We start from the raw sequence: 56,813 nt of genomic DNA on the forward strand, positions 1-56,813 counted from the left end.
AAACGCACATTTCAGCCCATTCGAGGCGAGCAGGGAGAAAATTATCCCGGTCGAGATGCAAACAACCGACGCAGGGAGAGTTTTATCCCGCAGTGGTGGCAGTGCTTCCTCTCCACAATGAGCGTGGGCCAGCCAAGGCATCACCGGTTTCATCCCACGGAAACCTGCCGAAAGCCAAAGCATCACCGGTTTCTTGCAGCATGCACCCACCCCACCGATGCCCAATGCGCACGCCTCCCACAAAATCGCATGCAATTCCCTCACCCCCCAAACGCACAACGACTCAAAACGTTGGAATACCAATGATTGAATTCCAAAGTTGGAAATACTCTTCGGCGAATTGCATGCGAAACTGCCGAGCAACCACAAAGACGGCGTACAAAACGGGGCCGGTGGTCGTCCACCGGCCCCGCCTCGTCTCGATCAGTGCCTGATATGCGTTGAAAACCCAGCGCATGAGCAGCGGCGAAGCCCGTCGGCATCCACCACCGAACGGGCCAGCGTCAAGATGCCCAGACGTCAGCGACTAACAGGCACCCCGACGCCGCCGGGTATCAGGCGCGCACGGAGCGCTCGTAGTCCTTCATCAGGTCGATGCGACGCTGGTGGCGCTCGTCGCCGCTGAAGGGGGTCTCAAGGAACGCATCGATGAGCGCAATGGCCTCTTCTTCGCTGTGCTGGCGGGCACCAACGGCGACGACATTCGCGTCGTTGTGCTCGCGGGCCAGACGCGCGGTCGCGTCGGACCACACGAGGGCGGCACGCACGCCTTCCACGCAATTGGCGGCCATCTGCTCACCATTGCCGGAGCCACCGATGACGATGCCGAGGCTGCCTGGCTCGCTGACGACGGCCTGGGCGGCCTCAATGCAGAACGGCGGGTAGTCGTCGAGCGCATCGTAGGCGTGAGCGCCATGGTCAACGACGTCGTGACCGGCCTCGCGCAGGTGGGCGACAACCTTTTCCTTGAGTTCGAAACCGGCGTGATCGGTGCCGATATGAACGCGCATGGGATCCTCCTGGAGAGTTCTCAAACAAGCAACGCCCACTAGTATGGCACACATCACCGTTCCGCGTGGATGTATGAAACCCTGCTAAACTGACCGAGCTGCCCCGATAGCTCAGCGGATAGAGCGCTTGCCTCCGGTGCAAGAGGTCGCAGGTTCGAGTCCTGTTCGGGGCGCCACGCATACCCACGCATACCCACGCATACCCACTCGCGCGCACATACACCCGTCGGCCACCAATGCCCGCGTTCAACCCAACGGAAACCCACGCGCACACGGGCCCCGGCCTCGTCGATGAGGCCACTCCCACCTGCCGGAAGGCTCCGCACCCGCCTCCCCTACCCCATAAAATGGTGAGCGTATCTATCGTCAACCAAGGACTGGCCGATGACCTACCCCTGGTGGAGCCTGCTCCCCTTCGTTGCGATGCTCGCGTGCATCGCGCTCTTGCCTATCATCCCGAAGACCTCGCACTGGTGGGAAAAGGAATGCTCCCAGCTCTCCGTCGCGCTCGCTCTCGGCGTGCCGACGACGGTCTGGATGTTCATGAGGGCGGGCACCGGCCCGCTCATCGCCACGGGCGTGGAGTACGTGCAGTTCATCGCGCTGCTCTTCGCGCTGTTCGTGGTGTCCGGCGGCATTCACTTGGCCGGCGACATTCAGGCGACTCCGCGTAACAACACGATCTTCCTGGCGATCGGCGGCCTGCTGGCCTCGTTCATCGGGACGACGGGCGCGGCCATGCTGCTGATTCGCCCGCTCCTGGAGACGAATAAGGAACGTAAGCACCGCGTGCACACGGTCCTGTTCACGATCTTCATTGTGGCGAACTGTGGCGGCATACTGACTCCGCTCGGCGACCCGCCGCTGTTCCTCGGCTACCTGCACGGCGTGCCGTTCTCGTGGACGTTCGCACTGTGGAAGGAGTGGCTGTTTACTCTGGCGCTGCTGCTCCTCACCTACTACTCGATTGACCGCGTGCGTTACGCCTCCGAGGACACCTCCTCCATTGAGGCCGACGACCGCGACGTGCAGCCCCTGCTCCTGCACGGAAAGATCAACCTGCTGTTCTTCGCGATCATCATCCTGTCTGTCGCTTTCGCTCCCTCCTGGGATGGCGAGGCTCTCGCCGAGGGCCACTTCGAGTCGTGGGTCGACCTGGTGCCGTGGCGTGAGGTCATCATGTTCGCGGTCGCGGGCCTGTCCTACAAGCTGTCGGACAAGAAGGTGCGCTTCGAGGAGAACGCGTTCACGTGGGGCCCGATCATGGAGGTTGCGACCCTGTTCATCGGCATCTTCTCGACGATGGCGCCCGCGCTGCGTTACCTGGAGCAGATTGCCCCATCTCTGCCGCTGACCCGCATGACATACTTCGTGTTCACTGGCGGCCTGTCCTCCGTCTTGGATAACGCTCCGACGTACATGACGTTCTTCGAGATGGCGAAGGCGTCCGGCGGCGAGGGCACCCTGATTGCTGGCGTGCCCGAGTACTACCTGATTCCGATTTCGCTGGGTGCCGTGTTCTGCGGCGCGATCACGTACATCGGCAACGGCCCGAACTTCATGGTCAAGTCAGTCGCCGAGTCCGACGGCGTGCCCATGCCGTCGTTTGGTCGCTACGTTGGCTACGCGTTCACGCTCCTGGTGCCCGTCCTGGCCGCCATGGCGATGATCTTCGTGGGTGAGTCCTGGCTGGTTCGAGGCCTGGGCATCGCTCTGGCGCTCGGCTTGGCGTTCCTCTCGCTCGTGCGCATCCGCCGCGCGGGCCTGGACGAGGCCGTGGCCGACTTCAGCGGCAACGAGTGAGCCAGCGGTCTTGACAGATGCGTCGAGGGGGCGGAGCCAAGCGGCTCCGCCCCCTCGTTTTCCTAGGTCAAAGCACCCACGAGCCTCGCTACTTGGCGAGCAGCTCCATCATGAACCCCCACAGGGCCGTGCGCGGCGGGGCGTCCAGGGTGGGCACGTTCCGCTCCTGCATGAGGGCGAGTGCGCGAGGGTCGAGGGGCGCGTGGATTTGCGCGTGCATGTGATCGGTGACGAAGCATTCGACGTGCTCGGTCTCCTTCCACCGGTCCCAAGTCCGTTCTTCCCGCACGCACAGCACGGCGCACCACCGCTTGTGCCAGCAGTCCTGCGAAAAGTGAGAGCCACTGGGGCCCTTGGCGGCCACATCGATCAGGGCTGACTGTGCCCTTTCCAGATCCACGTCACGCACCGCCTGCACGAAGTCAGCGGAGATCCACGGCGGTCCGTCATGGATGGTTGGCCCGGGCTCCAGGAGAGTCTCCTCGGCCAGGATGCGTGGAACATCGCAGTTATCAACCTGGGTAAAGTGCGCGCCGTCGGCCTCGGTGCGCATGACGACCGAGCGCGGCCGTGAGGGCCAGATCCTCACATTCCGCACGCCGATGCTCGGCCTCGGAGAGACGACGCGGATAACGAGGCGATAGTTAACGCTGCGCGCGGGGCCCAGGATCGCCTCAGCGTCGCCCGCGAGGCCGTTGGAGTCGGCGAGGCCAGCGCCGATCAGTCCACCGACGGGCATTGCACTCGTGAGAGCGTTGCCCCCTTCTCTCATACCCATAAGGTCAATGAGCGCATTCGCCTGTTCGAGGGAGACGACGAGTTCCTCCGGCGACGAGGCCGTGGTTCCTTCGGCGGTCATGATTCCACCTCCAGAGTCTGCGCCATCTCCATGAAGCTGGCAATAACGGTTGGGAAGTCACTACTCGCGCACGTGCATGTTGCGGCCCATAGGAATTGGCGGGACTCCTCGTCCCCGTCGTTTCTATGCCGGGTGAGCCACACGAGCTGCGAGACGGTCATTGAGATGGCATTGAGGGTGTACACGCCCGTGATGAAGCGGGTACGCGCGGTTGGATACGGCACGACGGTGTCATCTATGAGGCGACATCCAGGATGCGGCTCAGCCAGACGACGAGCACTGTCGTCAAGGATTTCCTTCTCCCCTTTGCCGCTGAATACCTCAGTTTCAGTGATGACGATGTTCGGCACGTACCCCTCTGTTGCCTCCCCGACGGCAATGAAGCGAATACTCTCATCCTCGCCGAGATCCCCGAGCTCTCCGCGTTCCTCCTCCGACAGCTGCCTCCAACCGGAAGCCACACGCATCATCACGCCTGTGCCCACAAGACGATCTACCCCATCAGAACCGCGGGTCTGAGAGGGCTTCTGACCGTTTTTCCCTTCTTCTAATAGACCATTGCGCTTGGCATATTGCCATTCCGGGTACATACAATCGGGAAATTTGATGGGCAGAAAACCAACAACGAACAGTATCGGGAAAAGAAATACTGGAATACACGCGCAGAAAAACAACCACTTCGGAGGATCATACTGACCAAACCACACGACCACCGGCCCGACGATCAACCACATGGAATATGACGGTACGATGACAGAGTCAAAGTTCTTGGGGCGCCGATATCTCCCCACGCGTCGTGGTAAATCCCAGCCTCCACTGGCGTGAAACATCTGGTAATACCAGTAGGCCATCCCCGACACCCCGAGGAGGAAGGCACCGAGCGGGTAAGAGTTAAGCTCCGAATTCACAACTGTCTCCCCGGTCCCCCTGCAATCAAAGCGGACACTTTTTCTCCTGACACCACAGCAAGCAGCAAGCAGTAACACGCCAGAATATTGCACGGCCCACAAGAAAGTCAAAGCACCAGGGGCACGAGAAAGCGGGCGCGCACCCGCCGGTGCGCGCCCGCCATTTCAAGCAATAACCTCAGTCAGTCCCTGGGGCCCGAAACAGAACCGGGGGCCGGAGGCTGAGTCCACAGGCCGCGAGTCTCCAGGAAGTCACGCAGGAAGACGGGGCGGTCGGTGATGATGCCGTCGACGCCGACCTCGAGGAGGCGCAGCACGTCGGCCACCGTGTTGATGGTCCACACGTGCACGGCCAGGCCCAGGGTGTGGGCGGTGGCAACGAAGCGCTCGTCAACGACGCGGATCGGGCCCTGGTGCATGGGCACCTGGGCGGCGATGGCGCCCTGGCGAGGGCCGGGCACGTGCCACCAGGCGGGGTTCGTGGCGCTCTTCGCGGCACCCACGAGGCGCACGACGGCCTCGGTACCGAGAGACGTGGCGACCGCGCGGGCCGGGTCCGAAGCGGCCGTGTCGCGCACGGCGCGCAGGCGCGGCTCGGAGAAGGAGGCAACCAGCACGCGGTTGGCCGCACCATGGTCGGCGATGACATCGAGGAGCGGCCCCTCAACGCCCGGCTCCTTCGCGTCGATATTGAAGTACATATCCGGGAAGGCCTCGAGAACCTGCGCGAGCAGAGGAATCTGCTCGCCGGAGTCGCGGTGGCGCAGCTTCGACAGCTCGCGCCACGTCATCTGGGCGATCGTGCCGGTCCCGTCATAGCAGCGATCCACGGTCTCATCGTGGCAGAGGACGACCTTGCCGTCGGCGGTGATGTGAGCGTCGGTCTCCACGTGGCGGATCCCGGCCTCGTACGTGTGCGCGAAGGCGCTCATCGTGTTTTCGGGTGCCTCTTCACTGCCGCCGCGGTGGGCGAAAATGATGGGTCCCTGGCGCATCGTGACGGGCATCATGAGCAAGACTCCTGTCCGAGATAAACAGCTTTGTTTGTCTCCATCCACGCCTCCGGGTCCACGGGAGTGTCCGAGGAGTCGTGGATTTCGAAGTGCAGGTGGGGGCCCGTCGACCAGCCGTTGTTGCCGACCGCGCCGATGACCTGCCCGGCGGTCACGGTGTCGCCAACCTTCACCTTAATTTTGTTCATGTACTGGTGCAGGTAGGCGGAGTGGAAGACGGTGCCGTCGGACTTCGTGTGCTTGATCTGCACGTACGCGCCCGAGCGCGAGTTCTCCGCGACCTCTTCGACGACGCCGCCGTACACGGCTGTGATGGGGGTGTCGAGCGGGGCTGCCATGTCGATACCCTCGTGGGCCAGGAGCTGGCCGGAGACGGGCGAAATACGCATCGTGAAGGGCGAGGTGATCGTGTAGGACCCCTCCGGCAGCGGCCAGTAGATCGTGTCGGCGACGACGCGCACGTTGCGGTTGCCGTCCGCGCCGTTGCCCGACGCGCAGCCGGTGATAGACACGGGGGCCTTCGCCTTGGCGCGGGAGTTCGCGGTGAGGGTGCCATCCAGGGCGGTGGCCTGGGGCAGCGCGGAGGACACGGCCCAGCTGGGTCCGCCCACCGAGGTGCCGAAGGCACGCGCGGGCACGGTCAAAGACGAGTCGGAGCCCACGCGTCCCGTCATGGGCACCGCGATCGTTGTGCCCGCCAGGCCCAGGACGAGGAGGGCACGCAGCACGTAGCCCACGGGGTGGACGTCGCGGCGTCGGCCAGCGGACGAGGCCCGGGCCTCGCTCCCGGGTTCGGCTTCACTCTCGGGTTCGGCCCGGTTTTCGGGTTCGACCACGTTCTCGGGAGCGACCACGGGCGAGGCCGGGGCGGCCTCGTCGGGTGCGGCCTCGTCAGGCGTGGCCGCAGCGCGAGGGGGCGGGGGTGCCGCGGGATCCTGATCGATGGGGATCGCCGCGGTAATCGGTGTCTCCTGTGAGTCCTCGCCATGTGTGGAGCGCGCGGCGCGCAGCTGCGACCGCTTCGGCAGCGGGCATTCGATGTCGCTCACGCTCTCCCCCTCATCTGTGTTCGTCGCTTCCGGACCTCAACCTAATGTACCTTGCTGATCGCGCCTCGTCATGGGCGCTGGAGGGCATCTCGGACTTCGCCGACTAGCAGTTCCAGGATGTCTTCGAGGAAGAGGATGCCGACGACGGTGCCCGCGTCGCGCACGAGGGCGCAGTGGACGCCGGTGCGCTGCATGTGGCGCAGCGCATCCTCGACCTGGTCGCCGGAGGACACGGCCTCGAGGCGACGGATGCGCCACGGCGTGATCGGCTGCTCGCGATCCTCCCCGGTGGCGTACAGGACATCTTTGAGGTGAACGTAGCCGACGATGGAGCCGTCGTCCCCAGCGATCGGGAAGCGCGAATAGCCCGTGTGGGCGACCTGCTCCTCGACGTCGGCGGGGGTAGCCCCTTGCGGCAGCACGACGAGCTTGTCGAGGGGAACCATCGCGGTCCCAGCGGTTTCCTCGGAGAACTCCAGGGTGCCACTGAGCAGACCCAGCTCATCTGTCAGCACGCCTTCGGCCTGCGAAGCGACGACGATCGAGGCCACCTCCTCGACCGTGTAGGTGGCCGAGATTTCCGAGCGCGGCTCGTAGCCCGCCATGCGCACAAACCAGTTCGCGAAGTGATCCATGGCCTCGATGATCGGACGCAGGACGTGGCCCAGGCGCACGAGGACGGGGGCCAGGACCAGCAGCATCCGCACGGGGGCGGCAATCGAGACGTTTTTGGGGACCATCTCGCCGAACACGACATGGCAGAAGAGGACGATGACGAGGGCCGCCGCAAATCCGACGACGTGGCTGGTCGCCTCGGGCGCGCCCAGGCGCTCAAGCGGCGACTCGACGAGGTGCGCGATCGCGGGCTCAGCGACGACGCCCAGGGTCGTGGACGCGACCGTCACACCCAGCTGGCAGATCGCCAGCATGAGGGAGACGTGCCGCAGGGCGAAGAGAGCAGCGCCGGCTCCGCGCACCCCCTCGTCCGCGAGAGGCTCGACCTGCGAGCGACGCGTCGAGGTGACGGCGAACTCGCCGGCCACGAAGAACGCGTTGACGGCCAGCAGGGCCACGGTGATAGCGAGACCAACCCCGACGCTCACAGGGACACCTCCTCATCGGTATCCTCGGAGGCCGCGGGCGTGATCGCCACCTGGGCAACGCGCCTGCCCTGCATCTGGGTGACCTCGATGCCGATACCATCGACGCTCACGCGCGAGCCGACGCAGGGGATTTCACCCAGCTCATTCATGACGAGGCCGCCGATCGTGTCGTAGGGGCCGTCCTCGGGCAGGTTGATGTCGGTGCGGCGCGCGAGCTCATCGGGGCGCAGCGTGCCGGGCACGAGGAACGTGCCGTCGGGGCGCGGGCGGATACCGAGGCGACGCTGGTCGTGCTCGTCGGAGACCTCGCCGACGATCTCTTCGACGACGTCCTCGAGGGTGACGATGCCGGACACGCCACCGTACTCGTCGACGACGACGGCCATTTGCAGGCCTTCGTCGCGCAGCTGCACCATGAGGGGGCCGATCGGCGCGGTCTCGGGAACCGAAGGCGCGTCCGTCATGAGCGACGACGACACGACGGGGACCTCGGCGCGCCGCTCGGCGGGTACGGCGACCGCGCGGCGCAGGGACACCAGGCCGAGGATGTCGTCGGAGTCATCGCCGATCACGGGGAATCGGGAGTGCCCGGTTTCGTGGGCCAGGTCGAGCACGTCCTGGGCGCTGTCGCCTTCGCTGAGGGTGTGCAGGCGGCCGCGGTCCGTCATGACGTCGGCGGCGCTCAGGGTGGACATGCGGATCGTGTTGACGAAGAGGTCGGCCGTGGACATGTCGAAGGTCCCCTCTTCGACGGAGTGCTCGACGAGGGCCGCCAGCTCGGAAGCCGAGCGCGCCGACGAGATTTCCTCCTGCGGCTCGATACCCATGCGGGAGAGCACCCAGTTTGCCGTGCCACCCAGCACCCAGATGATGGGTCGGGCGATCACCGTGAAGACCATCTGGAAGGGAACGACACGTACGGCCGTGGCCAGCGGATGGGCCAGGGCGAGGTTCTTGGGGACGAGCTCACCGAAGAGCATCGAGAAAACGTTGATGAACGCGGCAGCCACGAATGCCGCGATGCCGGTCGCCAGGCCCCACGCGAGGCCGACCGATCCGAGCAGGTCCTCCAGCAGCTCAGCCAGAGCGCTCTGCGTCGTGTAGCCGAGCAGGATCGTGGTCAGCGTAATGCCCACCTGGGCGCCCGACAGCTGAGTGGAAAGAGTCCGGGTGGCCCGCAGGACGGATGCGGTGCCGCGATCCCCCTCCTCCGCTTTCTTCTCGAGGACGGCCTGGTCGACCGCGACGAGGGAAAACTCGGCGGACACGAAGACGAAGGTGCCGGCGGTCAAGACGATGCCAAGCACAAGCATGAGCGCTGTGATCATCGCGCATCCCCCTCCACGAGGGCGGGGCTGGTCGCGGGCAGACGCGCGGGCAAGGGGTGAGAAAGAGCGGCAGTACAGCCGACAGTGTCGCAGTCCATGATGGTTCCAGTCTAGCGTCCCAGCCCCTCTCCCCCAGCGCGCATTTCCACACACCGCGGCGCATGTGCCAACAATCATTCTCCAACGGACCAAAGACCCTTGAAGTACACGCCAAAGGCATACCAGGTTTCGTGAAGACGGTCACGCGGCGGTAGAATTATTGAGGTATGGCCGCACGGGATTTTGCCCATGCGCGCGGCGCGACACTTACGGAGGAATACGTGCCCACTCCCACCGCTTCTCAGCCCGATCCCCAGTGGTACATCGCGAAGATGCGAGACCTCTACGAGCGCGATCCCCAGCTCCTGGATCCCTCCTGGCGAGCCTATTTCTCCACTGAGTCCGCTCCCCCGCAGCTGCGAGCCAAGCGTCCCGCCATCCCCGAGGGCACACCCACACTCGAGTCGGCCTCGGCCCCCACTGATCACGCGATTCCCGCATCGGTCACGCCGCCCACCCTCGACATTGAGGACGACGCCCCCGAGGCCTCGCGCCAGCCGGACGCCCATGTCGTCTCCGTGACGCGCTCGGACCTGCCGCCCGCACCGCCCGCCGCCGTCGCGGAGGCCACCAGCCCCTACACGCGCCAGCAGCACGGGCGCGCAGCCTTCACCCTTTTCCAGGGTGCCCCCTCGCAGGATGAGCTCCACATCCTCAAGTCCGCGGCGCGCGCGACCGCCAAGCACATGGAGGCCTCGCTCTCCATCCCCACGGCCACCTCCCAGCGCCAGATCCCGGCCAAGCTCCTCATCGAAAACCGTGCCCTCATCAACGCGCACCTGGCGCGCACAGTCGGCGGCAAGGTCTCATTCACCCACCTCATCGGCTACGCGCTGGTGGAAGCGCTGTGCGAGATGCCTGACCTCAACGTGCGCTACACGATCGAGGGCGGCAAGCCCGCCATCGAGCAGCTCGCGCACATCGGCTTCGGCCTGGCCATCGACGTGGCCGACGCGCAGGGCAACCACTCCCTGAAGGTCCCCGTCATCCACGACGCCGACACGCTGACCTTCGCCGAGTTCGTCGACGCCTACCAGGACCTCGTCACGCGCGCCCGCAACGCGACGCTGACGACCGCCGACTTCCAGGGCACCTCTGTCACCCTGACGAACCCGGGCACGCTGGGCACCACCACCTCCGTGCCGCGCCTCATGGTCGGCCAGGGCCTCATCATCGGCGTGGGCGCCACCGACTACCCGGCGGAATACCGCGGCGTCTCCCCCAAGCGCCTGGCCGCCCTCGGCATCGGCAAGACGATGTTCTTCTCCTCCACCTACGATCACCGCATCATCCAGGGCGCGGCGTCGGGCCGCCTCCTGGCACTCGTGGACGCCAAGCTCTCGGGCCGCGACGGCTTCTACGAGCGCGTCTTCACCTCGATGCACGTACCCGCGCGCCCCTACGCGTGGGAAGCGGACTACGACTACGACCCGAACCACGAGAAGGGCAAGCCCGCGCGCATCGCGGAGCTCATCCACGCCTACCGTTCGCGCGGACACCTCGCCGCAGACACAGACCCGCTGGCCTACCGCGTGCGTCGCCACCCCGACCTCGATATTTCCTCCTACGGCCTGAGCGTGTGGGACCTGGATCGTCCCTTCCCCACGGGCGGTTTCGGCGGCTCCGACCAGATGCTGCTGCGCGACATTCTCACGCGCCTGCACGACACCTACACGCGCACGGTCGGCATCGAATACATGCACATTCAGGACCCCGAGCAGCGCGCCTGGGTCCAAAAGCGCATCGAGCGCCCCTACGAGGCCCTCTCCCCCGACGCGCAGCGCCACATCCTGGGCACCCTCATCCGCGCCGAGGCCTTCGAGGAGTTCCTGCAGACCAAGTTCATGGGCCAAAAGCGCTTCTCGCTCGAGGGCGGCGAGTCCCTGATCCCGCTGCTCGACCACATCCTGGCCGACTCGGCGCGCACCGGCATCCACGAGGTCGCCATTGGCATGGCGCACCGCGGCCGCCTCAACGTGCTCGCCAACATCGCGGGCAAGTCCTACGCGCAGATCTTCGACGAGTTCGAAGGCAACTACATGCCTAACTCCGTCCAGGGATCGGGCGACGTCAAGTACCACCTGGGCACGTGGGGCGTCTACTCCCTTGACGACGGCCTAGCCACCAAGGTCTACATGGGCGCCAATCCCTCACACCTGGAGGCCGCCGACGGTGTCCTGGAGGGCATCGTGCGCGCCAAGCAGGAGCACCTGGGAGACCCCGACCTGCCGATCATCCCGATCCTCATCCACGGCGACGCGGCCTTCATCGGCCAGGGCGTCGTCCAGGAGACCCTCAACCTCTCCCAGCTTGAGGGCTACAAGACCGGCGGCACGATCCACATCATCGTCAACAACCAGATCGGCTTCACGACCGGCCCGACGCAGGGCCGCTCGACCGGATACGCGACTGACCTGGCCAAGGGCCTGCAGGTCCCGATCCTGCACGTGAACGCGGACGACCCCGAGGCCGTCATCCGCTGCGCACACCTGGCCTTCGAATACCGCAACGCCTTCCACAAGGACGTCATCATCGACATGGTGTGCTACCGCCGTCGCGGTCACAACGAGGGCGACGACCCGTCGATGACCCAGCCCGTCATGTACTCCCTCATCGACCGCATCCCCTCCACGCGCGCCGTGTACATCCGCGGCCTCGTGGGTCGCGGTCAGCTCACCGAGGACGAGGCCCGCCAGTCGATCACCCAGTACGAGGCGGAGCTCGGGCGCATCCTCGAGGAGACCCGCGCGGGCGGCGCCTCCTCGGTGTCCGAGATTAACCCGGGCAGCCGCACGCACGACCCGGCGCTCACCGTCGGCGTGGGCGAGGCCGGGGAGTCCCCCGACGAGGAATGGACCATGCCGGAGTCCCAGTTGCCCGGCATCGGCATGATGATCGGGTGGACGTCTGCTGCCCCCGCCGAGCAGCTGCGCCGCATCGGCCACGCGCACACGCACTTCCCGGAGTGCTTCGAACCTCACCCGAAGCTGCGTCAGCTGTGCGAGCGCCGCCTCGAAATGGCGCTGGGCAACAAGCCGATCGACTGGGGTTTCGCCGAGCTCCTGGCCTTCGGCACGCTCCTCATGGAGGGCACCGGCGTGCGCCTGTCCGGTGAGGACGTGGGCCGCGCGACCTTCGTGCAGCGTCACGCGATCCTGCACGACGCGAACGACGGCCGCGAGTTCACGCCGCTGCGCTTCCTCACCGAAAACCAGGCGCGCTTCGACGTGTGGAACTCACCGCTGAGCGAGTACGGCGTGCTGGCCTTCGACTACGGCTACTCGCTGGAGAGCCCCGAGACCCTGACGATCTGGGAGGCGCAGTTCGGCGACTTCGCGAACGGCGCGCAGACCGTCATCGACGAGTTCGTGTGCTCGGCCGAGCAGAAGTGGGGCCAGCGTTCCTCGCTCGTCATGCTCCTGCCCCACGGCTACGAGGGACAGGGACCCGACCACTCGAGTGCGCGCATTGAGCGCTACCTGCAGCTGGCCGCCCAGGACAACATGTGGATCGTTCAGCCCTCCACGCCGGCGAACCACTTCCACATGCTGCGCACGCAGGCCTACAAGCGCCCGCGCAAGCCCCTCATCGCGTTCACGCCCAAGCAGCTGCTGCGCCTCTCGGCGGCATCCTCACACCTCGAGGAGTTCACCTCGGGCGGCTTCCAGCCCGTCATCGGGGACACCACGATCACCGATCCCGCATCGGTGACGCGCGTCCTGCTGTGCTCCGGCCGCCTGTACTACGACCTCGCGAAGGAGCGCGAGCACCGCGGCGACACGTCGACGGCCATCATTCGCCTGGAGCAGCTCTACCCGCTGCCTGAGGCCGAGCTCGCCGAGGTCCTCGCCCAGTACCCGAACGCGTCGGTGACGTGGGCGCAGGACGAGCCGCGCAACCAGGGCGCGTGGCCGCACCTGGCGCTCAACCTGTTCCCGTCTCTGGGACGCCCGGTCCGCGTGGTCTCGCGCCCCGAGTCTGCGACGACCGCTGCGGGACGTGCCTCGCTTCACAAGGAGCAAGCAGCTACCCTTATTGCGCAGGCCTTCGAAGGCTAAGAGGGTCCGCGCGCACCGCCTGAGTACGCGCGGGAGGCACAGGAAAGGAACACCATGCGGATCTGCTTCATCGGAGACGAGCTCGTCGCCGGCGTCGGTGACCCCCGAGGCCTGGGCTGGGTCGGTCGCGTCAACGCTCACTCGACCTTCGATCTGCCCGCCACGTTCCTGACCCTCGCCGTCCCCTCCGAGACGACGAAGCAGATGGCTGCGCGCTGGGAGGCCGAGGTCCTGCCGCGCCTGGCCGAGGGCGAGCCCCACGGCCTCGTCATCGGTGTGGGTCCGGGCGACGTCGCGGCCGGCATTTCGACGGCCCGCTCGCGCCTGAACCTGGCCAACATCACCGACCGGGCGACCGCGCTCGGCATCCCTAGCTTCGTCGTCGGGCCCCCGCCGCTCGCGGGCGTGGACTCCGGATCCCTCAAGGCACTGTCCTCCTCGTGCTCCGAGGTGTGCGCGCGCCGAGGCATCCCCTTCGTCGACTGCTACACACCGCTGGTCGCACACGACCAGTGGTTCGAGGACATGGCTGCCTCCCTCGCGCGCGGAGGGGACGGCCAGACCCTGCCCGGCCAGGCCGGCTACGCCCTCATGGCGTGGATCGTCCAGCACCAGGGCTGGTACGAGTGGACGGGAGCGATCCCGGCGGACGTGTGAGCACAGGAGGAATGTGTGTACCCACGTCATTCACGTTTCTCCCCCGAGAGCCGTCCGATGAGTGCTCGGCAACAGCTCGGCATGGCCATATGGGCCTGTGTGATCGTCGGATCCGCGGTCGTCATGCTCGGCGCGTTTTTGCTGGCCGGGAACTTCGGCGTCCGTCAGCTGGTCTGTTCACTCATCGGCTCTGGCGCGGCCGTTGTCTTCGGTATCTGTCTCTTATCGCTCCTTCCGACGCTTGTGCGCACGATGCGCGCACAGCTGGATCAACCTGGCGACGCAGGCCCTGCGATCAAGACACTTGTCGGCATTGCTCTCATCGCGTTGGTCGCGACCGCGTGCACCGTCATGGGCGCTGGAGCCTTCAGTGAGCTATCCAGTGACGCCCGCCAAGGCCCCCAGACACGGGCCGTCACGAGCTGCGAGAACTTCCAGACGTTCACCGAACACGGGCGTCGCGGCAGCACCTACTACCGCAACGTTTTTACCCTCCATTTTGACAACGGAAAGCAGCGTCGCTTCGACATCACGACGGACACGCAAGACGAGTTCACGAAACCAACAAGCCCTTACTACGCTGTCTATCAAGCATGTGTCGTCCGCCCTTTCACGACCTCTCTCGTCGTCGACTACTACCCGCGCACTGGGATCATGAAGGCTATCCGTGAGGCGTGACGCGAACGCGCCCCGGCCTCGTCCATCCCACACACATCAGTGAGACTATGAGCAACCAGTACCCCACCTCTCCCCCGCCAGGTCCCGTCAACCGCCCCCCGGCCTCGTCGATGATCGAGCGCCTGCCGCGGGGGTTCTCAACGCGCGCAAACCTGCTCGCATTCGTCGTCATCGGCTTCTTCGGCACCATTGCCTACGCCTTCGCGACGCTCGGCAGGTACGTGCACTTCGGGTTCTGGCGGCTCGTGTGGGTGGCCGCATGGTGCGCCATCGGTCTCGTCGCTGCGATCGCATGCGCGGTTCTCTTGACCTATCTACGGAGGCGTGGGTGCCGAGCGCAGGCCGAGGGGAACGCCTCCTCCGGTACGCTCTACACCGCCGTCTCAATCGCGGTGGGCGTTGTCGGCATCGTGATCGCTGCTGTGTCAGGCGTCTACGGGATCGCCGTCGCCCGGGACTTCACGGAGGGGCCCCGCACGATCAAAGTCACGTCGTGCCAACTCACCCAGAAGGAGCACTACAAGCCGTCGGACGATCACAGCAAGGTCATCGACTACTACGACAATCACTTCGCCATGACCCTGGAGGACGGGACAACGCGCACACTCACGCTCGAGATCGAGAGCTCCGACGACCTCGCCAAGGAGGGCGGCGTCTCCGCATTCATCTACGAGACATGCAAGGCGCGTTCCGGCGCGATGTCACTGACCGTCGATGTCTACAGCCACAGCTGGATCATCGTCGACGCACGAGTGGAATGAGCGGCACATGACCAAGGAGAAAACCACCGCGCGCGACAAGCTCCTCGCCTGCGCAATCATCATCGCTATCATGTCCCTCAATATCGTCCTGGGCTCTTTCTTCTCCCCCGGCTCATGGTCGTCGGCCGTCGTCACCGCAGCGGCTTCCTATCTGATTGTCTTCATCGTGGTCGCAGCCACTGCCGGCATCCGATTCCTGTACAGGGATTGGAAGACGCCTCCTCGCCACGGCGTCGGCCACCCAGCCGCGACGCTGCCCGCACACCTCGCTGGGCCCACCACGACGCCTGCCCGCGCCCAGGCGGCCAGCCGCGAGCGCCCGGCCCCTCCCACACCGCCGAGCAATTTCGCAACCATCGACGGTGCCATCAGCTACGCGCAGCAGTCCGGCTTTTCCATCATCAACCTGTTCACTGAGCACACGCCGCTCAATGACTTCCGCGAGGCCGTGGGCGCGGAAACCATCTACCTAGTTCTCTCCCACATCGCCGAAATCGACAAGAACGCTTCGGTCACTGTCACCGGGTCCGCGATGGACGGGGCGCTGACACTGACCATCAGCGCCCTCACGCCTGAGGCATCCGTCCTGGGCGGGCGTCGCATGGGTGAGATACGCGCCCTCATCGATAGCGTGAGCGGTAGTGTGGAGACCGACGAGCAAGTCGGCGCCTGGTCGCTCACCGCGCACCTGCCCACCGCAGCGGGTGCACCCTCCTAGCTCAGGCCTCGCCCACCATCGCCCGAACACCCGCATCAGGAGATCATGACCACCCAACCCCAGAAGACGTCCCGACGCGGGCGCAAGAAAACGCGCATCTCCTTCCCAGTGGCGCTCATTCTCGCGTGCGTCTACATCTACCAGATGAGCGGGCAAGGGCGAGACGTCGGCAAAGACAGGTTCATCTGGGAACTGATCGGCGCCGGGGCAGCGCTCCTCATCCCGCTTGGCTGTCTGCTCGTCATCGCCCTGCTCACGTATGCCTTCACGCGCCCCGGAAAAAACGGAAAAGGACTCGGCGCGACGGTTACCTCCCTCTTCCTCGGTGTCGCGTTCTTCCTGTCCGCCCTCATCAGCTACGTCCCGGTCACCTACGCCCTCCCCCGCATTCGGGACGCGATCGACGGACCACAAACCGTCACCATTATCTCGTGTCGATTCGAGCAAGACACGCACACCGAAAAACGATCCCGACACAGCAGCACAACCGTGTACGACAACAAGTTCATCATGACTGCGGCCGACTACACCAGACACACAACGACATTCGAGACCGGGTCACAAACTTCAATCCAGCACGCGACCGGTGTCGGGGCTTTTCTGTACGACGCGTGCGTGACGCGATCCGGTTCCGCGACCTTCACCGTGGACGTCTATCGCCACAGCTGGGTCCTCGTCGACGTGCGAGGGGAATGAGCGGCACATGACCAAGCAGAAAGCCACCAGCCGCGAGAAGCTGCTCGCGAACCTCGCTAAGCCCACCCCGATGCCCGTCTGCGCCCAGGCATCCGTCCTGGGCGGGCGTCGCATGGGTGAGATCCGTGCCCTCATCGATAGCGTGAGCGGTAGTGTGGAGACCGACGAGCAAGTCGGTGCTTGGTCGCTCACCGCGCACCTGCCCACCGCAGCGGGTGCACCCTCCTAGCTCAGGCCTCGCCCGTCACTCCTCACTTCATAGGTCCCCGCATGAGCACCCCCAACCAGTTCAACTCCCCGTCGAACACGTCCGGCCCCGGACAGATTCCCCCCTTCGATGCCTCCCAGTACCAGTACCCCTCCTACCAGGGCACCGACTCCCAGCAGGCATCCGGATACCAGTATCCGCAGTACGGGCAGCCCTACCAGGCGTCCGGTGCCGCGTCGCCCGACGGCTACGGCAGCGAGTATCAGGGCCAGTACAACCCGCAAGCCGACTACCGGTACCCGCAGAACCAGTCACCCGCGGGCGCCGCCTCCTACGGGTACGCCCAGGCCGACTCCTCGCACGAGGAAGAGGCTGCTGCCCCCACCCAAGAGAAGAAGCGTTCCCTCGCGACGACCGTTCTCACGGTCCTGGCCGTTCTCGCAGTGGTCATCTACGCCGTGGTGGGAGGCTCATACGACTTCGGCACGGAGAGGCTCATCTGGACGGGGGCGGCCAGCGGCCTCGGGCTCATCGTCGCCATCGGGTGCCTGGTCAGCATCCCCTTGTCCTTCCGCGAATTGCGGCGAGCCAAGGCCGCCGGTGACATCGCAACCAGAAGCATGCGCGTTCGCGCCCTGTTCTTCGCCATCATCATCCTCCCCCTCAGCGGCTACTTTTCCGTCACCTACGGCGTCCCGGCCGCCCAAGACCTCGTCGAAGGCCACCACACCGTCACTGTCACCTCGTGCACCTACGAGCAGGGCTCGCATCGAAAGTCACGTCGGCGCGGCCGCGGACGCACCGTGTTCGACAACTACTTCACGATGACCCTCGCGGACGGGACGTTGCATACGACAACCATCGAGACAGACCAGCCCGCGAGCATCCAGACCATGGGCGGTACCTACGAGGTGCTCTACCAGGCGTGTAAAGTGCAATCGGGCAGCTCGTCGATGACCCTGGACGTCTACGAGCACAGCTGGATCATCGTCGACGCCCGCCTGAACTGACACACACGATCAATCTCGCCCCGGCCTCGTTCCCACCCTTCCCCTCAGGTCCACCATGAGCAATCAGTACCCTTATTCCTCCCCCTACGATCCGTCCACTGACGGCAGTCAGCCCGCTAATCAGCCGCAGGTGCCGCAGCCGCAAGCGGGCGACGCGCAGCCTTCCTTGCCGCCGCTGTCGTACCAGGGTTGGGCATATCAGGGGTCCCCATACGGGCAGGCGTATGCCGCGTCGTCCGACGCCGACGAGGCCTCTCAGAGTGTTCCTGCCCCCAACGATCCTTCCGGCGAGGGCAAGGTGCCGAAGAAGCACACGGGGTGGTGGATCCTGCTCACCCTCGTGGGCCTCCTCCTTGGCACAGTCCTCTATTTCTTCGGTGAGATGTTCGACTTCGGCACGGAACGGATCGTCTGGACCCTCATCAAGTGCGCCGTCGCACTCGTCTTCGCCCTTGCCATGATTCCCCTCTATGCTGTTACGCGGCGCAATTACCTCGCGGCGAGCGCGCGGGGAGACGAGAAAGTGGCACAACAACGCCAGCTCGGCCTGGGGATGGTCGGCGTCTTTGGCCTCGGGTTCGCCATTTACGCGCTGTCGAACGGCGTTCCCGCGGTGCTTGACGTCGCCGACGGCCCACACACTGTCACGGTCACGTCATGCAGCTTCGAGCAGTACAAGACGAGTCGGTCACGCTACCGCGGCGGCGTCTCGACCGTGTACGAGAACCAGTTCATCATGACGTTTGAGGATGGCTCGACCCACACGCAGACCGTCGAGACGGACAGCAAGGATGAGATTGCGAGGCAAGGGGACGTGACAGCCGTCCTCTACGAGGCCTGCGCCCTGCGCTCCGGCAACGCGACCATGACCATCGGTTACTACACGCATTCAAGGGTCGTCGCGAGCGCGAAGATCAACAACTGATCGGTCGGCCCGCCCACCCGGCAGGCCGGCGCACGCGCCCCGGCCTCGTCCCAACCTCTACGGCCTGAAAGGGAACCCATGTCACGCAACCCCGCTTCCTCTCCTCGTCGGGCTTCCTCGCCCGCGCAAGGCCCGACACGCACAGGTGTCCTCAAGAAGATCGCCACCGCCATCGGGGCCGTCCTCGTGGCTCTCGTCATTTCCGCCTATGGGATCTTCTTGGTCATCGGAGAGCACACAGACTTCGGCCGCGAGCGCGTCGTGTGGTATACGCAGGCCTGCGGCGTTGGGCTCGTCATCGTCGCCGGGCTCCTCATCGCGTGCGCGTTCGCCTACCTCGGCGTGTGGCGGGCCAAGCGCAACGTCGATATTGAGAAGTACAACCAGCGTTCCTTCGGCATGGCCGCCCTGTGCGTGATCGCGTTATACGTGGGATTCCGGTCGATCAGCCAGGGCCTTCCCGCCTTCCGCGACCTGAAGGAGGGCACCACCACCGTCACCGTCACCTCGTGCAGCTTCGAGCAGATGCCGCGGTCAAACCCGGGGACGCGCGCTGATCGTACGCCCGACAACGATTGGGACAACACCTTCACGATGACGCTCGCTGATGGCACCAAGCACGTCACGGTCATCGAAACATACAATGCCAACGACATCGCCTCGCGCGGCGGTCTCACGGGCGTCCTCTACGAGGCCTGCGCTCGGCGCTCCGGATCCGCCTCCATGACCATGGAGGTCTACCCCCACACGTGGTCCATCGTCGAGGCGCGCATCGACTGACAAGACACAGGAGAGAGCCATGAGTATGCCCCCACGTGATCCTTCCTTTCCGCCGTCGCGGCAGGACTACAGGGACCTCATCGACCACCACTACGTCATCCGCGGCCTCACGTTCGCCCCGCTCATCCTGTTCCCGATCGCGATGAAGACCGGCGCGCAATACGGGCCGCTCAGCCTGTGGACGGGCATCGGCATGAACCTCAGCATCCTCCTCACCTGCCTCACGATCCCGCTGGCGATTCCCGTGATGCTGCGCGACGCCCGCGAGGCGCAGGCCCGCGGCGTCGACAAGGCGATCCCCCGCCGACGCCGCTGGAAAGCCGCCGGACGAGTCGCCATCGCCATCTCTTTCGGGATACTGAGCACCGTGCGCATCGTCCCCCTCGTCCGAGACCTGGCAAGCGGGCCCAAACCCGTGACCGTCACCAGCTGCACGAGTAGCGTCGCCGACCGTGAATGGCGCAGCGGCAGACGAGGATCGCGCACAACCACCATCTATCAGGTCTACGAGATCACCATGCAGCTCGCAGACGGCTCCACCCGCGTCCAAGACATCAGCCTGCAACCGCAGGACTCCGAACCCGCCAACTCCCTCGCAATCTACGACACGCTCTACGACGCCTGTGTCACCCATCCGGGCCAGACACCCATGACGCTACAGGTCATGCCCCGCAGCTGGCGGATCATCGAGGCCCACCTCGGCTAGCGCCAGGCCCCACGGCCTCCACACACAGGACACGATCCCCATGAGTTTTTCCAGCACTCCTCCCCGACCGTCAGTCCCTGATACTCCCCCTACTCCTCCCCTGCCTCCGACGCCCGCACCCGCCGTCGCGAAGCCGGGCCGCGGCGCAGGACGCTCCCTGTTCCTGCTCCTCCTCGTCCCCCCGGCGTTGATCATCACGATCATCGTCGTCATGTACAACATGGGTTCGTATGGGACGAGCAAACTCGTCGGCACCATCATCCTGTGTTGCCTGGGCCTCCTCGTCGTCATCGGTGCCGTCGCTACCCTCCTCGCCTCCATACCAGACCTGCGCGCCGCGAAGCGCTCGGGCGACCGGCGGGCGGTACGCAAGCAGCTGGACAACCTCGCCTCGATGGCATTCGGCGTCCTCGTGATTGCCACACCGGTCTTGTACTTTCTCACGCCCGCGGTGATCGACCTGGTTCAAGGACCTCAACCGCGCGCCGTCGCCTCCTGCAGCTACGCCCAAGACACCGTCACACGATCACAGTGGTTCACCGGAGGCACCAGCTACAACAACCACTTCGTCATGCGCTTTGACGATGGCACCCAGCACACCTTCACCATCGCCACCTCTGAGCAGGATATTTCCCAGCTGTCGGGCATCATTCATCCGCTCTACGAAGGCTGCGTCCTCCACCCCGACCAGACGCCGCTGACCATCGACATGTACGTGCACAGTAAAACCCTGGTGGACGCACGCCTCGACTAGTTGCCTAGCAGCGCAGGGCGGCCTGCGGCCGTGGCTTGCGACCGTGATCCTCGATCGCCGAGGCCGTGAAACAGCGTGTGAAACGCCTCGGTTACGCCTGCGTGAGGATCCCCGAGATGAAGCGCGCGCTGTGGTCGAGGGCTTCCTCGGCCTCGGGAATGATGGGAACGCTCAGGACATACACGTGGAAACCGTCCGGCTCCACGCGCAGACGCACGTCCACTCCAGCGCGGGCGGCCTTGCGCGCGAACTCGATCGCGTCGGGGCCGAGGATGTCCGCGTCCCCCTGGAAAATACGCATCGGCGGCAGGCCCGACGGATCGCCAAACAGGGGGCTGACACGCCAGTCGGCCGGATCCAGGTCGCCAGCCCACGCGCGACCCGCCCACGTCAGCCCGGGCACGCGCAGGATCTTGTCGCGGCCCTGCACCTCCTCGATCGCCGGATTCGTCATGGTGACGTCCACCCACGGCGCATACAGGACGAGGCCGTCCACCTGTCGCTGACCCGCATCACGCCGCTGCATGGCGAGGGAGAGCGCTAGGCCGCCACCCGCCGAGTCGCCGAAGATGATGACGCGGCCAAACTCAGCCTGTGCCTCGTCGATGATGGGCTGGACGAAGTCGAAGGCTTCGGTCGCAGTGTGGTTGGGGGCGAGCGGATAGTCCGGAATAATGACGGGCAGGCCCGTGCGGTCGATGAGGCCCTCGACAATCCCCCACTGGCCATCAACCAGGGGAAAGAGGTAGGCGCCACCGTGCAGGAAGATGAGGGCACCGCCCGAGCGCAGCCCCTGCTTCGGGAACACGCGGGTTATGCCCCTGTCGCTCGTCGCCGTGAAACGTGCTCGCATCGACGCGGGCATCGGGCCCGGCTGTGGGGCGTGGGCCGCCATATCGCGCGCGGCTTCTTCGGTGTGCAGCGCGGGAGGCGTGAGCCCCTTGCGGGCGTGAACGAGACGCATCTGGAGGGACATGGAGCCTCTTTCGCTCTTTCGGATCGACAAACGGTTTCTGTTCGCATCGGGACGCGCCCGCGCGCCAGCACGTACCAGGATACGACGTGAGGAAGGCTCGCTGCTCACTGCGAGTGTTCATCGTAGCTATCGGGAGGAAACACCAGTGGTGGTAGGTGCCGGTGGCTGAAGGCCGTATCTGCTCGCCGCCGGAATCTGGCGAGAGCACATCGGACGAACCTACTACGCGGATAGGTTACGAGCATGCGGATAGGTTATTAACCTATCCAGATGCGCCGATCCTATCCAGATACGCGGTTCCTATCCGGATGTGACGCTACAAGTCCACCAACCGCCAGGCTCACGTCGTCTCGCAAGCGGACAATCAACTGGCCTCACGTCTCCTCATAGATCCCACCCATCACACGCGATCACGCGGATAGGTAACGAACACCCGGATAGGTTACGAACATCCGGATAGCTTAATAACCTATCCAGATGCGCCGTTCCTATCCAGATGCGCCGTTCCTATCCAGAAGCGCCGATCCTATCCAGATACTCGCATGCGCTTATCCACAGGGCTATCTCCAGTGTCGGGTGTATCCACAGGCCCTCGTCTAGTGCTTTCCTCGATACCGATGATGATACGAAACTTCATCTATGACGAAATCTTCCATTATTATCGCCCCGCCCGCAGACGCACCTCGCGAACAATCAGCGTCAACGCTGGCCCACATCATGCGTGGCGTCTGCGCAGTCCTACCCCTCGATTCCACAAACGCCAACCCATGGGACGTATGGGACGCCGTCGCTCGCGCACGCATACATGCCGTCGACACCTCCCACGAGCACTCTCCTGTCTTTGTCGGGCAAAGCTGCTTACGACTCCTAGGGATCCGTGGGTGGTCCCAAAACCCTCCCGTTACCATCTATCGGGAGAACCGGAGATGCACCTCGTCTCTCCCCTCTTGTAGTGTCGGCTCCACGACGGTTCCACCTACATCAGTTTCGTGTTCTCAGTTTCCACCTCTTTCGAAGGAACGTAGCAGGATCGAGGGCTTGGTCGTGGAACACCCCTACGATGCGCTCGTCCGTTGTGCGCTTCATGAGGAGCCGTTAGAGTCCTTCGTCCTTGGGTGTATGGCGCTCAACGTATGGAGTCAGTTCTCGATGTTTCATCAGGATGAGTGCCGCCCGCGAGCCGAGGAAATACGAGCTGAACTGCTCGCTCGACTCGATCGGGCAGGCCACGTGCGCGGTTACCGACGTGCTCGCGCGATCCTCAAGGCTATCGATCCGGGCTGCGCAAATCCAGCAGAAGCTGCGCTTCTGTGGCTGGTACTGTCCATCTGCCCCTTCGCGGTCAAAACACAGGTGCACATCGGGGTACACGGCCGCCACTACTACATCGACATACTGATTGAGGACTTGCACCTCATCATCGAATTCGATGGGGTTGCAAAGCTTGGTGAGACCCGAGTCGAGCTCGAACAAGCGAAGCGCGAATGGGTGTTGCGCGACGAAAACCTGCGGGATGCCGGGTGGAGGGTTATCCGAGTGAGTTGGCCCGACTACGACGATTGGGAACAACTGCGTATCAGGTTAAGCCGGGTCCTCGGGCCAATCAATCCTGCTCCCGAATGTCGTTTCCTCTGGAAGCTACCGACGCAACGTTGCGATGGCCCGTTACGGCGCTTTTACTCGCGAACCCGCGCCTAGGCCGCCGCTACACGGATAGGTTATGAACATCCGGATAGGTTACGAACATCCGGATAGGTTACGAACACGCGGATAGGTAACGAACATCCGGATAGGTTAATAACCTATCCAAATGCGCCGTTCCTATCCAGATGCGAGGGCACGAGTCCACCAACCACCAGGCCCACGTCGTCTCGCAAGCGGAAAAACAACTGGCCCTGCGTCTCCTCACGGACCCGCTCCTAGGCCGCCACAACGCGGATAGGTTACGAACATCCGGATAGGTTACGAACACGCGGATAGGTTATGAACATCCGGATAGGTTAATAACCTATCCGGATCCGCTGATCCTATCCAGATGCGCCGTTCCTATCCAGATGTGACGCCACAATCTCCCTGATTCTGGCCCTTCGGACGCCCCACGCGCTAGGTCGGGAGTGTGCACCACCGATCACCAGGTGCCCCGTGAATCGCTGCCTCGCAATGCGCCTGGCACCCAGCCCCGGCAGCACACCCCACACGTCACGCGCGCCCAGCACGCGGCGCGCACCTCGCACGGCCGCACCCGGCTCCTGTAAGCCGCGCATACAAAACGCGCCCGGACCATCCGGTCCGGGCGCGCAACGTATTCGGCTCAGGCGTTAGGACGCTTGCCGTGGTTCGCGCCGTGCTTACGACGATCGCGACGCTTACGACCCCGCTTCGACATGTCATTCTCCTTGGGTTTGTTGTCTAGACTGAAGCATTTTTGCACACATTGACCCAAACCACCAAGGCACAGGCGGTTCCCGGCGACGAAGGTCACCGAAAAACGGGGGGCTCACCGGGCCTCGTCGATGCACGAGTCGATGGACGTGCCGATACGCGGGTTGGCACGCGAATGGGCGCCGACGACGCGAGCGCGGGGAGCGAACGCGCGCGAGGCCGCGCTCAGCGCCAGGTGACGGACACGCTCGTGATGGAGGCGACGACGCGGGCGCGCAGCGCATCCGAGGCCTGTTCGGACTCGTAGCAGCCGCGCATGAGGGCGCGCACGTGGCGTTCGGCGTCCAGGGCGTCGGAGCAGTGCTCGCAGGTGGCGACGTGCTGGATCATGAGGGCGCGGGCGCGCGCGTCGGGGCCGGGCACGGACCCGGCGTCGATGAGGCCGCTGCGGCGGTCGCATTCCTCGCAGTCGATCAGTTCGTATAGGGCGTCGAGGACGTCCTGGCAGGTGACGCGCGTGTTCACTTGGCTCCTCCGATCCCGTATTCCGCGGCGACGTCGGCCAGCGCGGAGCGCAAGTTCTTGCGCGCCCGGTTCAGTCGGCTCATGACGGTCCCCATGGGAACTCCTAGTTCTTCGGCGATTTCCTTGTAGCTCATACCTTCAACGTCAGCCATGAGGACAACCATCCGGTGTTCCTCTGAGAGCGAATCGAGGGCCTCGCGCAGCTGCGTGGAGGGCAGCGCCTCGAGGGCTTCGACTTCGGCGGATTTGAGGCCGACCTCCGCGTGGGAGGCGGCGTCGGCGAGCTGCCAGTCCTCGACGGTGTCGCTGGAGGCGCGCTTGGGCGAACGCTGTTCCTTGCGGTACCCGGTGATGTAGGTGTTCGTCAGGATTCGATACAGCCAGGCTTTGATGTTGGTGCCGGGCTTGTACTGGTGGAACTTCTGGTAGGCCTTGAGGTACGTCTCCTGAACCAGATCCTCGGCGTCGGCTCGGTTGCGGGTCATACCCAGGGCCGCGCCGAAGAGTTGGTTCATGAGGGGCATCGCTTCGTCCATGAAGCGGGCCTCGAGCGCAGCACCATCCGTGGCGGACGAGGCCGGGGCGAGCTCGGGTGCCCGGAGCGTCGGTGAGGGGGTTGTCGTATCCATCGTCTCCCAGCGTAGTCGCGCGGTCGTGCGGCGCGACTGGGAGTGGGCGATGGGTGGTCATACTGAGGGCAACGCCTCAGATGCGCCTTTATTCCACAACCAACCACATCTGTGCGTTGCACCACTTTCACACCGTTGATTGGGAGCCTCAGGGCCGTTCGGCTTCCCCCAGGGACAAAGGTGTCGAACAATAGGGGTATGAATCTGCTGCGCGTTGTTGCCCGTCCCCTGCTCGCCGCCCCGTTCATCGCCGACGGGGTTGATGCCCTCATGCATCCGCGTTTCCACGTGGAGCGCGCCGCGGGCGTTCGTCCCCTCATCGATAAGGCGACCGACGCGGTTGGCCTGGAGCCGCTGACGGACCAGCAGCTGGCCGTCGCGACCCGCGTGACGGGAGCGGTCACGGTCGTCGCGGGTCTGCGTTTCGCGCTGGGGCGCAAGCCCCGCGTGGCCGCCTTGACTCTCGCCGCGATCGGTGCGCCGATGGCCCTTGTGAACGCTCCCCTGCCGGGCACGACGCGCGGCCTGTCGAAGGAGCAGATCAAGCGTCGCCGCTACCGCACGCTCAACAAGGCGGGTCTGGCCGCTGGCGTTCTTCTCGCGTCGACGGACCGCGTCGGCCAGCCTTCGGCTCTCGTTGCGCGTTCGATGCGCCGCGATCAGCGCCGCGCGATCGCCGCGGCTGAGGCCGCGGTCGTGGAGCGTCTGAGCGGCTCCGCTTCGTGAGCGCGCCCTGGCCCGCTCCCCTGGCCGCTTCTCCCGTGGATGCCACGGTCGAGGTGCCGGGGTCTAAGTCGATCACGGCGCGCGCCCTCTACCTGGCGGCCGTCGCCGACTCCCCCTCCATCATTCGGGGTGCCCTGGATGCGCGCGACACGCGCCTGTTCGCGGCCGCCCTGGAGCTGATGGGCGCTCGCGTCGAAGACGAGGGCGCGGGCACCCTGCGCGTCACCCCGATGGAGCTTCCGCCCCGAGGCGGTCGCATCGAGTGCGGGCTGGCCGGCACCGTCATGCGTTTCCTGCCGCCCCTCGCTGCCATCTCCCCCGAGGAAACGCTTTTTGATGGGGACGAGCAGGCCTACGCGCGCCCCCTCGGCCCGCTCCTGGACGCCCTGGTGCGCATGGGCGCGACCATCACCTATCACGGGGAGCGCGGGCACCTGCCTTTCACGATTCAGGGCCCGATCCACACGCCGCTGGGCGCGCAGGCGTGGGTGGACTCCTCGTCCTCCTCGCAGTTCCTCTCCGCGCTGCTTCTGGTCTCTCCCCTCGTGGGCGATCCCCTGTTCGTGTCGGCTCCGGGGCTCGTCCCGTCGATACCGCACGTGGAGATGACACTGGCGTCCCTCGCGGGTGCGGGCATCGACCTGGAGGTCGTGGACGAGGGCCGGGCCGACCTATCCACCTGGCACATCTTCCCGTCGCGCCCCCGCGGCGGCGAGATCACCGTCGAGCCCGACCTGTCCAACGCGGGCCCCTTCCTGGCCGCGGCGATGGTGACGGGTGGACGCGTGCGCATCCCGGCGTGGCCGGGGGCGACGACGCAGGCGGGCGACGCCTGGCGCGCGCTGCTGGGACACATGGGCGCGACCATCACGCTGGACGAGGAGGGCCTGACCTTGACGGGTCCGGGCACCGGAAACTACCCGGGCATCAAGGCCACGATGGCCGAGGTCGGCGAGCTCACCCCCACCCTGGCCGCGATCTGCGCCTACGCCTCGACTCCCTCGCACCTGAGCGGCATCGCCCACCTGCGCGGACACGAGACCGACCGCCTGGCGGCGCTGGTCGCCGAGATCAACCGCGCGGGCGGGCAGGCCGAAGAGACCGAGGACGGCCTGATTATCACGCCGCGCCCTCTCCACGCCGCGCAGATTCGCTCCTACGCGGATCACCGCATGGCAACCTTCGGCGCGATCCTGGGCCTCGTCACGCCCGGCATCACGGTCGACGACATCGCCTGCACCTCCAAGACGCTGCCGACCTTCGAGGCCATGTGGGCCGCGCTCGTGAGCGCTCACGGTCAGGAGAATGCTCAGGCTGGCCCGGCCTCGTCGATCGAGGAGGAGAAGTGATGGCCCGCCGCGACACCGGAACCGACGACCCGCGCGTGCGCGTGCGCGCCGGCAAGGGCTCGCGCCCCCGCACGAAGGACCGGCCCGACTGGTCCTCCAAGCCGCTGGGCCGCGTCGTCGGTATCGACCGCGGCCGCTACCAGGTGTGCCTGGAGGCGGACGGGACCCGCGTGGTCGCCGTGCGCGCCCGCGAGCTGGGGCGAGGCTCCGTCATCATGGGCGACCGCGTGCGCCTCACCGGCGACTTGTCCGGGCGCCCCGACACGCTCGCGCGCATCGTCGCCGTCGAGGAACGCTCCTCGGTACTGCGCCGTTCCCTGGAGGACGCGCCGGATCAGCGCGGTGAAAAGGCGATCGTCGCGAACGCGGACACGATGTGCATCGTCGTCGCGCTGGCGGATCCGCCCCCGCGCACCGGCATGATCGACCGCTGCCTGGTCGCCGCCTACGAGGCCGGTCTCTCTCCCGTCCTCGTGCTGACGAAGGCCGACCTGGCCAGCGCCGACGAGCTGATCGCCGCCTACGAGGACTTCGACGTGCGCGTCGTGCTCACGAGCGCCGAGGCCGGGGAGGCCGACCCGGGCGTCGCCGAGCTGCGGGCCCTCCTGACCGGCCATTGGTCGGTGCTGGTGGGGCACTCGGGGGTCGGAAAGTCCACGCTCATCAACCTCCTGGTGCCGGGCGCGGGCCGCGCGACGGGGCACGTCAACGAGGTGACGGGACGCGGGCGCCACACCTCCACGTCCTCGGAGGCCTTCGAGCTGGAGACGAGCGGCTGGATCGTGGATACGCCCGGCGTGCGTTCCTTCGGCCTGGGGCACGTGAGCGTCGCCGACGTGCTCGGCGTGTTCCCGGACGTCGCGGAGGCGGCCGCCTGGTGCCTGCCGCTGTGCTCGCACGGCGAGGAGGAGCCCTCGTGCGCACTTGACACTTACGCGCGCGCCACCGGTCCCTTCACCATCGACGAGGCCGGGGACGAGGACGCGGATCGGGTGCGGTCTGAGCGCGCGTCGCGCGTAGCGTCGGTGCGCAGGCTCCTCGAGGCCGTGGCGACGGCGGAGGCCGCCAGCAAGGCCGCACGGTAGACCGCAGACGAAGGTGGCACTCAGACACAAATGCGCGAATATGCGCCCCGAAAGTGCTTGACAGTGCCTCCACGGCGCGGATAATGAAAGTGTAGCGATGGTCGCTACACGTGATTACGAGGATGTGATTACCATGAAAATCGCCATCAAGGCTCTTGCTTCCTTCGCCTGCGCGGCACTCCTGTCGGCTGGCGCGGTTCTCCCCACACAAGCTGCCAGTCGGCTAACCGTTGCCCCGGCGGGCGAAACAGCGGTCGAGGAGACGGAATCCGCTGAGGCCGTCCCCGTTGCCGCCGTTGTCGCCGCTGCGATCGCTGCGATGAAGTTTGGATACGGTGCTGCGTCTGATGAGGGAGTCAACCAGGCCCTCACTGGCGGCCTGACATGGAGCGAGTGGCAGGGCCGTAAGGGCTGGGCCATCTTCAACGCAGCCAACGCTGTCGGTCTCCTTGGAACCGCCGGATACCTTGGTTTCCGCCAGGGGTTCACGCATGAGTGCTGGTCACACTACTACTGCTACGCGTACTAGCACCCAACCACTAACCCTATAACTCACAGGGAGGGACAAGACATGCAGCAGTCTCAACGAGCCCCGGTCGGCACAGCTGAGACCGTGCCGACCAGCGTAGACAGAGCGCTGCGCGGGGTGTTTGCCTTCGTATTCTTTGCGGTCACCATCGCATCCGTCGCGTTGTCCGTCGCCAGGTCAGGGAGGCCTTCACCCGAACTCACGACCGCCATGTGCGCGGCACTCGTCGCCTGGCAGATGCCGGTCTTGTCGCGTTCGTGCGCAAGAACAACTTCGGGGATATTCACTCGTGTCCTCGAATGGGCGGGAATCACCTTCGCGGCGATCTCGATAGTGGCGGCAACGGTGAGCGCGTTCACCGGCGATGGAGGTGGCTACGAACAGTTCGCGACACTATCGCGAATCGCGAATGGCGCCCTGCTCGGCACGCTCTGTTGCCTCATCGCGCTGCTCGTACTCAAGTACCGGAGCCAAGACACCAACAAGTAAGCAGCGACACGCCAGTAGCGCCCAGTTCTGATCTATCGTCGGAAGCTGTGCACAAAGCTAGGCGTCGCCAAGCGCGAGGGGGCCGCATCCAGCTTGCAGCATGGATGCGGCCCCCTCGCCGCGGGGTTTCCATGTCATCTTTTGCGATCGACGAGGCCGGGGACGAGGACGCAGATCAGGTGCGGTCCGAGCGCGCTTCCCGCGTGGCGTCGGTGCGCAGGCTTCTGGAGGCCGTGGCGACGGCGGAGGCTGCGAGCAAGGCAGCCCGGTAAAGAAAGTGGGCGCCGAAAGTGCTTGACAGCGCCCCCCCTGCGTGGACAATGAGAGTATAGCGATGGTCGCTATCTCTGATTCACAAGGTCGTGATCGCTATGTCCACCATTGAGCAGAACCTTATCGGCAACACTGCAGGGCTTTCGCGGGTCGACAAGGTCCTCCGCTACTTCTTCTTCGCGCTGTTGATCGGAGTGGTCGTCTATTCGATTGGCGGTACCTTCTTCGGGATAGACAATCGGCTGCGTGACTACGGGCTCGTCACTTGCTTGGCGTGCCTCGCTACTCAGGTACCAGGATATTCGCGCACGATTCCCGGCGTTCATCCTGTCCTTCGCGCCTGCGAGTGGGCGGTGATGGGTTGTTCCCTCGTATGCACCGCCGCTGTCATCGTCGGTGACGTCACGGACCACGGAGTCCGCCCCGAGCCCTACAACACGCCATCGAACGTCGCGATGGGTGCTGTGTTCGTTGCCCTCTGTTTATTCGTGGTGCTCTTCATCGCAAAGGACCGCGCTCGCAGGCGCGGGCTGATTCCCCCGGCCAGCTAAAGCCGGGGCATGGGCCGGTCGCCCGCGCGTCAAGCGCGCGGTCGCTCAGCGCTGGAAGCGGCGCACGAAGTTACGCAGGATGAGGCGCGAGGGATCCGTGTCCACGGTCGCGACCTGGGCACGGATCGCGTCGGCCTTCTCCACCGGGTAGTAGCGGCCCGCGTACTGGTCGATGCGCACGTTAACGCCGCCCAGGTCCATCTCGGGATGGAACTGAGTCGCCCACGCGGCCTCGCCGACGCGCACCATCTGGATCGGGGTGTCGTCCCCGGCCAGGAGGACCTGCATGCCGGGGGCAAGCTCGCGCACGGCCTCGTGGTGGCCGACGTAGGAGTGGAAGCGGTCGGGCGTGCCCTCCAGGAGCGGGTCGTCGCGGCCCGCGTCGGTCTTCGTCAGCGCGATACCGCTGATCTCCTCGCCGTGGTGGGTGTCGATGACGCCGCCAAGGTGCAGGGTGAGGGTGCCCAGCCCGTAGCACAGACCCAGGATCGGGAAGGATTCGCCCAGCGCCCGATCGTAGAAGGAGCGCAGCCAGGCCTCGGCGCGCACCTGGCGTTCTTCCTTCAGGTGGTCGTCGGCGTTCGCGTCCCACGGGGAGCCGCACACGAAGGCGCCCGAGTATTCGGACAGGTCGAGGTCGGGCAGTTCCCTTTCCATGCGCACCTGTCGCACCTGGTCGGGCCTCAGTCCCGAGAAGCGAGGCAGGTCGGCGCTCTCCGCGGCAAGGACGGGGCCGTCGTCGCGGGAGGTCAGCATGAGGAAGGGCTTGGTCATAGCTCCATGCTATCGACTACCTGCGCTCATGCAGAAGGTGTCCGCTCTCCAAGCGTGTGTGACGGACGCAGATGTGGGCGCCCTCTGTCACACTGGGAGCATGTTGATTCTGCACACCTCCGACTGGCACCTGGGGCGCACGCTGCACGGCGCGTCTTTGGGCGACAGCGCAGACGCGTTTATCGAGTGGCTGGTCGCCCTGGTGCGTGAGCGCGGCGTGGACGCCGTGCTCATCTCGGGCGACGTGTTTGACCGCGCGGTTCCGCCCGTGGATGCACTCGCGCGGATGCGGCGCGCACTGCGCGAGCTGACGGAGATCACGACGGTCATCCTGACGTCGGGGAACCACGATGGGGCGGCGCGCCTGGGCCTGTTCGCCGACATGCTCACCCCCTCGCTGCACGTGGTGACGGACCCCGAGGCGATCGGCACGCCCGTCGCGGCCGGGGGTGCTCTCGTGTACCCGATGCCCTACCTGGAACCCGACCTGGTGCGCCAGTCCCTGTCGGACCTGCCCCCTCAGGGGGATGCAGGGTTGCCCGCTCCCCTGCCCCGATCCCATCAGGCGGTTCTGGCGGCGGCGCTGCGCCGCGTGCGCGCGGACCTTGAGGCTCGGCGCGACGCGGGCGACGAACGCCCGGCCATCGCGATGCCGCACGCCTTCGTGACGGGGGCCCAGGCCTCGGACTCCGAGCGCGACATCCAGGTGGGCGGCGTGCCCTCCGTGTCGGCGGATCTGTTCGACACGCTCGGGGGCACCGATCCCCTGGCCCACGGCCTGGACTACGTGGCGGCCGGGCACCTGCACCGCCCGCAGAACGTCTCGGGCGCATCCGTCCCGATCCGCTACGCGGGCTCCCCCATCGCGTATTCCTTCTCCGAGGCCGGGGCCACCAAGTCGATCACCCTCGTGACCACGGACGCAACCTCGGTGACCGACATTGAGGTGGTGCCCATCCCGACGCTGCGGGGCATCGCCGTGCTCGAGGGAACCATGGAGGAGCTGCTCACGGATCCCGACGAGGCCGCCACGGCCTCGTACGTGTCGATCACGGTCACGGACGACGCGCGCCCCGAGCGCATGGTGCCCCGCATCCGCGAGGTCTACCCGCACGCCCTCGTCGTCGTGCACCGCCCCTCCCAGGCCCCCACGCTCGCACCTGCGATGACCGTGCGCGCCTCGCGGGATCCACGCGAGGTCACGGAGGAGTTTTACGAGGCCGTGAGCGGTCGGGCGCTGAGCGCGCGGGAGCGCGAGCTCGCACTGGACGTGTGGGCCGGGCTTCGAGGAAAGGACATGCAGTGAAGATTCGGTGGCTGCGCATCACGGGCATCGGCCCCTTCGCAGGGACACACACGGTCGACTTTTCGGCTTTCGAGGATTCGGGCCTGTTCCTCCTGGATGGCCCGACGGGCGCGGGAAAGTCCACGCTCATTGACGCGATCACCTTCGCCCTGTACGGGGACGTGGCGCGCACGAAGGACGCGTCGAAGGACCGCCTGCGCTCCAATCACATCTCGGATTCGGATCCGTCGGAGGCGGACCTGGTGTTCGAGGTGGCGACGGGCATCTACCGGGTGACGCGCACCCCCGCGTACACGCCGGCGGGTAAGAAGTCGCAGCGCAATTCGAAGTCGACGCTCACGCGGGTCGTGGAGGATCCGGACGCGCCGGACGGGTGGCGCACGGTGGAGCCGATCGCCTCGGGTCCGCGCGACGTGGGCTACGAGATTCCGCGTATCGTGGGCCTGGATAAGGACCAATTCCTGCAGACGATCGTGCTCCCGCAGGGCAAGTTCTCCCAGTTCCTCAACGCCACGTCGGATGCTCGCGAACAGATCCTGCGCGACATTTTCGACACGCAGATCTACGTGGACTTCACGAAGGCCCTCGTCGATGCGGCTGCCTCGTCGAAGCGCGGCATCGAGGAGCGGCGCGTGGCTGCCGTTAGCGCTTTCGAGCGCGTGCGGGCGTTGGATGACGCCCTGAGCGAAGACGCGCACACGGATGCATCCGGTGCCCAGGAGCGTGCAGCCGAGGCCGAGGAGGCCGACCAGCTGGACGCGGGTGCGGAAGATGCCAGCGCGGTGAGGCGATGGGCACAGGATGCGTGTGATCGCGCGCGAGAGGCGCACGCGCAGACCCTGCGTGTCGCCGAGGTGGCCACAGCGACCGCGCGGGAGGCTTCCCGCGCCCTGTCCGAGGGACGCGCCCTGGCTGAGGCCCAGGCCGAGCACACGCGCGTGAGCGCGAAACTCGCTGAGCTCACCGCAGCGGAGGAAGCGGTCGCATCCGACCGTCAGCGCGCGAGTCAAGCCCGCCGGGCCCTGGCCGTGGCGCCTTTCGACGCGGCCGTCACCGAGGCCTCGGCGCGCCTGGAGTCCGCCGGCGACCAGGTCGCTGCCCTCTCCCCCGCCCTCGGAGACGAGGCCTCGGTCGCCCCGGAATCCCTCACGCCCGAGGCCGTCTCTGCTCTCGGCGAGCGGGCACAGGCCCAGCGCGACGAAGCATCGCGAACGAGGGGTTCCCTGGAAGAGGCTCTCGCGGTTGAGCGCTCACTGCCTGACCTACGCGCGCAGATCGAGTCGCTGCGCTCCCGCCGCGAGCAGGCACTGGCGCGCATCGCGTCGATCGAGGCCGAGCGCGAGGCGTTGCCCGGGCGGATCGAGCAGGCCACCGAAGCCCTGCGCCTCATGCGGGCCGACGCCGACACTCTGCCCGAGGCCGCGTCCGCACTGCGCGCCATCAACGAGCGTCTGGATGCCTCCATGCAGGCGGACCTGCTGCGCTCGGCTCTCCTCGGCGCGTCGGACGAGCTGCGCGAGGCCACGGTCGCCGCGAAGCTCGCGAACGCCGCGGCGGCGGATGGCCACGACCTGTGGATCGCGCAGAGTGCCTCGGCGCTCGCGCGCGAGCTCGAGGAGGACACGCCCTGTCCCGTGTGTGGGTCGACGGAGCACCCCAGCCCGGCGCCTGCCGCCCACGGGGAGATCACGCGCGAGCAGGTCGCCGAGCTCGACCAGGCGCGCGACCGTGCGGAGAACGCGCTGCGCGACGCGCAGGCGCGCCACCAGGACCTCGTTCGCCGTATCGCCCAGCTCAACGAGGTGGCCGGCGCCCCCACTCCGACTCTCGAGACCGAGCGGGATCGGGCCGCCGATCTCGTGGCGAAGCTTGAGGCTCTCAGCCCGCAGATCACCGAGATCGAGGCGGTCCTCGCGCAGGAGCGCACCCGCCTCGACGGACTGACGGATGCTCTCGCGGGTGCCCGCGAGTCCGCCGCGTCCCTCGCGTCCACCCTTGAGGAGCGCGAATCTGCTCTGGCTGCGGCTGTGGCTCGCGTGGAGGCCGAGCGCGCCGACTTCGCCTCCCTCGACGCGCGCGCGGCGCACCTGGATCAGCACGCACACCGGGCGGCGGCTCTGGCCGGGGCCTGCGCTGAGTGGGAGAATGCGAGAGCGGCGCTGATCAAGGCGCAGAACTCCCTCGCGGAGGCGCTTGAGGAACAGGTGCTCGAATCCGATTCCTGGCGGTCCCTACTCCTCCCGCTTCCCGAGGTCGAGGTGCTTGAGGCGCGCGCGACTGCTCACGACAAGGAGCTGTTTGCGGCACGCGAGGCCCTCGCCTCCGAACGCCTGACCCACGCGGCAGCAGCGCCCGCACCGGACCTTGAGGCCCTCACCGAGGCCTCCCGCAAGGCAGATGAGGATACCGCTGCGGCCGCCCGGGCCTCGGGAATCCTCGAGCAGCACTGCGCGCAGCTGGAGGCTGCCCGTACGTCGCTCGAGGGGGCGTTGGATGCGCTCGCGCGCGCCCGCGAGCAGGCGGGTCCGATCCGGCGCCTGGCCGATATTGCGATGGCCTCCGGGCCAGAGAACCTGGCATCCACTCCCCTGTCGGCGTGGGTACTCATCGCGCGTCTGGAGGAGGTGCTGGCGGCCGCGAACCCGCGCCTGGCGGCGATCTCGTCGGGTCGCTACGAGCTCGCATCCGTCCCCGACGACGGCACGGCCTCACGCAAGTCTGGGCTGGGCCTGGCGATCATCGACCACAACACGGACGCGATGCGCAGCCCACGCACTCTGTCGGGCGGGGAAACGTTCTACACCTCCCTCGCGCTGGCTCTCGGCCTCGCGGACGTCGTCTCAGCAGAGGCCGGGGGCGTCGAGCTGCGCACGATGTTCATCGACGAGGGCTTCGGGTCGCTGGACTCGCACACGCTCAGCCTCGTGATGGCCCAGCTTCAGGCGCTGCGCAGTGCGGGGCGCACGGTCGGCGTGATCTCGCACGTCGAGGAGATGGCGACCCAGATTGCGGACCAGATCCAGGTGCGGCCGCTGCCGGAGGGAGGATCGACCCTGAGCGTGCGCGCCTAACGCTCAGCCCCTGTGCAGGGCCAGGACGGCGGGACGCTCGGAGCGGTCGAACCAGGCGAGGGAGGACTCCCACAGGGCGGCCACGGCCTCGTCGGCATCCTCCTGCGTCTCGGCGCTCAGGACGGCCTCCACGGCATGCGCGGCGTCTGGCAGGTCCGCGAGGATCGCTGCCACGTCCGACCAGGTGTATTCGAAGGCGGCGGCCTCGAAAATGTGAGGCTCGATCTGCTCGCCGGGGGTCAGCGTCGTGGAGGTCGGCGTGTCGACGGCCAGGACGACGCGCGCCGTGCCAGCGCCTTCCGTGTCTCGGGCCAGCGCGAGGGAGGACAGCGCGGCCTCGGTGATGGCGTCGTCCTCGAGGACCTCGACGTCCTCGCCGCTCATGGCAGCGTCGGGCACGCACAGCACGCCGCTGCGCACGGGCGGGAGCGGAACGGACAGGTCGGACAGGACGGCGGGAACGTAGACGCGCATGGTCACAGTGTAGGCACCCACTGGGCGACAATCGCCTCCAACTCGTCGGAGGCCTTGCAATGCGTGCCGCTTTCCCCCAGCGCCTTGCCGCGCAGGGCTGCCCGCGCGACGCCCGCATCTTCATCGACAACGTGGAAGACCTGTTCGGGCATGAAGGTGCCAATCGCGTCCTGGAGGGATGCGACGGGGTGCGCCCCGATCGCATCCGTACTGACGCGGTTAACAATCAGCGTGATCGGACAATCGCTGCCGTGCTCGTTCCACCAGCTGGCCAGGAAGGACAGTCGGTTGATGCCGACGATGTCCCCGCGCGCAACGATCACGAGCCGGTCGACGCGTTCCAGCACCCCAAGCGCGGCGTCGTCACGGCTGGCGCCTCGGCTGGATTTTTCGAGGGACGTGGAGGCGATGTCGACGACGCTGTAGCGGGCGCTTAGTCGTAGCGCTCCGATGATCGACTCAATACTGGTGCGGCTCACTTCGCGCCACCGGTGAGGAGTGACCAGGCCGGTGATGACGCGCAGTCCCTCGGATCGCTGAACGGCGGCGGACTGGACGTCCTGGGGCGTAAGCGGTCCACGGGAGGCGGTGCGCGCCAGGATGGACAGGCCCGAGGCCTGGACGGGCAATCCGAGAAGGTGCGCGATCGTCGGGTTGGCGGTGTCCGCGTCGACCAGGAGGGTCGGCGCAGTGCGCGCGAGGATCGTCGCGATACCCGCAGCGAGGGTCGTGCGCCCGGGAGCTCCGCTGGTCCCCCACACCGCGATGACCGTACCCGGAGACGAGGGCGGTGGGGGTGGCGGGGGCTGTTCATCCGCGATGGCGGGTTGGACACGAACGTTGCGTGTCGCCGCTATCAGCGAATTGACGACCTGTTCGGGACTGCCCGGAGCGGCGACCGAGGCAACGCCGATGGACACAAGCCTGGGCCTGAGCGCATGCGAGCCGAGAGCGACGACCGCCATGCCGCACGAGCGCAGCGCATCCACGGCCTCGGCAGTCAGGTCGGGGTCGGCACCATCGATGACTGCCAGATCCGCGATTCCCGCGCGGCCGGCGGCGATAACCTCAGCGAGGTCTGCGCAACGACGAACGATCGCAAGGGTCTCACCGTGGCGTTGTATTGCCTGGATGAGGGGCGCTTCGTATCGCTGCTGGGCGAGGATGACGACCCCGTGGACGGTACTCATGGCGCACCGACGGGCACGGCAGCGAGGCCATCCGTCGAGCTCTGGGCGGCGAGCAGGACGGGTAGCGAGGAGGAGTCTGCCAGGATCTCGATGCGCGCTCCCCTCCTCGTTTGGGACGAGGAGGAGGCCTCGATCGTACGCACGAACGTAAAGGACCCCTCAATTTCGTGCGCCTGCTCGGCCCCCTGGGACTGCGTGCGCGTTGGAACCGTCCACAGCTGGATCCTGGTGCCGTCGGCCACCCCGTCGGGTAGTCCGGTCGTCACCGTCACGGCGAGACGCACCGTCTGCCCCGCACCCTCCGATGCGGTCTGCGCGATATCGGAGCGCATGATGATCTGACCGGGGACGAGCTGGCGCGTCGCAACGGATCCCATGGGAGCCTCGGACGTGGGCGCATAGACGGAGCCATCCACGCGGAGGTCGGTTTCTCGCACGTTGTCGGCTGTGATGGCTTCACCGGGCGCAATCGTACTGGTCACGGTGTAGACGCGGGATCCACCCCGAAGGAAGCCGCTGAGGACGCTGAAAGCGATCACGGACGCGATGACGAGGACCACTCCGATAATGAATCGGCGGTCTATCTTGCCGGGGGCGCGCGCCGGAATCGACACTGAAGCTGAGACGCGTTTCACTCTTCTATGATGCACGTTCAACCGGAAAAGCGGTAGGTTGCCGACTATTCATCAGAATCAACCGATCTCATCGGTCATATGTCGGACAAAAAATTGCCGACTCAAACCAATCAAACGAAGCAATCTCAACTGATAACATGTTGCCATGGCAACACGATTCCTCACTCTCGCTGATGTCGCCGAGACCCTGAATCTCACGATGTCAGCTACCCGCGCCCTCGTTTCCTCCGGCGAACTCCCGGCCATCCAGGTCGGCGGTAAGCACGTATGGAGGATCGAAGAATCGGTCCTGGAGCAGTTCATCCAGGACCAATACGCCGCGACGCGCGAGCGTCAAAAGGCGGAAAACGCTCAGTAATCGGTCGACCATCGCTGGCCGAGCACGCGGAGTCGACGAAGCCCCGCAAGCGCTAGCGAGACGATCATTTCTTCCTGCTCATCGCGGCCGTCATAGCTGATGGCCGTTCCACTGAGGGCGACATCGACGTGGTCCGCATAGACCGCGTCGATGACTCCCCTGTGGTCTCCTCCATCGGATTCGATGGCGACGCCGACGCCCCGCGCACTCAGCTCGCGCAAAACGTGTCCCACGCCGACCCCACCCCTGATCGACGACTCACGCGCGACGCTTCGTCCGAGCGGCCAGGCACCGACGACGGCGGACAGCATGACGAGGCTATCGCCACCTTCGCCACGCAGGAGCACCCACGTGCGAGTCGAGTCAAGAACCTGTCCCGACACCACGTGCCCGCCACGCAGCGCGAGGGTAACGATGCCCACCGCGCCAGCGAGTCGAGCCGAGAGGGTGACGGACGCGCGCTCCGCGTCCGTCAGCTCATCGATAAGCTCTTCCAGATCACGCTCGCGTTCCTCGTCGAAGCGCGCCTCCAGCTCGGCCATGAATGCTGACATATCCATGCCCCAACGATGCCACACCCACAAAGAAAGCGCTGTGCATCACACTTTTATCTCATTTTAATAAACGTATTGACATCAACTGATAAAAAGCGGATAGTTATTCGCATCGAATCCATCTCACTCGATGAAGAGTCCACCATGATTGATGATTCACCTACCCCTCACGGGCAGGAACACCTGTCTGACGCTTGTCTCTGGTTAGTCGGCGCTCCACTCACCGTCCTCGACACCCTGTACCTGACCAGACTCGCACCGCCCATTGACGCGGAGCACCCCGAAACGCTCATCGTGTGGGCGCTGGGGGTGGCCGCACTCCTCCTGCTGTCGTGGAGCCTTCTCAGCTCCGCATGCGCCCACCTTGTCCTCCTGCGCGCTACCCCTCCCATTCTGCGCCGCATCGCACGCGCGCTCGTCTCGCGCTACGGCACCAAACTCTCGCGAACGCTGCTCGCCCGCGCCGGTGCCGGGGCACTCATTGGCTCTGCGCTGGTGACCGGCGCTCCGGTGGCGCCGACGCATGCGACGCCGCAGGACCTCACCATCCCAGGGGTCTCGCTCACGTGGGCAGATAGCCCACGCACCACACAGGAACCAACGCAGACAGACCCAGCCAGCTTGCCCACTCCCGAACCTACGCAGGACGCTCCTTCCGCGCCCACGTCCGCCGCGCCCGAATCGTTCACGGTCGCCCCCGGCGATTCCCTCTGGTCGATTGCCGCATCCCTGCGCCCCGGCGCAGACGATGCTTCCATCGATGCGGCGTGGCGCGCGATCTACGAGGCGAACGCGGGCACTCTCCCGGATCCGAACCTTATCCACCCCGGACAGAAACTCACCCTTCCCCAGGACCTACCATGAGCACGCAAATCGCACCACGGCCTCGTACGGCCGAAACACCCCGGCGTCGCGTGAGCACGAGGCCTACGCCCTCCCGCCCACTCCAGCCAGCCCCCTTCCGCTGGAGTCGGGACGAGGCACTCCCCCACGGCACTTCCCCCTCCGGCGCATCCGCGAACACCCTTCACCCAGGACCGCATGCCCTTCCCGATCCCGACCAGTGGGCTGCAACGCTCGCACGCGCGGTCGTCGAAGTCGTCACGGGAGCACGCCAGGCACCGCAGCTGCGACGCTGGCTCCTGCCCGAGCTCTATGGGGCGCTGGCATCCGTGCACCTGTCCCCCTGCGCACGCGGCACACGTCCCGTCCACGTGCGCACCTGTCCGATCGACGCGGTCACCACCGAGGCGGCCGTCATTATTGCTACCGCCGCCCGCACGTACGCTCTCGCCCTGCGCCTGGAGGAGTACCACGGACGCTGGATGATGACGGCGCTGGAGCTCGCCTAACCCACCAACGAGGCCCGCCCGCGGGTAGCGCAAACGGGTGAGAGGCTCCCGAAAGAACCCCTCACCCGTATCAGCTAGCAATCAGCGGCGGCGACGCTTCTTAGCGGCCGCGCGACGCTCGGCGCGGTTACCGCCGGACGATGGCGCACCCGACTCGATGCCTTCGGCGGAGCTGTAGTTCACGCGGCTCGGTGCCTTCTCCCGGCCCACGTTGCCCATCACCGAGCGGGCGCGAGCCACGGCCTCGCGCGCAGCCTCGGAGGACGCGGACTCGGCGGCCGCCACATCTTCGATGCTCGGCTCGGACGGCGCAGGCGAGGCGGGGGCGGACTCGGACGCGACGGACGCGACGGACGCGGAAGCGATCGAGCCGCCGGCCTGTTCCTCGGCGGAGGCCAGGGCACGCTCGAACTGCTTGGCGTAGGAGAACACCTGCTGGACGGACTCCTCGCGGATGCGCTCGACCATCGCCTGGAACATCTGAGCACCCTCGTCCTTGTACTCGACGAGCGGGTCACGCTGACCCATGGCACGCAGGCCAATGCCTTCCTTCAGGTAATCCATCTCGTAGAGGTGCTCGCGCCACAGGCGGTCCACTACGGAGATGACGACGCGGCGCTCGAGGGTGCGCATGGGCTCCTCGCCCAGCTGTGCCTGCGCCAGCGGGTTCGCGTTCAGGCGATCCTCGGTGTCCGCGTAGACGGCGTGGATGTCGCCGACCAGCTCGGTCACCAGGTCATCGCGAATGAGGGACGCGGCGCCGCCGTGTTCCTCCAGGACCTCGTCGATCGTGACCGACGGCGGGTAGTAGCCGCGCAGGTTCTCCCACAGGGAGGGCAGATCCCACTCATCCACGGCCTTGTCGGCGATCGCCTCGTCGACCAGGCCGGTGACGAGGGACTCCATGAAGGCGCGCAGCTGCGGGCCCATGTCCTCGCCCTCGAGCACCTTGCGGCGCTCACCATAAATGGTCTCGCGCTGACCCGTCATGACGTCGTCGTACTTCAGGACGTTCTTACGGATCTCGAAGTTGCGGGCCTCCACCTGGTGCTGGGCCGACGCAATCGAGCGCGACACCATGCGGTTTTCCAGCGGCATATCCTCCGGGTAGGCACCCGAGGCCATGATGCGCTGGGCCATGCCCGAGTTGAACAGGCGCATCAGGTCGTCTTCCATCGACAGGTAGAAGCGGGACTCGCCCGGGTCACCCTGACGACCGGAGCGTCCGCGCAGCTGGTTGTCGATACGACGCGACTCGTGGCGCTCCGAACCGAGCACGTACAGGCCGCCCAGCTCGCGCACCTCCTCACGCTCGGCCTCGACGGCCTCTTCCGCGGCCTCCAGGGCCTTGGGCCACGCCTCGCGATACTCCTCCGGGTTCTCCTTCGGATCGAGGCCCTCGGCGGCCAGGTTCGCCTGCGCGAGGAACTCCGAGTTGCCGCCCAGCATGATGTCGGTACCACGGCCGGCCATGTTCGTAGCCACCGTGACCGCACCCTTGCGACCGGCCATCGCGACGATGGCGGCTTCGCGGGCGTGCTGCTTGGCGTTGAGCACCTGGTGCGGAATGTGCTTCTTCTTGAGCATCTGGGAGAGCAGCTCGGACTTTTCGACCGAGGCGGTACCGATGAGGACGGGCTGGCCGGCCTCGTGACGCTCGACGACGTCCTCGATGATCGCGTTCAGCTTGCCCTTCTCCGTCGGGTAGACGAGGTCGGGCTGGTCCTTGCGGATCATCGGCTTGTTCGTGGGGATCGGGATGACGTCGATCTTGTAGGTCGACGCGAACTCGGCGGCCTCGGTCTCGGCCGTACCCGTCATGCCCGAACGCGAACCCTCGGGGTAGAGACGGAAGTAGTTCTGCAGCGTGATCGTGGCCAGTGTCTGGTTCTCGGCCTTGATTTCCACGCCTTCCTTGGCTTCGATCGCCTGGTGCATGCCGTCGTTGTAGCGGCGGCCGGGCAGGACGCGGCCCGTGTGCTCGTCGACGATGAGGACCTCGCCGCCATCCACGATGTAGTCGCGGTCCTTGAAGAACAGCTCCTTGGCGCGGATCGCGTTGTTGAGGAAGCCAATCAGCGGGGTGTTCGCGGCCTCGTAGAGGTTCTCCACGCCCAGCTGGTCCTCGACCTTGTCGATGCCCGGCTCGAGGATGCCGACGGTCTTCTTCTTCTCGTCGACCTCGTAGTCCTCGTCGCGCGTGAGCAGGCGCGCGATGCGGGCGAACTCCACGTACCAGCGGTTCAGATCGCCGTCCGCGGGGCCCGAAATGATCAGGGGGGTACGGGCCTCGTCAATAAGAATCGAGTCAACCTCGTCGACGATGACGAAGGCGTGGCCGCGCTGAACCATATCCTCGGGCACCTGCGCCATGTTGTCGCGCAGGTAGTCGAAGCCGAACTCGTTGTTCGTGCCGTAAGTGATGTCGCAGGCGTACATCTCGCGACGCTCTGCCGGCGTCTGGCCCACGAGGATACAACCGCACGTCATGCCCAGGAAGTTGTACACGCGGCTCATCAGGTCCGACTGGTACTTCGCCAGGTAGTCGTTGACCGTCACGACGTGCACGCCCTTGCCGGTCAGCGCGCGCAGGTAGGAGGGCATCGTGGCGACCAGGGTCTTACCTTCACCGGTCTTCATTTCCGCGATCTTGCCCTGGTGCAGGGCGATACCGCCCATGACCTGCACGTGGAAGGGACGCATGCGCAGGATTCGCCACGAGGCCTCACGCACCGTCGCGAACGCCTCCACCAGGATGTCGTCCAGGGTCTCGCCCTCTTCGAGGCGATCCTTGAACTCCTGGGTCTTGGCCTGCAGCTCCTCGTCGGTCAGAGCCTCAAAATCCTCCTGCAAGGCATCAACCTGCGACGCAAGCCGATCCAGCTTGCGCAGCATACGCCCTTCGCCAGCGCGAAGGATCTTGTCAATAATCGACACGAATAGCTCCTGACGTTCCTCGCCCGCCCCCTTGTAGAGCGGACAGTCAAATCCACCCATTAGTTTACGAACTAACCGCCCAAAGTGGAAACGCCCGCGCGAACATGGACGCATTTAACGCTAACAGCGCACACAGGGGCGCCCCGGGCCTCGTGCCCGGGGCACCCCGCGGTCCTTCAACCGTCAGATTGTCGTGTTCAAGCGAAGCACACCATACGTCCACCCGTGACGGTGGTAGACGACGCACGGCTGGTTCGTCTCCTTATCGACGAAGAGGAAGAATGGGTGACCGACCATCATCATCTGGTCCAGGGCCTCATCCACGCTCATCGGCGGGGCCTCATGCACCTTCTGACGGACAATGATCGGGGTGTCACCCCACTGCTCTTCGCGGGCCTCTCCAACCTTCAGATCCTCAGCGCTGCGCAGCGGCTTGGGAGCCTCGGGTTCGACGACGGCAACCTCTTCGACGACGGGAGCTTCGAGGATTTCGGCTTCGACCAGGTCACGCGGGTACCTGCGGCGGTGGTCCTTCACGCGATCGCGCAGGCGGCGCAGGCGCTCGTAGAGCTTGCCGGCGGCGATGTCGACGGCCGCGTAGCGATCGGCGGACTGAGCCTCAGCGCGGATGATCGGGCCCTTACCGTAAACGGTCAGCTCGATGCGCTCGGCAGTGTCGGCCTGGCGGGGGTTACGTTCGTGAGTCAGCTCCACGTCGACGCGCTGAGCGCGGGGGTAGAACTGAGTGATCTTCGAAACCTTCTCCTCCACGTAAGCCCGGAAATTCGGGTGAATCTCGGCATTACGTGCGACGACGGTGATGTCCATGTGTTTCCTCCATGGTGTGCGGCGGGCATCATTGCCCGCGGGTGGGGATTGTTCGGTGCTCACTGCCCGAACCGTGGTCTGAGCTATCACCTCCCGCATTGACGTGAGGAGCGTCCCTGCTGCCCACGCTATCGAAAGTCCGTAGTCACATCATACCCCAGCCGGTGACCTGCGTCATGAGATAAGCCCGGGTCGGCACAGCGCCACAACCGCGGCGAGCCCACCCAGCACACGCTCCATTTCCCGGATCGTCGCCCCCGTCGTCACCACGTCATCCACCGCCACAACAAGAACTCCGCGAGGAGGCACCGCGAGCGCCCGCATCGCCCCCATGCGCCCCACCGTGCGCTGCGCCCCCGCCTTGCCCGACTGGGACGAGGCACCCACGCGCAGTCGCACCGCATCCACCACCCGCACGCGCACTCCTGGCCGCGCGCTCGCCGCCAGAACCCGCGCAACCGCGCACGCCAGTGGCATCGCCACCTGACGACCCCGCAGGCGCCTCTTCCACGAGGAGGGCGCGGGCACCACCCACACGTCCACCGCTCCCCCGCCCACCGGCGCCCACCCCTGACGGGAACCCCCAGCGCCAGCAGGCGACCCAGCCACGCCCAGCACCCGGGCCAGGGAGGCGCCGAGGCGGGCCCCGGCCTCGTCGAGAAAACCGGTCACGTCCGTGCGCGCGGAATGCTTGGCGGTCAGGACGATGCGCCGCAGGGGACCCGCGTAATCCCCCATGGCCAGAGCGGGTATGTCGCCGCGCGCGCCCTCGATGAGCGTCGGGGTCGGCTCGACCTGGGCGAGACGCCGACATGAGGGGCACAGGACCTCGTCCCAGGCGCGACATCCCGCGCATTGCACGGGAAGGATCGCCCCGATCAATCCCCGCGCAAGAGTGCGATGACCGCGCGCACCCACCACGACACCTACCCCGCGTAGCGCGCAGACGTCAGCGGATCGGGGGCGTTTTGCCACAGCGCGCCCGAGCGGATCAGGACCTGGGGCTTGCCCGCGTCATCGGCGCCCGTAATGACGATTGACGAGGAGGACGCGCCGGCGCTCATCGTTCTCACGCGGATCGGCAGCGACACGTTCGACGGCAAACCACCCAGGGGAAGGGTGACGAGCTGGTCGTCGGAGCTTCCTGCTTCGCGCACGACGAGGGCCAGGCCCGTCGAGGTCGTCCACGAGCCATCAATGACGGTTCCCCGCTCGAGACTCACCTGGGTCAGGGATCGCACCGCCTGCGGGCGTCCCGCAGGGCCGCGTTCGACGACGCCCACCCATGCGCTGGAATCGGCTCCGCGAATCACGAGCGCGCGCGCCCCATCCGGCGAGATACGCACGGCGCGAATATCGCCCGCGCCCTCAGACTCGACGCTCACGGGGAAGACGCCATCCGCCCCACCCGCGACCGAGACAGAGGCCGCCGAGGTCGAGGCGCCCCACACCCAGCCGAAACGATCAATGGAGGGGCCCGCAGGCGCGGTGCCGGGAATAAACGCCACGGATGTACCCGCTCGCTGCGCGTACACCCCGTCGGCGCTACTCCACGCGATGAGCGACGGATCCACCGGCGACGCCGTCGGAGAGGAAGCCCCCGACACCGAGGCGAGCATCGTCATCGTCGTACCCGAGACGATCCCCACCCCGTCCGGCCCGGCGCCGACGAGAGTGTCGAGGGAATACGTGGGCTCAGCAGGAGGGGCGGACGCTTCCAAGGTCTCGCCGGACAGCGACACGCTCACCTGGGACACGTCTGTTGCCTGTGTGAGCGTGCGCGTCAGCTCCCATGCCAGGCTCTCGCGGCCGCCCTCGCTCGCGGGCATGACGGCGTTGAGTTCGACGTGCGCGACTCCATCACTGACGTCGACGCCGTGGGAGGGGATCGTCGTGCCCGCGGGGATCGCGTTCGCGGTGACGGGAGCGAGGGCCTGGCTGGGCCCGGCGACGAGGCCGGCCAGCAGATACGAGGCGAGGCGACGCGAGGGATACCACCGGGGATCCGCGACCAGGTCGGAGCCTTCCTGGGTCGGGAAGTAGAGGTTGACGAGCGAGTACGAGGCCGTAAAGGCCGCGCGACTCATGAGGACCATGTTGTCGGGCGCGTTGATGCGCCACTGTCCATCTTCACGCACCAGCGTGAACGTGTGCGAGGCCGTGGATGCATCGACGCGCGTGAGCACACCCGAGGAATCGACGCTGGCCACACCGAGCACCGAGACCGTCACATCGACCTGCGAGGCCGTCTCGGAGCCGGCGGTAATGGCGGGCGTGGTGTCGGTGTCGTAGAGAAGGATCTCCGTGTCCGGCTGCCAGGTGCGAGCGGAGGAAGCACTCAGGAAGAGGCGGGCGGTCGCAAAGTCGTCCTGCGGCCCGGCCGCGCACGCCAGGAGGAAATCATTGACGAGGGTCGCCGCATCGGAGCCGTCAGCGGGCCCCTCCGCCGAGAACTGGACGCCACTGCCGTCGCGGGAGGACACGTCGAAGGGAGCCGGAGCCGACGACCGGGGCAGGGACGTGCAGCCCGCGAGAATCAAGCACGCGAGAGCAACGAGGACGAGGGAGCGTTTCATTCGGCCTCCCACAGGACGAGGGGGCGGCTGGCGATCTCCTCGCCGACTCGCTTGGGCAGTGTCATCAGGAAGGACGCCCCCTTTCCCGGCTCGCCGTACGCCTGCAGGCGCCCGCCGTGGATGGCGACATCTTCCGTCGCGATCGCGAGGCCGAGGCCGGTGCCTCCGGTCGTGCGCGCTCGAGCGGTGTCCGCACGATAGAAGCGATCGAAAACGTGGTCGGCGACCTCCTGGGTCATTCCCACACCGCGATCGCGCACGCGGCAGGCCACGTCCGTCTCGGTGGCCGCCACGGTGATCGTCACCGTCGTGCCGTCCGCGTGCTCGATCGCGTTGACAACGAGGTTGCGGATCACGCGTTCAATGCGGCGCTCATCGATCTCTGCACCAGCTCGCACCGGAGCCACGATCTCAACCGTGACGCCCTGGCGCTGCGCGAGATCAGCGCACGCTTCGACGACGCGGGTCACGATGGGGCGCAGGTCACGTTCCTCTGCATCCAGCAGCGCGCTCGCGGCGTCGTATCGCGAGATTTCCAGCAGGTCGGCAAGCATCTGCTCCATGCGTTCGGTCTGGTCATGCAGGAGCTCCGCGGACCGGCGCGCGTGCGCGGGCAGCTCGTCGCGGTTATCCCACACGACGTCCTCGGCCATGCGGATCGTCGTCAGCGGCGTGCGCAGCTCGTGGGACACGTCGGAGACGAAGCGCTGCTGTAGCTTGGCGAGCTCGTCGTAGCGCGAGATGGTGTCCTGCAGCGAGGACGTCATCGCGTTGAATGCGCGTCCCAAGTCCGCCATCTCGTCATCGCCGTGCACGTCAACGCGCACATCCAGGTCGCCCTCGGAGGCCTTCGTCGCCGCCTGGGCGGTCACGCGAACCGGCAGGAGCAGGCGATGGAGGAGCGCAAACACGCCGATCGGCAGGGCGACGATGACCGGCAGGGAGGACAGGAGCAGAACCCGCAGAACGACATCGACCTGGGCTTGGTCGGCGGACAGCGAATACAGAATGTAGAGCTCGTGCGTGCCCGCTCGGGGCAGCTGAACCTGGGTGCCGACGAGGATCCCCGGCTCTTCCTTCTTGCCGTCGCTCGAACGGATGGCCACCGACTGCCACTGCGCCCCTCCCCCAGCAACCGCCGCGCGCATCTGCGCCGTCACGAGGCCGCGCATCTGCTCATCCTCAATCTGGTTGATGCGCAGCGAGGCCGCGGTGCCCTCGGAGCGCAGCAGCGCCACATTGGTCGCACCCGCGCCCGCAGCCGAGGCCTTGAGCGAGGCCAGCGCCCCGCGCGCGGACTCCTGCACCTGAGCGGGAGACGAAGCCGTCGACGACGAAAAAACGGACTGAGCCGAGGAGAACCGCAGGGACGCGTCGGCCAAGATCGCATCCCTGCGCGTCTCGAACATGGACGTGCGCAGTTGGGAGGCGATGATGACGCCCGAGACGAGAACAATTACGAGGACCGCGAGCGTAATCGCGACCGCGAGCCGAGCCGACAGGGAGTGACGGATGCGGCGGGCGATATGCGAGGACGCGAGAAAGCCCCACGGCCTCGACGACGTAATGACGCCCACGAGGCGCTTGAGCGCGTCCCTACGCTCCCGCGCCTGCACGGTATCCCACCCCGCGGACAGTCACAACGAGCTCGGGACGCTCCGGGTCACGCTCGATCTTCGAGCGCAGACGCTGCACGTGAACGTTCACGAGCCGGGTGTCGGCCGCGTGACGGTAGCCCCACACCTGTTCGAGGAGCTCTTCACGCGAAAAGACCTTCCAGGGCGCGCGAGCCAGCGTCACCAGGAGGTCGAATTCGAGGGGCGTCAGAGCGATGACATGCCCTCCTCGCTTCACAACGTGACCGGCCACGTCGATGGACAGGTCCTGCAACGTGAGCCCCTCGTCCACCTGGGCGTCCTCGCGTCCGCGCAAACGTGCGCGCACGCGGGCCACGAGCTCCTTGGGTTTGAAAGGCTTGGGCACGTAGTCGTCGGCTCCGGCCTCCAGTCCCGTGACGACGTCAGACGTGTCGGAACGAGCGGTCAACATAACGATCGGCGCATCCGAGATACGTCGAATCGCACGGCACACGTCAAAGCCGTCCATGCCCGGCAGCATCACGTCCAGCAGGACGAGGTCGGGGTGGCTCTCTTGGAATTGAGCCAGCGCCTGGGATCCATCGGCACAAAAGACGACGTCGAAGCCCTCATTCTGCAGGACAATCCCGATCATCTCGGCCAGGGCGACGTCGTCGTCGACGACGAGGATGCGCGAACTCATGTCACGATAGTGTCACGAAATCGCAACGAACGCAGAAGACTCGCGCATCAACGACCCAATTTCTGTCCTGGACAAGGTTTCACGCGACGGCCACGTATGGCAGGATTGGTCACAGACCGACACCATCAACATGGAGGCACGAATGAGCACCCCGTGGACCGCTCCCGACTCGTCGAACCCGTATCAGCCCACCGGGGCACAGCCAGGGGCAGCGGGCGGCCAGGCGTATGGCTCTCAATCCCCCTACGGCGGCCAGCAGGGTTACGGCGGCCAGCCCGGCTACGGGGCGCAGCAAGGCTATGGCGGGCAGCCCGGCTACGGGGCGCAGCAAGGCTATGGCGGCCAGCCCGGCTACGGCGGCCAGCCCGGCTACGGGGGCCAGCCCGGCTACGGCGGTCAGCAAGCATACGGGGGCCAGCCCGGCTACGGCGGACAGCCCGGCTACGGCGGCCAGCCCGGCTACGGGGCGCAGCAGGGCTACGCCTCGCAGCCCGGAGCCTCCGGCTACAGCGTGAACACCAACCAGTGGGGATGGGAGGCCAAGCCCGGCATCATCCCCCTCCGTCCGCTCTCGATCAGCGACCTGATGAGCGGTTCTTTTGCGGCGATCCGCCAGAATCCGAAGATTCTCTTCGGCTTCACCATGGCGGTCATGGCGGTCGTCTCCCTCATCTCCATGGTGACTGCATTCCTCCCGACCGCGCTCGGGTCGGCGGCCAGTTCAAACGACCCTCAGGCGCAGCTGGCGGGAACGGAGGATTTGGCTGTCCTACTGCTGACCAGCCTGGCATCTCAGGGTGTGCAGACACTATCGATGGTTGCGGGCACCACCATCATCATGGGCATGCTGGCGACCACGGTGTCGCAGATGATGATTGGCAACAAGGTGACCCTCTCGCAGGCCTGGGCGATGACTAAGCCTCGTCTGGGTGCCTTGATCGGCACGTTCATCGTGACCGGCATTGTCACGGCCATCCCGGTGATTATCTGGGGCCTCCTCATGGTCGCATTCTTCTTCGTCTACGCCGCCGACGACTCGACCGGTGGGATCCTCCTAGGCATCGGACTCTTCCTTTTCCTCCCCGTTGTCGCCGGCGTCTATTTCCTGAACATCAAGTTCGCTTTCGCTTCCGTCATCACGGTGCTTGAGGAGATCGGACCGATCGCGTCCATGAAGCGTTCGTGGAACCTGAGCAAGGGCTACTTCTGGCCGACGCTTGGACGAATCTTCCTCATCACGTTCGTCGCCGGTTTTATCGCCGGTTTCATCGGCGGTTTCATCGGTGGTATCACTGGAGTCACCGCGTTCGCCATGGCGGACAACGGGACCGGTTCAATGATTCTTGTGGCGATCACAACGGGTCTGACCACCTTCGCCAGCGGCCTCGTCATGCCGCTCACTGCCACCTACGAGACGCTCATGTACGCGGACCTGCGTATCCGTAAGGAGAACTTCGCGGCGGTCCTCATGCAGGCGAGCGTCCAGCCTCAGTGAGTCCCATGCTCAGCTGTGAGGTTCCGCTGACGCCCGACCAGGGCGAGGCTCGTGACTGGCTCCTCAAAGAGCTTGCCAAGGGCGAATACGGCGAGATCCGTGGCCCGATCGTCGGCTTCGTGAAGAATTTGATCGACGATTTCTTCCGGCTCCTGTCGTGGAAGGGCCAGGGCACCCCACCGATCTCGCTGATCCTGGCGATTCTGGCGATCATTGTGATCGCGGCCCTGGTCATTGTGCTCATCCTCAACCCGATTCGCCTGGCGAAACGACGCAAGTCGGGCCTCGTCTTCGAGGAGGAGACCAGCGCGCCGCAGGTTCAGGCATCCTTCGACGAGGCCGTGGCCGCTCAGGATTGGAACCTGGCGTACGTGTGGGCCTACCGTCTCATGGTTCTGGGCCTCGATGACCACGACGTCGTTTCCTCCACGCCGGGCCTGACCGCCCGCGAGGCCGCCGACGCAGCGACCCGGGTCGCCCCCGGCCTCGCCCCGCAGCTCTCCGCATACGCTGAGTCCTTCGACAAGGTTCGCTACGGTCGCGCCGCGATCTCGCGCGACGAGGTGGACGCGCTGCGCTCCTTTACTCCGGTCCTCCTCGACCTGTGTAGCTACGCGAAGGACGAGTCATGAAGTCCCGGCAGGTCGCAATCGTCACTCCCACGGCGCGCGAGCGTTTCTCGGCGGCGCGTCCGATGCTCCTTCTTATTGCGGTCACGGTGATCGCTCTGATCGGTTCGGCCTTCCTTAGCCAGATGGGCTACAACAACGCGCCCGTTGGCATTCGCAATAAGCACGGCGATGGCGCCCGCGCGCTCGCTCAGGTGCTCGGCGACCACGGGGTGTCCGTGCGCGAAGTCGGGGCGAAGGGCGCATCCGAGGTGGGCGATGACACGACTCTCGTCGTCATTTTTCCCGCGCGGATGAGTGACTCCGTCGCCAAGGCGATCGAGACTCGGGCGAACGTTGTCTACGTCGGACTTGAGGAAGAATACGATTCGTCGGCTCCCTACCTCGGCGGCCTGCGCGCGAAGCGCGACTGGCACAGCTCACATGTCGTGACGGCCAGGTGCAACTCCGAAACGGCGACGCGCGCGCAGTCGCTGACATCCTCCGCCTACGCGGTTTCTGGCAGCTCGAGCGGCGCAAACGGCTGGGCGCTTTGCTTCCCCGGGGATGACGACTCCTACGCATACGCCGAGAAGGTCGAATCCGGGCGTTTCCGGGCGATCATTCCCGATTCGCTGCGCCTGCGAAACCGCGCGATCACCGACGAGGGCAACGCGGCCCTCGCGATCAACGCGATCGGGCGCACCTCCAAGGTCGCCTGGTATTCGCCACAGGCGACAGACACCCTCGGCCACGGGAAAGACGATAGCGCCGAGGCCCCCTACCTCGCACCCGCGTTCCTCCTCACGATCGGGGCGTGCCTGATCGCCGCCATCGCCCGAGGCAGGCGCCTGGGTCCCCTGACGCCTGAGAATCTCCCCATTGAGGTTCCTGCCTCTGAAACCATCATCGGTAAGGCCCGTCTCATGCGCTCTCAACGCGCGTACGAGCACGCCGCCACGGCGCTGCGCAGCGCGAGCGCCACACGCATCGCGACCGTACTGGGCATCGCCCACACCGGCGACCGCGAGGCTCTGACCCGTGCGATTGAGCAACGAGGCCTGCTCACGTCGCGCTCGACCGCCCTCTTGTGGGGCCCTCCCCCCACGTCCGAGAAGGAACTGATCCGCCTCGCCCACGACCTCGACGCTCTCGAAAAGGAGATCCGCCATGACTAGCCCGATTCCCGGCCCCTCGTCCAACGGCGTGCCCCAGCCCGGCCGTGCTCCCGAGGGTGCGCCCCGCCAGGTTCCGGCACCTTCAGCGGCTCCGGGCGTCTACCCACCGCAGGGTGAGCTGCCCGCGCAGGGTGCCCCGGCCTCGTACGCGCCGACTGCTCCCACTCCTCAGGGCACGCCCCAGGGTGCGCCCCAGCAGGCCACCTCCTACTCCGCGCCCACCGGCGAAGGCTGGTCGGGACGTTCGCTGAGCGAGGCCGAGCGGCGCACACAGGAGTCCCTCTTGGCTCTCAAGGCCGAAATCGGCAAAGCCGTCGTCGGCCAGGATGGTGCCATCACCGGCCTGATCGTTGCCCTCGTCGCCGGTGGTCACGCGCTGCTGGAGGGTGTGCCCGGTGTTGCTAAGACGCTGCTCGTCCGTACCCTCGCCCGAGCCCTCGACGTCGACATGGCGCGCATCCAGTTCACCCCCGACCTCATGCCCGCAGACATCACGGGATCCATGGTGTGGGATGCGGGTCATTCCGAGTTCGTGTTCCGTGAAGGCCCTGTTTTCACGAACCTACTGCTCGCCGACGAAATCAACCGCACTCCCCCCAAGACGCAGTCGGCGCTGCTGGAATCGATGGAGGAGCACACGGTCTCGATCGATGGCGCCACGCGCACGCTGCCGGACCCCTTCATGGTCATCGCCACCCAGAACCCGGTCGAGTACGAGGGCACCTACCCGCTGCCCGAGGCCCAGCTGGACCGTTTCCTCCTCAAGCTTGAACTCCCCCTGCCCTCGCGCGAGGCCGAGATCGACATCATTGCCCGCCACCAGGCCGGCTTCAACCCGATGTCTCTGGCTGAGGCCGGCATCCGGCCCGTGGCGGGCGCCGCCGATATCCACGCCGCACACGAGGCTGCCTCGCGCATCGAGGTCTCCCCCGCAGTCATGGCCTACCTGGTGGACCTGTGCCGCGCGACGCGTACGTCCGCCGCCGTGCGCGTGGGTGTGTCTCCGCGTGGCGCGACCGCGCTGCTGCGCACCTCTCGTGTGTGGGCGTTCCTCCAGGGACGAGGCTTCGTCACCCCCGACGACGTCAAGACGATGGCCCCCGTGACCCTCGCGCACCGGCTGGGTCTGCGCGCCGAGGCCAACCTGGAAGGCGTGGACGCCACCGACGTCATCACCGGCGTCCTCGCGGCCACCCCCGTTCCTCGCTGAGGTTCCCCGTGGCGATTTCGGCGCGCAGCGCGCTCCTCGTCCTGGTGGGCCTTATCCCGCTCGCCTTCGCCCCCTCTCGCGGCTTCGCGTGGATGTGGTGCGGCATCGTCGTGCTCGTCTGTTTGTTGGACGCCCTCGCCGCCCCCTCGCCTCGGACCCTGCGTATGAGCCGCGAGGTCACCGGCCCGATCCGCGCCGACCAGAGCACCGAGGCCACGCTGCGCCTGACGAACACGACGAAGCGCCAGATGGTCCTGGACGTGCGCGACGCGTGGCCTCCCTCGCTGCGTCAGTCGCCGTCTTTCCGGCGCGTGCGCGTGCTCCCGAAGTCCGCCGAGAAGGTCACGACACTCCTGTCCCCCACGAGGCGAGGAACGCGCCATGCGGACGTCGTCACGATTCGTTCCTGGGGTCCCCTGCACCTGGGCGCGCGCCAGGTATCGATCAGTGCGCCCTTGACCCTGTCGGTGCTGCCGGAGTTTAAGGCGCGGGTGCTCCTGCCGTCGCGATTGGCCCGCCTCCACGAACTCGAAGGCACGACGCCGACGACGCTGCGCGGAGCAGGCACCGAGTTCGACTCGCTGCGCGCGTACGTCGTCGGAGATGATCCCCGCGACATCGACTGGCGTGCGTCCGCCCGCTCGACCGAGCTCATGGTGCGTCAGTGGCGTCCCGAACGCGACCGCCACGTCGTCATCATCGTGGACTGCGGCCGCGCATCCTCGGCGCTGCTCGGTGCCCCCGAGAACGAGGAAGTTGACTCGATCGCGCTGGGCCGCGCACCGCGCCTGGATTCCTCGATCGAAACCACCCTGCTCCTGGCGGCACTGGCCGATCGCGCGGGCGACAAGGTCCACGTCGTAGCCATCGATTCGCGCGTGCGCGCCCGCGTCTCCGGCGTGCGTGGAGCCAAGATCATTGAGACGCTCGCGCACGTGTTCACCGACCTGAATCCGCGCCTGGATGTCACCGACTGGTCGAGGGCAGCTGACGCCGTTGAGGAGACTGTGCGTCACTCGGCGTTCGTTGTCATCGCCACGAAGATCCCGCCCGCCGGGCTGGAAACCGAGTTCACCGACGCGCTGGCACGCCTGACGAAACGCCATACGGTGCTCGTCGCATCGGCGACTGACCCCGACGAGATTCGTGCCCGCAATGGGCGCGAGGACGCTGACGCGGTATTCCTGGCGGCCTCGGCCGCGCTCGCCGAGCGTTCCGACGCTGCAGGCGCCGCGGACGTGCGCCTCGCGGGTGCCCTCACACTGCAGGCTTCGGCGGGTCTGCTGCCCGCACGCACGGCCGACCGCTACATCGAGTTGAAGAAGAGCGGACGCCTGTAAGTCCGCGAGGGCGGTGTCAGCCCGCGACCGGCTGGTAGTAGCCGGCGTCGATGCCGACGTCGGCGTCCTGGCCCGCCTGGTGCGCCCTGCGACCGAGGATCAGCGTGTACGCCCACACGGCCGCAGTCATCGCCACCCCCAGGGCGATCTTGACGGCGTCGGGCAGCTGCGAGGGCGTCACGAATCCTTCGAGCACACCCGAACCCGCGAGGAGGATAGCGCAGCCCACCGCCACCGTCATGGCGCTGCGCGCGGCCACGCCCACCGCCTGGTAGCGCGTTGCCGCTCCGGGGACGAGGAGTGCCCAGAAGACCCTCAGGCCCGCTGCGATCGAGATGAAGACGGCGGTCAGTTCGGGCAGGCCGTGCGGCAGGATAAAACGGAAGAAGTGCCAGGGCCCCGCGTAGACGGTCACAACGGCTCCGGCCACCCCAACGTTCGTCGCGTTGGTCCACAGGATCTTCAGCGGGTACACGCCGGTCACGCCCGTCACCACGGCCTGCAGGGCGATCCACGCGTTGTTCACCCACACGGACAGTCCGAACTCCGCATTCGTGTCCTGGTGGTAGTACTCGACGAAGTCACTGTTCGCGTATTGGCGCAGCTGCTCGGGCGTGCCCAGCTGGTTCATCGCGTCCGGGTGCGTGACCAGGTAGTGGCCCTCAATGAGAGCAAGCGCGATGGACACGAGCATGACGCCCACCGTCACCCAGCGAATCTGATACAGGGCGTAGGGCAACGACACCTTGAAAAAGCGTGCGATCACGGTTGCGCTGATGCCCGCCGTTCCTGCTAAGCGCCCGCGAGCTGCCGACAGGATGCGTGAGAGTTCCGCGATGACGTCGGGATCGGGGCTGGTCGTGCGTACGCGCGCTAGGTCGGTCGTGGCAGATCGGTAGAGCCGATCGAGCTCGTCGATCTGCTCACCCGTCAGAAAGCGGGTACGCGTCAGTTCCTCGAGGCGTTTCCACTCCGTTTTTCCGCTCACCCGCAGCACATCGATGTCCATTGGACTAGCGTGTCATACATGAGCGCGCAACGCAGTCAATCACGCGTCATTCAAGACGACTATGTCCGCACGGGCGAGGCCGTCTCCCTCGACGTCACCCCTGCCTCGCCCCCCGAACGCTTCGCCGCCGCAGTCATCGACGGCACCACGTATCTGGGGGTGGCGCTCCTCGTTTTCATCAGCGCCGCGCGTACCTGGTCGAACGACTCTGCCTCTCTCGTGCGCGTGTTCGTGATCGGCTTGGTCGCCTCGGTCATGTTTTTCGTCCCCTTCGTGGTCGAAGTGGCTACGAAAGGCCGTTCGCTCGGCAAGTGGGCCCTCAACCTGCGGGTCGTACGCGACGATGGCGGCGCGATCACCGCTCGCCACAGCGCGGTACGCGTCGGCGTGGGAATCCTGGAAAACTGGCTGACGTCGGGCGGCCTCGCGTTCCTCACCGAACTTGTCAACAAGAAGGGCAAGCGTCTGGGGGATATCGCCGCGGGGACGATGGTGTGCTCTCAGGGAGACTCGGTCTTCTACCCTCCCCTGGTGATGCCTCCCGGGCTCGAGGAGTGGGCAGCCTCGGCGACGATCCTCCCCCTCGACGATGCCCTCGCTGCTGAGGCTCGCGCGTTCCTGGGAGCGAACCGCTCCATCGACACGAAGCTGCGCGGGCAGGTCGCAATTTCCCTCGCTGAGCGTCTCGTGAAGCGTGTCCAGACGCCGCTGCCGGCTGGACTGCACCCGGAGATCGTGATTGCGGCCATTCTTGTGGCCCGCCGTGATCGCGAGTGGGAGCGCGAGTGTGAGCGTCGCGCGCGCGGCAAGGCGCGATTCCACGAGGCAACGCAGCCTCGCTTCGGCTTGTAGGGGTTAGTCCTCGGAGTCCTTCTCGGAGCCGTCAACCACCGTGAACTGCGCGCGCCTGCGCGCGTACGGGCTCGATGGGTCGAGCGGGCTCGATGTGTCGGGGCTGCCCACGGAGCGTGCGGGGCCGAACGGACCGGTCTGAGGCCTGC

At 66.2% G+C, this 56,813-nt stretch carries 56 protein-coding genes and 1 tRNA gene (1 of these 57 running past the window's edge); 32 read left to right on the forward strand and 25 right to left on the reverse strand.

Annotated elements, in window-relative coordinates; all coding sequences use genetic code 11:
- Positions 1-554 precede the first annotated feature (554 nt).
- A complete protein-coding gene (locus tag O3656_RS06055; RefSeq protein WP_500063091.1) occupies positions 555-1,010 on the reverse strand; it encodes a ribose-5-phosphate isomerase in 456 nt (151 codons plus the stop codon).
- Between the two features lie 100 nt (positions 1,011-1,110).
- Between O3656_RS06055 and O3656_RS06060 the strand changes: the two genes are divergently transcribed.
- Together O3656_RS06060 and O3656_RS06065 are read left to right on the forward strand one after the other, a co-directional pair.
- Positions 1,111-1,186: transfer RNA gene (locus O3656_RS06060), tRNA-Arg, on the forward strand.
- 208 nt (positions 1,187-1,394) lie between these two features.
- On the forward strand, positions 1,395-2,813 hold the full coding sequence (locus O3656_RS06065; RefSeq protein WP_500063092.1) for a sodium:proton antiporter: 1,419 nt from the start codon (positions 1,395-1,397) through the stop codon (positions 2,811-2,813).
- 88 nt (positions 2,814-2,901) lie between these two features.
- On the opposite strand, the gene O3656_RS06070 is transcribed toward O3656_RS06065, so the two are convergent.
- The 6 genes from O3656_RS06070 to O3656_RS06095 all read right to left on the reverse strand — a co-directional run bounded on the left by O3656_RS06070 (position 2,902) and on the right by O3656_RS06095 (position 9,073).
- Positions 2,902-3,672, reverse strand: coding sequence for an XRE family transcriptional regulator (locus tag O3656_RS06070; RefSeq protein WP_500063093.1), 771 nt, complete (start codon positions 3,670-3,672; stop codon positions 2,902-2,904).
- A complete protein-coding gene (locus tag O3656_RS06075) occupies positions 3,669-4,580 on the reverse strand; it encodes a hypothetical protein (RefSeq protein WP_500063094.1) in 912 nt (303 codons plus the stop codon). Before O3656_RS06075 ends, O3656_RS06070 begins: the two co-directional genes overlap by 4 nt.
- Before the next feature lie 182 nt (positions 4,581-4,762).
- Complete coding sequence (locus O3656_RS06080) at positions 4,763-5,590, reverse strand: glycerophosphodiester phosphodiesterase family protein (protein WP_500063095.1); 828 nt, start codon at positions 5,588-5,590, stop codon at positions 4,763-4,765.
- Positions 5,587-6,642, reverse strand: coding sequence for a M23 family metallopeptidase (locus O3656_RS06085; RefSeq protein ID WP_500063096.1), 1,056 nt, complete (start codon positions 6,640-6,642; stop codon positions 5,587-5,589). The genes O3656_RS06080 and O3656_RS06085 overlap by 4 nt, the downstream gene beginning before the upstream one ends.
- Positions 6,643-6,710: 68 nt before the next feature.
- Positions 6,711-7,745: a hemolysin family protein gene (locus tag O3656_RS06090; protein WP_500063097.1), complete on the reverse strand. Its 1,035-nt coding sequence runs from the start codon at positions 7,743-7,745 to the stop codon at positions 6,711-6,713.
- Entirely contained in the window at positions 7,742-9,073 is a 1,332-nt protein-coding gene (locus O3656_RS06095; RefSeq protein WP_500063098.1) for a hemolysin family protein, read from the reverse strand. Before O3656_RS06095 ends, O3656_RS06090 begins: the two co-directional genes overlap by 4 nt.
- Positions 9,074-9,339: 266 nt before the next feature.
- On the opposite strand from O3656_RS06095, the gene O3656_RS06100 reads away from it, so the two are divergent.
- The 12 genes from O3656_RS06100 to O3656_RS06155 all read left to right on the forward strand — a co-directional run bounded on the left by O3656_RS06100 (position 9,340) and on the right by O3656_RS06155 (position 21,123).
- On the forward strand, positions 9,340-13,230 hold the full coding sequence (locus O3656_RS06100; protein ID WP_500063099.1) for a multifunctional oxoglutarate decarboxylase/oxoglutarate dehydrogenase thiamine pyrophosphate-binding subunit/dihydrolipoyllysine-residue succinyltransferase subunit: 3,891 nt from the start codon (positions 9,340-9,342) through the stop codon (positions 13,228-13,230).
- 54 nt (positions 13,231-13,284) lie between these two features.
- Positions 13,285-13,887, forward strand: coding sequence for a GDSL-type esterase/lipase family protein (locus tag O3656_RS06105; RefSeq protein ID WP_500063100.1), 603 nt, complete (start codon positions 13,285-13,287; stop codon positions 13,885-13,887).
- 57 nt (positions 13,888-13,944) lie between these two features.
- A complete protein-coding gene (locus tag O3656_RS06110) occupies positions 13,945-14,565 on the forward strand; it encodes a hypothetical protein (RefSeq protein ID WP_500063101.1) in 621 nt (206 codons plus the stop codon).
- A gap of 47 nt (positions 14,566-14,612) precedes the next feature.
- Positions 14,613-15,326 (forward strand): hypothetical protein, encoded by a 714-nt coding sequence (locus O3656_RS06115; RefSeq protein WP_500063102.1) that lies wholly within the window; start codon positions 14,613-14,615, stop codon positions 15,324-15,326.
- A 7-nt stretch (positions 15,327-15,333) separates the two neighbouring features.
- Positions 15,334-16,044 carry a hypothetical protein gene (locus tag O3656_RS06120; RefSeq protein ID WP_500063103.1) on the forward strand — a complete coding sequence of 237 codons (711 nt, stop codon included), beginning with the start codon at positions 15,334-15,336 and terminating at the stop codon, positions 16,042-16,044.
- 45 nt (positions 16,045-16,089) lie between these two features.
- Positions 16,090-16,740: a hypothetical protein gene (locus O3656_RS06125; protein WP_500063104.1), complete on the forward strand. Its 651-nt coding sequence runs from the start codon at positions 16,090-16,092 to the stop codon at positions 16,738-16,740.
- A gap of 7 nt (positions 16,741-16,747) precedes the next feature.
- Positions 16,748-16,969 (forward strand): hypothetical protein, encoded by a 222-nt coding sequence (locus O3656_RS06130; RefSeq protein ID WP_500063105.1) that lies wholly within the window; start codon positions 16,748-16,750, stop codon positions 16,967-16,969.
- Positions 16,970-17,010: 41 nt separating this feature from the next.
- Complete coding sequence (locus O3656_RS06135; protein ID WP_500063106.1) at positions 17,011-17,958, forward strand: hypothetical protein; 948 nt, start codon at positions 17,011-17,013, stop codon at positions 17,956-17,958.
- Positions 17,959-18,013: 55 nt separating this feature from the next.
- On the forward strand, positions 18,014-18,883 hold the full coding sequence (locus tag O3656_RS06140; RefSeq protein WP_500063107.1) for a hypothetical protein: 870 nt from the start codon (positions 18,014-18,016) through the stop codon (positions 18,881-18,883).
- A gap of 78 nt (positions 18,884-18,961) precedes the next feature.
- Complete coding sequence (locus O3656_RS06145) at positions 18,962-19,663, forward strand: hypothetical protein (protein ID WP_500063108.1); 702 nt, start codon at positions 18,962-18,964, stop codon at positions 19,661-19,663.
- A 19-nt stretch (positions 19,664-19,682) separates the two neighbouring features.
- Complete coding sequence (locus O3656_RS06150; protein WP_500063109.1) at positions 19,683-20,369, forward strand: hypothetical protein; 687 nt, start codon at positions 19,683-19,685, stop codon at positions 20,367-20,369.
- Positions 20,370-20,409: 40 nt separating this feature from the next.
- Positions 20,410-21,123 (forward strand): hypothetical protein, encoded by a 714-nt coding sequence (locus tag O3656_RS06155; protein ID WP_500063110.1) that lies wholly within the window; start codon positions 20,410-20,412, stop codon positions 21,121-21,123.
- A 91-nt stretch (positions 21,124-21,214) separates the two neighbouring features.
- Here O3656_RS06155 and O3656_RS06160 read toward each other — a convergent pair whose 3' ends face one another.
- The gene (locus O3656_RS06160; protein WP_500063111.1) at positions 21,215-22,099 is read right to left on the reverse strand and encodes an alpha/beta hydrolase; all 885 of its coding nucleotides are present in this window, start codon (positions 22,097-22,099) and stop codon (positions 21,215-21,217) included.
- Positions 22,100-23,143: 1,044 nt separating this feature from the next.
- Here O3656_RS06160 and O3656_RS06165 point away from each other — a divergent pair.
- Positions 23,144-23,797, forward strand: a complete 654-nt coding sequence (locus O3656_RS06165) for a putative endonuclease domain-containing protein (protein WP_500063112.1) — start codon at positions 23,144-23,146, stop codon at positions 23,795-23,797.
- 613 nt (positions 23,798-24,410) lie between these two features.
- On the opposite strand, the gene O3656_RS06170 is transcribed toward O3656_RS06165, so the two are convergent.
- From O3656_RS06170 to O3656_RS06180, 3 genes are all read right to left on the reverse strand, one after another.
- Positions 24,411-24,485, reverse strand: a complete 75-nt coding sequence (locus tag O3656_RS06170; RefSeq protein WP_106406425.1) for a 50S ribosomal protein bL37 — start codon at positions 24,483-24,485, stop codon at positions 24,411-24,413.
- Between the two features lie 221 nt (positions 24,486-24,706).
- Positions 24,707-25,006 (reverse strand): anti-sigma factor, encoded by a 300-nt coding sequence (locus tag O3656_RS06175; RefSeq protein ID WP_500063113.1) that lies wholly within the window; start codon positions 25,004-25,006, stop codon positions 24,707-24,709.
- On the reverse strand, positions 25,003-25,635 hold the full coding sequence (locus O3656_RS06180) for a sigma-70 family RNA polymerase sigma factor (protein ID WP_500063114.1): 633 nt from the start codon (positions 25,633-25,635) through the stop codon (positions 25,003-25,005). Before O3656_RS06180 ends, O3656_RS06175 begins: the two co-directional genes overlap by 4 nt.
- A 198-nt stretch (positions 25,636-25,833) precedes the next feature.
- Here O3656_RS06180 and O3656_RS06185 point away from each other — a divergent pair, with 198 nt between their 5' ends.
- From O3656_RS06185 to O3656_RS06200, 4 genes are all read left to right on the forward strand, one after another.
- Positions 25,834-26,361, forward strand: coding sequence for a DoxX family membrane protein (locus O3656_RS06185; RefSeq protein WP_016461357.1), 528 nt, complete (start codon positions 25,834-25,836; stop codon positions 26,359-26,361).
- Positions 26,358-27,710 carry a 3-phosphoshikimate 1-carboxyvinyltransferase gene (aroA, locus tag O3656_RS06190; protein ID WP_500063115.1) on the forward strand — a complete coding sequence of 451 codons (1,353 nt, stop codon included), beginning with the start codon at positions 26,358-26,360 and terminating at the stop codon, positions 27,708-27,710. Before O3656_RS06185 ends, aroA begins: the two co-directional genes overlap by 4 nt.
- Positions 27,710-28,795 (forward strand): ribosome small subunit-dependent GTPase A, encoded by a 1,086-nt coding sequence (gene rsgA / locus O3656_RS06195; protein WP_500063116.1) that lies wholly within the window; start codon positions 27,710-27,712, stop codon positions 28,793-28,795. The genes aroA and rsgA overlap by 1 nt, the downstream gene beginning before the upstream one ends.
- A gap of 133 nt (positions 28,796-28,928) precedes the next feature.
- Positions 28,929-29,324: a hypothetical protein gene (locus tag O3656_RS06200; protein ID WP_500063117.1), complete on the forward strand. Its 396-nt coding sequence runs from the start codon at positions 28,929-28,931 to the stop codon at positions 29,322-29,324.
- A gap of 53 nt (positions 29,325-29,377) precedes the next feature.
- Here O3656_RS06200 and O3656_RS06205 read toward each other — a convergent pair whose 3' ends face one another.
- Positions 29,378-29,611, reverse strand: a complete 234-nt coding sequence (locus O3656_RS06205; RefSeq protein WP_500063118.1) for a hypothetical protein — start codon at positions 29,609-29,611, stop codon at positions 29,378-29,380.
- A gap of 333 nt (positions 29,612-29,944) precedes the next feature.
- On the opposite strand from O3656_RS06205, the gene O3656_RS06210 reads away from it, so the two are divergent.
- Both O3656_RS06210 and O3656_RS06215 read left to right on the forward strand, forming a co-directional pair.
- Entirely contained in the window at positions 29,945-30,085 is a 141-nt protein-coding gene (locus tag O3656_RS06210) for a hypothetical protein (protein ID WP_500063119.1), read from the forward strand.
- Between the two features lie 99 nt (positions 30,086-30,184).
- Positions 30,185-30,637, forward strand: a complete 453-nt coding sequence (locus O3656_RS06215; RefSeq protein ID WP_500063120.1) for a hypothetical protein — start codon at positions 30,185-30,187, stop codon at positions 30,635-30,637.
- A gap of 45 nt (positions 30,638-30,682) precedes the next feature.
- Here O3656_RS06215 and O3656_RS06220 read toward each other — a convergent pair whose 3' ends face one another.
- Positions 30,683-31,411 carry a glutamine amidotransferase-related protein gene (locus O3656_RS06220; RefSeq protein ID WP_500063121.1) on the reverse strand — a complete coding sequence of 243 codons (729 nt, stop codon included), beginning with the start codon at positions 31,409-31,411 and terminating at the stop codon, positions 30,683-30,685.
- A gap of 100 nt (positions 31,412-31,511) precedes the next feature.
- On the opposite strand from O3656_RS06220, the gene O3656_RS06225 reads away from it, so the two are divergent.
- Together O3656_RS06225 and O3656_RS06230 are read left to right on the forward strand one after the other, a co-directional pair.
- On the forward strand, positions 31,512-32,717 hold the full coding sequence (locus O3656_RS06225) for an exonuclease SbcCD subunit D (RefSeq protein ID WP_500063122.1): 1,206 nt from the start codon (positions 31,512-31,514) through the stop codon (positions 32,715-32,717).
- Positions 32,714-35,788: an AAA family ATPase gene (locus tag O3656_RS06230; RefSeq protein WP_500063123.1), complete on the forward strand. Its 3,075-nt coding sequence runs from the start codon at positions 32,714-32,716 to the stop codon at positions 35,786-35,788. Before O3656_RS06225 ends, O3656_RS06230 begins: the two co-directional genes overlap by 4 nt.
- Positions 35,789-35,791: 3 nt before the next feature.
- Here the strand turns inward: O3656_RS06230 and O3656_RS06235 are convergent, their stop codons facing one another.
- The 3 genes from O3656_RS06235 to O3656_RS06245 are packed head-to-tail and all read right to left on the reverse strand — an operon-like array spanning position 35,792 to position 38,087.
- The gene (locus O3656_RS06235; RefSeq protein ID WP_500063124.1) at positions 35,792-36,262 is read right to left on the reverse strand and encodes a DUF6912 family protein; all 471 of its coding nucleotides are present in this window, start codon (positions 36,260-36,262) and stop codon (positions 35,792-35,794) included.
- A 2-nt stretch (positions 36,263-36,264) separates the two neighbouring features.
- Positions 36,265-37,452, reverse strand: a complete 1,188-nt coding sequence (locus O3656_RS06240; RefSeq protein ID WP_500063125.1) for a CpaE/TadZ family protein — start codon at positions 37,450-37,452, stop codon at positions 36,265-36,267.
- A complete protein-coding gene (locus tag O3656_RS06245; RefSeq protein WP_500063126.1) occupies positions 37,449-38,087 on the reverse strand; it encodes an SAF domain-containing protein in 639 nt (212 codons plus the stop codon). The genes O3656_RS06240 and O3656_RS06245 overlap by 4 nt, the downstream gene beginning before the upstream one ends.
- A gap of 145 nt (positions 38,088-38,232) precedes the next feature.
- Here O3656_RS06245 and O3656_RS06250 point away from each other — a divergent pair, with 145 nt between their 5' ends.
- On the forward strand, positions 38,233-38,445 hold the full coding sequence (locus O3656_RS06250) for a helix-turn-helix domain-containing protein (protein ID WP_500063127.1): 213 nt from the start codon (positions 38,233-38,235) through the stop codon (positions 38,443-38,445).
- On the opposite strand, the gene O3656_RS06255 is transcribed toward O3656_RS06250, so the two are convergent.
- Positions 38,439-39,005 carry a hypothetical protein gene (locus tag O3656_RS06255; protein WP_500063128.1) on the reverse strand — a complete coding sequence of 189 codons (567 nt, stop codon included), beginning with the start codon at positions 39,003-39,005 and terminating at the stop codon, positions 38,439-38,441. The genes O3656_RS06250 and O3656_RS06255 overlap by 7 nt on opposite strands.
- Positions 39,006-39,143: 138 nt before the next feature.
- Here O3656_RS06255 and O3656_RS06260 point away from each other — a divergent pair, with 138 nt between their 5' ends.
- The gene (locus O3656_RS06260; RefSeq protein ID WP_500063129.1) at positions 39,144-39,863 is read left to right on the forward strand and encodes a LysM peptidoglycan-binding domain-containing protein; all 720 of its coding nucleotides are present in this window, start codon (positions 39,144-39,146) and stop codon (positions 39,861-39,863) included.
- The gene (locus O3656_RS06265; RefSeq protein WP_500063130.1) at positions 39,860-40,351 is read left to right on the forward strand and encodes an Rv3235 family protein; all 492 of its coding nucleotides are present in this window, start codon (positions 39,860-39,862) and stop codon (positions 40,349-40,351) included. The genes O3656_RS06260 and O3656_RS06265 overlap by 4 nt, the downstream gene beginning before the upstream one ends.
- Positions 40,352-40,432: 81 nt before the next feature.
- On the opposite strand, the gene secA is transcribed toward O3656_RS06265, so the two are convergent.
- From secA to mtrA, 6 genes are all read right to left on the reverse strand, one after another.
- Positions 40,433-43,288, reverse strand: coding sequence for a preprotein translocase subunit SecA (secA, locus tag O3656_RS06270; protein WP_500063131.1), 2,856 nt, complete (start codon positions 43,286-43,288; stop codon positions 40,433-40,435).
- A gap of 183 nt (positions 43,289-43,471) precedes the next feature.
- The gene (gene hpf, locus O3656_RS06275) at positions 43,472-44,116 is read right to left on the reverse strand and encodes a ribosome hibernation-promoting factor, HPF/YfiA family (protein ID WP_500063132.1); all 645 of its coding nucleotides are present in this window, start codon (positions 44,114-44,116) and stop codon (positions 43,472-43,474) included.
- Positions 44,117-44,290: 174 nt separating this feature from the next.
- Positions 44,291-45,037 carry a ComF family protein gene (locus O3656_RS06280; protein WP_500063133.1) on the reverse strand — a complete coding sequence of 249 codons (747 nt, stop codon included), beginning with the start codon at positions 45,035-45,037 and terminating at the stop codon, positions 44,291-44,293.
- Between the two features lie 5 nt (positions 45,038-45,042).
- Complete coding sequence (locus tag O3656_RS06285; protein ID WP_500063134.1) at positions 45,043-46,692, reverse strand: LpqB family beta-propeller domain-containing protein; 1,650 nt, start codon at positions 46,690-46,692, stop codon at positions 45,043-45,045.
- Complete coding sequence (gene mtrB / locus O3656_RS06290; RefSeq protein WP_500063135.1) at positions 46,689-48,308, reverse strand: MtrAB system histidine kinase MtrB; 1,620 nt, start codon at positions 48,306-48,308, stop codon at positions 46,689-46,691. Before mtrB ends, O3656_RS06285 begins: the two co-directional genes overlap by 4 nt.
- On the reverse strand, positions 48,289-48,972 hold the full coding sequence (gene mtrA, locus O3656_RS06295) for an MtrAB system response regulator MtrA (RefSeq protein ID WP_500063136.1): 684 nt from the start codon (positions 48,970-48,972) through the stop codon (positions 48,289-48,291). The genes mtrB and mtrA overlap by 20 nt, the downstream gene beginning before the upstream one ends.
- 142 nt (positions 48,973-49,114) lie before the next feature.
- Between mtrA and O3656_RS06300 the strand changes: the two genes are divergently transcribed.
- From O3656_RS06300 to O3656_RS06320, 5 genes are read left to right on the forward strand one after another with little or no spacing between them, the layout of a single operon-like run.
- On the forward strand, positions 49,115-50,467 hold the full coding sequence (locus tag O3656_RS06300) for a DUF7847 domain-containing protein (protein ID WP_500063137.1): 1,353 nt from the start codon (positions 49,115-49,117) through the stop codon (positions 50,465-50,467).
- A gap of 5 nt (positions 50,468-50,472) precedes the next feature.
- Entirely contained in the window at positions 50,473-51,099 is a 627-nt protein-coding gene (locus tag O3656_RS06305; RefSeq protein WP_500063138.1) for a DUF4129 domain-containing protein, read from the forward strand.
- Entirely contained in the window at positions 51,096-52,253 is a 1,158-nt protein-coding gene (locus O3656_RS06310; protein WP_500063139.1) for a DUF4350 domain-containing protein, read from the forward strand. The genes O3656_RS06305 and O3656_RS06310 overlap by 4 nt, the downstream gene beginning before the upstream one ends.
- Positions 52,246-53,463 (forward strand): AAA family ATPase, encoded by a 1,218-nt coding sequence (locus tag O3656_RS06315; RefSeq protein WP_500063140.1) that lies wholly within the window; start codon positions 52,246-52,248, stop codon positions 53,461-53,463. Before O3656_RS06310 ends, O3656_RS06315 begins: the two co-directional genes overlap by 8 nt.
- An 8-nt stretch (positions 53,464-53,471) precedes the next feature.
- Positions 53,472-54,803 (forward strand): DUF58 domain-containing protein, encoded by a 1,332-nt coding sequence (locus O3656_RS06320; protein ID WP_500063141.1) that lies wholly within the window; start codon positions 53,472-53,474, stop codon positions 54,801-54,803.
- A 16-nt stretch (positions 54,804-54,819) separates the two neighbouring features.
- On the opposite strand, the gene O3656_RS06325 is transcribed toward O3656_RS06320, so the two are convergent.
- Positions 54,820-55,812 carry a stage II sporulation protein M gene (locus tag O3656_RS06325; protein WP_500063142.1) on the reverse strand — a complete coding sequence of 331 codons (993 nt, stop codon included), beginning with the start codon at positions 55,810-55,812 and terminating at the stop codon, positions 54,820-54,822.
- Positions 55,813-55,830: 18 nt separating this feature from the next.
- Between O3656_RS06325 and O3656_RS06330 the strand changes: the two genes are divergently transcribed.
- Positions 55,831-56,664 (forward strand): RDD family protein, encoded by an 834-nt coding sequence (locus O3656_RS06330; protein WP_500063143.1) that lies wholly within the window; start codon positions 55,831-55,833, stop codon positions 56,662-56,664.
- A 3-nt stretch (positions 56,665-56,667) separates the two neighbouring features.
- On the opposite strand, the gene O3656_RS06335 is transcribed toward O3656_RS06330, so the two are convergent.
- Positions 56,668-56,813, reverse strand: partial view of a DUF3499 domain-containing protein gene (locus O3656_RS06335; RefSeq protein ID WP_500063144.1) — the final stretch only. Its footprint extends 307 nt past the window's final position; the window shows 146 of its 453 coding nt (coding positions 308-453); its start codon lies off the right edge, out of view — the gene reads right to left on this strand; its stop codon occupies positions 56,668-56,670.

This window comes from Pauljensenia sp. 27098_8_83, from assembly GCF_041432695.1.
Lineage (GTDB): Bacteria > Actinomycetota > Actinomycetes > Actinomycetales > Actinomycetaceae > Pauljensenia.

Bases quoted from the DNA above. Each gene is read 5' to 3' on its own strand.
- hpf (WP_500063132.1), bottom strand. From the start codon at position 44,116: ATGGACATCACCGTCGTCGCACGTAATGCCGAGATTCACCCGAATTTC.
- O3656_RS06160 (WP_500063111.1), bottom strand. From the start codon at position 22,099: ATGTCCCTCCAGATGCGTCTCGTTCACGCCCGCAAGGGGCTCACGCCT.
- O3656_RS06330 (WP_500063143.1), top strand. From the start codon at position 55,831: ATGAGCGCGCAACGCAGTCAATCACGCGTCATTCAAGACGACTATGTC.
- O3656_RS06255 (WP_500063128.1), bottom strand. From the start codon at position 39,005: ATGGATATGTCAGCATTCATGGCCGAGCTGGAGGCGCGCTTCGACGAG.
- O3656_RS06210 (WP_500063119.1), top strand. From the start codon at position 29,945: ATGTCATCTTTTGCGATCGACGAGGCCGGGGACGAGGACGCAGATCAG.
- O3656_RS06305 (WP_500063138.1), top strand. From the start codon at position 50,473: ATGCTCAGCTGTGAGGTTCCGCTGACGCCCGACCAGGGCGAGGCTCGT.
- O3656_RS06315 (WP_500063140.1), top strand. From the start codon at position 52,246: ATGACTAGCCCGATTCCCGGCCCCTCGTCCAACGGCGTGCCCCAGCCC.
- O3656_RS06285 (WP_500063134.1), bottom strand. From the start codon at position 46,692: ATGAAACGCTCCCTCGTCCTCGTTGCTCTCGCGTGCTTGATTCTCGCG.
- O3656_RS06240 (WP_500063125.1), bottom strand. From the start codon at position 37,452: ATGAGTACCGTCCACGGGGTCGTCATCCTCGCCCAGCAGCGATACGAA.
- O3656_RS06220 (WP_500063121.1), bottom strand. From the start codon at position 31,411: ATGACCAAGCCCTTCCTCATGCTGACCTCCCGCGACGACGGCCCCGTC.
- O3656_RS06180 (WP_500063114.1), bottom strand. From the start codon at position 25,635: ATGGATACGACAACCCCCTCACCGACGCTCCGGGCACCCGAGCTCGCC.
- O3656_RS06185 (WP_016461357.1), top strand. From the start codon at position 25,834: ATGAATCTGCTGCGCGTTGTTGCCCGTCCCCTGCTCGCCGCCCCGTTC.
- O3656_RS06080 (WP_500063095.1), bottom strand. From the start codon at position 5,590: ATGATGCCCGTCACGATGCGCCAGGGACCCATCATTTTCGCCCACCGC.
- rsgA (WP_500063116.1), top strand. From the start codon at position 27,710: ATGGCCCGCCGCGACACCGGAACCGACGACCCGCGCGTGCGCGTGCGC.
- O3656_RS06200 (WP_500063117.1), top strand. From the start codon at position 28,929: ATGAAAATCGCCATCAAGGCTCTTGCTTCCTTCGCCTGCGCGGCACTC.
- O3656_RS06145 (WP_500063108.1), top strand. From the start codon at position 18,962: ATGTCACGCAACCCCGCTTCCTCTCCTCGTCGGGCTTCCTCGCCCGCG.
- O3656_RS06125 (WP_500063104.1), top strand. From the start codon at position 16,090: ATGACCACCCAACCCCAGAAGACGTCCCGACGCGGGCGCAAGAAAACG.
- O3656_RS06130 (WP_500063105.1), top strand. From the start codon at position 16,748: ATGACCAAGCAGAAAGCCACCAGCCGCGAGAAGCTGCTCGCGAACCTC.
- O3656_RS06235 (WP_500063124.1), bottom strand. From the start codon at position 36,262: ATGCGCGTCTACGTTCCCGCCGTCCTGTCCGACCTGTCCGTTCCGCTC.
- O3656_RS06065 (WP_500063092.1), top strand. From the start codon at position 1,395: ATGACCTACCCCTGGTGGAGCCTGCTCCCCTTCGTTGCGATGCTCGCG.
- O3656_RS06115 (WP_500063102.1), top strand. From the start codon at position 14,613: ATGAGCAACCAGTACCCCACCTCTCCCCCGCCAGGTCCCGTCAACCGC.
- mtrA (WP_500063136.1), bottom strand. From the start codon at position 48,972: ATGAGTTCGCGCATCCTCGTCGTCGACGACGACGTCGCCCTGGCCGAG.
- O3656_RS06150 (WP_500063109.1), top strand. From the start codon at position 19,683: ATGAGTATGCCCCCACGTGATCCTTCCTTTCCGCCGTCGCGGCAGGAC.
- O3656_RS06215 (WP_500063120.1), top strand. From the start codon at position 30,185: ATGTCCACCATTGAGCAGAACCTTATCGGCAACACTGCAGGGCTTTCG.
- O3656_RS06140 (WP_500063107.1), top strand. From the start codon at position 18,014: ATGAGCAATCAGTACCCTTATTCCTCCCCCTACGATCCGTCCACTGAC.
- O3656_RS06265 (WP_500063130.1), top strand. From the start codon at position 39,860: ATGAGCACGCAAATCGCACCACGGCCTCGTACGGCCGAAACACCCCGG.
- O3656_RS06070 (WP_500063093.1), bottom strand. From the start codon at position 3,672: ATGACCGCCGAAGGAACCACGGCCTCGTCGCCGGAGGAACTCGTCGTC.
- O3656_RS06110 (WP_500063101.1), top strand. From the start codon at position 13,945: ATGAGTGCTCGGCAACAGCTCGGCATGGCCATATGGGCCTGTGTGATC.
- O3656_RS06155 (WP_500063110.1), top strand. From the start codon at position 20,410: ATGAGTTTTTCCAGCACTCCTCCCCGACCGTCAGTCCCTGATACTCCC.
- O3656_RS06100 (WP_500063099.1), top strand. From the start codon at position 9,340: ATGGCCGCACGGGATTTTGCCCATGCGCGCGGCGCGACACTTACGGAG.
- O3656_RS06120 (WP_500063103.1), top strand. From the start codon at position 15,334: ATGACCAAGGAGAAAACCACCGCGCGCGACAAGCTCCTCGCCTGCGCA.
- O3656_RS06250 (WP_500063127.1), top strand. From the start codon at position 38,233: ATGGCAACACGATTCCTCACTCTCGCTGATGTCGCCGAGACCCTGAAT.
- O3656_RS06300 (WP_500063137.1), top strand. From the start codon at position 49,115: ATGAGCACCCCGTGGACCGCTCCCGACTCGTCGAACCCGTATCAGCCC.
- O3656_RS06105 (WP_500063100.1), top strand. From the start codon at position 13,285: ATGCGGATCTGCTTCATCGGAGACGAGCTCGTCGCCGGCGTCGGTGAC.
- O3656_RS06225 (WP_500063122.1), top strand. From the start codon at position 31,512: ATGTTGATTCTGCACACCTCCGACTGGCACCTGGGGCGCACGCTGCAC.
- O3656_RS06095 (WP_500063098.1), bottom strand. From the start codon at position 9,073: ATGATCACAGCGCTCATGCTTGTGCTTGGCATCGTCTTGACCGCCGGC.
- O3656_RS06310 (WP_500063139.1), top strand. From the start codon at position 51,096: ATGAAGTCCCGGCAGGTCGCAATCGTCACTCCCACGGCGCGCGAGCGT.
- O3656_RS06055 (WP_500063091.1), bottom strand. From the start codon at position 1,010: ATGCGCGTTCATATCGGCACCGATCACGCCGGTTTCGAACTCAAGGAA.
- O3656_RS06260 (WP_500063129.1), top strand. From the start codon at position 39,144: ATGATTGATGATTCACCTACCCCTCACGGGCAGGAACACCTGTCTGAC.
- O3656_RS06135 (WP_500063106.1), top strand. From the start codon at position 17,011: ATGAGCACCCCCAACCAGTTCAACTCCCCGTCGAACACGTCCGGCCCC.
- O3656_RS06325 (WP_500063142.1), bottom strand. From the start codon at position 55,812: ATGGACATCGATGTGCTGCGGGTGAGCGGAAAAACGGAGTGGAAACGC.